At 50.4% G+C, this 57,671-nt stretch carries 57 protein-coding genes (1 of these 57 running past the window's edge); 41 read left to right on the forward strand and 16 right to left on the reverse strand.

What is annotated here, in order from left to right; translation table 11 throughout:
• Positions 1-859: 859 nt before the first annotated feature.
• The 5 genes from A372_RS0110525 to A372_RS0110545 all read left to right on the forward strand — a co-directional run bounded on the left by A372_RS0110525 (position 860) and on the right by A372_RS0110545 (position 5,210).
• Positions 860-1,759 carry a YwqG family protein gene (locus A372_RS0110525; protein ID WP_019420804.1) on the forward strand — a complete coding sequence of 300 codons (900 nt, stop codon included), beginning with the start codon at positions 860-862 and terminating at the stop codon, positions 1,757-1,759.
• Between the two features lie 40 nt (positions 1,760-1,799).
• Positions 1,800-2,504 carry a response regulator transcription factor gene (locus tag A372_RS0110530; protein WP_019420805.1) on the forward strand — a complete coding sequence of 235 codons (705 nt, stop codon included), beginning with the start codon at positions 1,800-1,802 and terminating at the stop codon, positions 2,502-2,504.
• 1 nt (position 2,505) lies between these two features.
• Positions 2,506-3,441 (forward strand): sensor histidine kinase, encoded by a 936-nt coding sequence (locus tag A372_RS0110535; RefSeq protein WP_019420806.1) that lies wholly within the window; start codon positions 2,506-2,508, stop codon positions 3,439-3,441.
• Between the two features lie 157 nt (positions 3,442-3,598).
• Positions 3,599-4,522, forward strand: coding sequence for an ABC transporter ATP-binding protein (locus A372_RS0110540; protein WP_019420807.1), 924 nt, complete (start codon positions 3,599-3,601; stop codon positions 4,520-4,522).
• On the forward strand, positions 4,506-5,210 hold the full coding sequence (locus A372_RS0110545) for an ABC transporter permease (RefSeq protein WP_443146833.1): 705 nt from the start codon (positions 4,506-4,508) through the stop codon (positions 5,208-5,210). The genes A372_RS0110540 and A372_RS0110545 overlap by 17 nt, the downstream gene beginning before the upstream one ends.
• Positions 5,211-5,296: 86 nt before the next feature.
• Here A372_RS0110545 and A372_RS0110550 read toward each other — a convergent pair whose 3' ends face one another.
• The 3 genes from A372_RS0110550 to A372_RS0110560 all read right to left on the reverse strand — a co-directional run bounded on the left by A372_RS0110550 (position 5,297) and on the right by A372_RS0110560 (position 7,614).
• Positions 5,297-5,653 (reverse strand): DUF1904 family protein, encoded by a 357-nt coding sequence (locus A372_RS0110550; RefSeq protein WP_019420809.1) that lies wholly within the window; start codon positions 5,651-5,653, stop codon positions 5,297-5,299.
• 148 nt (positions 5,654-5,801) lie between these two features.
• Complete coding sequence (locus A372_RS0110555) at positions 5,802-6,992, reverse strand: MFS transporter (protein WP_019420810.1); 1,191 nt, start codon at positions 6,990-6,992, stop codon at positions 5,802-5,804.
• Complete coding sequence (locus tag A372_RS0110560) at positions 6,973-7,614, reverse strand: winged helix-turn-helix domain-containing protein (RefSeq protein WP_019420811.1); 642 nt, start codon at positions 7,612-7,614, stop codon at positions 6,973-6,975. The genes A372_RS0110555 and A372_RS0110560 overlap by 20 nt, the downstream gene beginning before the upstream one ends.
• A 281-nt stretch (positions 7,615-7,895) precedes the next feature.
• Here A372_RS0110560 and A372_RS33730 point away from each other — a divergent pair, with 281 nt between their 5' ends.
• A complete protein-coding gene (locus A372_RS33730; protein ID WP_019420812.1) occupies positions 7,896-8,588 on the forward strand; it encodes an HAD family hydrolase in 693 nt (230 codons plus the stop codon).
• A 38-nt stretch (positions 8,589-8,626) separates the two neighbouring features.
• Positions 8,627-9,418, forward strand: coding sequence for an endonuclease/exonuclease/phosphatase family protein (locus A372_RS0110570; RefSeq protein ID WP_019420813.1), 792 nt, complete (start codon positions 8,627-8,629; stop codon positions 9,416-9,418).
• An 85-nt stretch (positions 9,419-9,503) separates the two neighbouring features.
• Here A372_RS0110570 and A372_RS0110575 read toward each other — a convergent pair whose 3' ends face one another.
• The gene (locus tag A372_RS0110575; protein ID WP_019420814.1) at positions 9,504-9,698 is read right to left on the reverse strand and encodes a cold-shock protein; all 195 of its coding nucleotides are present in this window, start codon (positions 9,696-9,698) and stop codon (positions 9,504-9,506) included.
• A 465-nt stretch (positions 9,699-10,163) separates the two neighbouring features.
• Here A372_RS0110575 and A372_RS0110580 point away from each other — a divergent pair, with 465 nt between their 5' ends.
• The 6 genes from A372_RS0110580 (at position 10,164) to A372_RS0110605 (ending at position 13,604) form a co-directional block, all read left to right on the forward strand.
• Positions 10,164-10,364 carry a cold-shock protein gene (locus tag A372_RS0110580; RefSeq protein ID WP_019420815.1) on the forward strand — a complete coding sequence of 67 codons (201 nt, stop codon included), beginning with the start codon at positions 10,164-10,166 and terminating at the stop codon, positions 10,362-10,364.
• A gap of 82 nt (positions 10,365-10,446) precedes the next feature.
• Entirely contained in the window at positions 10,447-10,677 is a 231-nt protein-coding gene (locus A372_RS0110585; protein WP_019420816.1) for a cold-shock protein, read from the forward strand.
• Positions 10,678-10,832: 155 nt separating this feature from the next.
• Entirely contained in the window at positions 10,833-11,090 is a 258-nt protein-coding gene (locus A372_RS0110590; RefSeq protein ID WP_233695678.1) for a helix-turn-helix transcriptional regulator, read from the forward strand.
• Between the two features lie 38 nt (positions 11,091-11,128).
• On the forward strand, positions 11,129-11,380 hold the full coding sequence (locus A372_RS0110595) for a hypothetical protein (protein WP_019420818.1): 252 nt from the start codon (positions 11,129-11,131) through the stop codon (positions 11,378-11,380).
• A gap of 122 nt (positions 11,381-11,502) precedes the next feature.
• Positions 11,503-11,943, forward strand: a complete 441-nt coding sequence (locus A372_RS0110600) for a MarR family winged helix-turn-helix transcriptional regulator (RefSeq protein ID WP_019420819.1) — start codon at positions 11,503-11,505, stop codon at positions 11,941-11,943.
• A gap of 11 nt (positions 11,944-11,954) precedes the next feature.
• On the forward strand, positions 11,955-13,604 hold the full coding sequence (locus tag A372_RS0110605) for an MDR family MFS transporter (protein WP_019420820.1): 1,650 nt from the start codon (positions 11,955-11,957) through the stop codon (positions 13,602-13,604).
• A 144-nt stretch (positions 13,605-13,748) separates the two neighbouring features.
• Here A372_RS0110605 and A372_RS0110610 read toward each other — a convergent pair whose 3' ends face one another.
• Positions 13,749-14,471 carry a M50 family metallopeptidase gene (locus A372_RS0110610; protein ID WP_019420821.1) on the reverse strand — a complete coding sequence of 241 codons (723 nt, stop codon included), beginning with the start codon at positions 14,469-14,471 and terminating at the stop codon, positions 13,749-13,751.
• A 392-nt stretch (positions 14,472-14,863) separates the two neighbouring features.
• On the opposite strand from A372_RS0110610, the gene A372_RS0110615 reads away from it, so the two are divergent.
• The 12 genes from A372_RS0110615 (at position 14,864) to A372_RS0110670 (ending at position 28,247) form a co-directional block, all read left to right on the forward strand.
• The gene (locus tag A372_RS0110615) at positions 14,864-17,134 is read left to right on the forward strand and encodes an EAL domain-containing protein (protein WP_019420822.1); all 2,271 of its coding nucleotides are present in this window, start codon (positions 14,864-14,866) and stop codon (positions 17,132-17,134) included.
• A 66-nt stretch (positions 17,135-17,200) separates the two neighbouring features.
• Entirely contained in the window at positions 17,201-18,931 is a 1,731-nt protein-coding gene (locus A372_RS0110620; protein ID WP_019420823.1) for a thiamine pyrophosphate-binding protein, read from the forward strand.
• A gap of 1 nt (position 18,932) precedes the next feature.
• On the forward strand, positions 18,933-19,343 hold the full coding sequence (locus A372_RS0110625; RefSeq protein ID WP_019420824.1) for a carboxymuconolactone decarboxylase family protein: 411 nt from the start codon (positions 18,933-18,935) through the stop codon (positions 19,341-19,343).
• 148 nt (positions 19,344-19,491) lie between these two features.
• Positions 19,492-19,776 (forward strand): DUF4183 domain-containing protein, encoded by a 285-nt coding sequence (locus A372_RS0110630; protein ID WP_019420825.1) that lies wholly within the window; start codon positions 19,492-19,494, stop codon positions 19,774-19,776.
• A 370-nt stretch (positions 19,777-20,146) separates the two neighbouring features.
• Positions 20,147-20,647, forward strand: coding sequence for a mismatch-specific DNA-glycosylase (locus A372_RS0110635; RefSeq protein WP_019420826.1), 501 nt, complete (start codon positions 20,147-20,149; stop codon positions 20,645-20,647).
• Between the two features lie 221 nt (positions 20,648-20,868).
• Positions 20,869-21,042, forward strand: coding sequence for a hypothetical protein (locus A372_RS37925; protein WP_019420827.1), 174 nt, complete (start codon positions 20,869-20,871; stop codon positions 21,040-21,042).
• Between the two features lie 413 nt (positions 21,043-21,455).
• Positions 21,456-22,103: a sterol desaturase family protein gene (locus tag A372_RS33735; protein WP_019420828.1), complete on the forward strand. Its 648-nt coding sequence runs from the start codon at positions 21,456-21,458 to the stop codon at positions 22,101-22,103.
• Positions 22,104-22,276: 173 nt separating this feature from the next.
• Positions 22,277-23,215, forward strand: a complete 939-nt coding sequence (locus tag A372_RS0110650) for an ABC transporter ATP-binding protein (protein WP_019420829.1) — start codon at positions 22,277-22,279, stop codon at positions 23,213-23,215.
• Positions 23,216-23,226: 11 nt separating this feature from the next.
• Positions 23,227-23,991, forward strand: coding sequence for an ABC transporter permease (locus tag A372_RS0110655; protein ID WP_019420830.1), 765 nt, complete (start codon positions 23,227-23,229; stop codon positions 23,989-23,991).
• The gene (locus A372_RS0110660; protein ID WP_019420831.1) at positions 23,988-24,962 is read left to right on the forward strand and encodes an ABC transporter permease; all 975 of its coding nucleotides are present in this window, start codon (positions 23,988-23,990) and stop codon (positions 24,960-24,962) included. The genes A372_RS0110655 and A372_RS0110660 overlap by 4 nt, the downstream gene beginning before the upstream one ends.
• Before the next feature lie 146 nt (positions 24,963-25,108).
• Complete coding sequence (locus tag A372_RS0110665; RefSeq protein WP_019420832.1) at positions 25,109-27,730, forward strand: helix-turn-helix transcriptional regulator; 2,622 nt, start codon at positions 25,109-25,111, stop codon at positions 27,728-27,730.
• Positions 27,731-27,791: 61 nt separating this feature from the next.
• Positions 27,792-28,247 (forward strand): MarR family winged helix-turn-helix transcriptional regulator, encoded by a 456-nt coding sequence (locus A372_RS0110670; RefSeq protein WP_407672880.1) that lies wholly within the window; start codon positions 27,792-27,794, stop codon positions 28,245-28,247.
• Between the two features lie 98 nt (positions 28,248-28,345).
• Here A372_RS0110670 and A372_RS0110675 read toward each other — a convergent pair whose 3' ends face one another.
• Positions 28,346-29,257 carry a DUF3895 domain-containing protein gene (locus tag A372_RS0110675; protein WP_019420834.1) on the reverse strand — a complete coding sequence of 304 codons (912 nt, stop codon included), beginning with the start codon at positions 29,255-29,257 and terminating at the stop codon, positions 28,346-28,348.
• Positions 29,258-29,408: 151 nt separating this feature from the next.
• The gene (locus A372_RS39530) at positions 29,409-30,086 is read right to left on the reverse strand and encodes a TetR/AcrR family transcriptional regulator (RefSeq protein ID WP_083858830.1); all 678 of its coding nucleotides are present in this window, start codon (positions 30,084-30,086) and stop codon (positions 29,409-29,411) included.
• 142 nt (positions 30,087-30,228) lie between these two features.
• On the opposite strand from A372_RS39530, the gene A372_RS0110685 reads away from it, so the two are divergent.
• Both A372_RS0110685 and A372_RS0110690 read left to right on the forward strand, forming a co-directional pair.
• Complete coding sequence (locus A372_RS0110685; RefSeq protein WP_019420836.1) at positions 30,229-30,555, forward strand: hypothetical protein; 327 nt, start codon at positions 30,229-30,231, stop codon at positions 30,553-30,555.
• Between the two features lie 174 nt (positions 30,556-30,729).
• Positions 30,730-32,367, forward strand: coding sequence for a formate--tetrahydrofolate ligase (locus A372_RS0110690; RefSeq protein WP_019420837.1), 1,638 nt, complete (start codon positions 30,730-30,732; stop codon positions 32,365-32,367).
• Positions 32,368-32,746: 379 nt separating this feature from the next.
• Here A372_RS0110690 and A372_RS0110695 read toward each other — a convergent pair whose 3' ends face one another.
• A complete protein-coding gene (locus A372_RS0110695; RefSeq protein WP_019420838.1) occupies positions 32,747-34,009 on the reverse strand; it encodes a DUF438 domain-containing protein in 1,263 nt (420 codons plus the stop codon).
• Positions 34,002-34,250: a DUF1858 domain-containing protein gene (locus tag A372_RS0110700; protein ID WP_019420839.1), complete on the reverse strand. Its 249-nt coding sequence runs from the start codon at positions 34,248-34,250 to the stop codon at positions 34,002-34,004. The genes A372_RS0110695 and A372_RS0110700 overlap by 8 nt, the downstream gene beginning before the upstream one ends.
• A gap of 273 nt (positions 34,251-34,523) precedes the next feature.
• Between A372_RS0110700 and A372_RS0110705 the strand changes: the two genes are divergently transcribed.
• Complete coding sequence (locus A372_RS0110705; protein ID WP_019420840.1) at positions 34,524-34,829, forward strand: MTH1187 family thiamine-binding protein; 306 nt, start codon at positions 34,524-34,526, stop codon at positions 34,827-34,829.
• 81 nt (positions 34,830-34,910) lie between these two features.
• Here the strand turns inward: A372_RS0110705 and A372_RS0110710 are convergent, their stop codons facing one another.
• Together A372_RS0110710 and A372_RS0110715 are read right to left on the reverse strand one after the other, a co-directional pair.
• On the reverse strand, positions 34,911-36,728 hold the full coding sequence (locus tag A372_RS0110710; protein WP_026011002.1) for a glycerophosphodiester phosphodiesterase: 1,818 nt from the start codon (positions 36,726-36,728) through the stop codon (positions 34,911-34,913).
• Positions 36,729-36,931: 203 nt separating this feature from the next.
• Positions 36,932-38,197, reverse strand: coding sequence for a Glu/Leu/Phe/Val dehydrogenase dimerization domain-containing protein (locus tag A372_RS0110715; RefSeq protein WP_019420842.1), 1,266 nt, complete (start codon positions 38,195-38,197; stop codon positions 36,932-36,934).
• 739 nt (positions 38,198-38,936) lie between these two features.
• Here A372_RS0110715 and A372_RS0110720 point away from each other — a divergent pair.
• Positions 38,937-39,239, forward strand: a complete 303-nt coding sequence (locus tag A372_RS0110720; RefSeq protein WP_019420843.1) for a hypothetical protein — start codon at positions 38,937-38,939, stop codon at positions 39,237-39,239.
• Here the strand turns inward: A372_RS0110720 and A372_RS0110725 are convergent.
• Complete coding sequence (locus A372_RS0110725; RefSeq protein WP_157259509.1) at positions 39,223-39,468, reverse strand: hypothetical protein; 246 nt, start codon at positions 39,466-39,468, stop codon at positions 39,223-39,225. The genes A372_RS0110720 and A372_RS0110725 overlap by 17 nt on opposite strands.
• Positions 39,469-40,032: 564 nt before the next feature.
• Between A372_RS0110725 and A372_RS37320 the strand changes: the two genes are divergently transcribed.
• The gene (locus A372_RS37320; protein WP_019420846.1) at positions 40,033-40,206 is read left to right on the forward strand and encodes a hypothetical protein; all 174 of its coding nucleotides are present in this window, start codon (positions 40,033-40,035) and stop codon (positions 40,204-40,206) included.
• Positions 40,207-40,246: 40 nt separating this feature from the next.
• Here A372_RS37320 and A372_RS0110740 read toward each other — a convergent pair whose 3' ends face one another.
• Positions 40,247-41,359 carry a citrate synthase/methylcitrate synthase gene (locus tag A372_RS0110740; protein ID WP_019420847.1) on the reverse strand — a complete coding sequence of 371 codons (1,113 nt, stop codon included), beginning with the start codon at positions 41,357-41,359 and terminating at the stop codon, positions 40,247-40,249.
• A 109-nt stretch (positions 41,360-41,468) separates the two neighbouring features.
• On the opposite strand from A372_RS0110740, the gene A372_RS0110745 reads away from it, so the two are divergent.
• The 3 genes from A372_RS0110745 to A372_RS0110755 all read left to right on the forward strand — a co-directional run bounded on the left by A372_RS0110745 (position 41,469) and on the right by A372_RS0110755 (position 44,293).
• Entirely contained in the window at positions 41,469-42,344 is an 876-nt protein-coding gene (locus tag A372_RS0110745) for a LysR family transcriptional regulator (protein WP_019420848.1), read from the forward strand.
• Between the two features lie 154 nt (positions 42,345-42,498).
• A complete protein-coding gene (locus A372_RS0110750; RefSeq protein ID WP_019420849.1) occupies positions 42,499-43,200 on the forward strand; it encodes a response regulator transcription factor in 702 nt (233 codons plus the stop codon).
• Positions 43,181-44,293 carry a sensor histidine kinase gene (locus A372_RS0110755; RefSeq protein WP_019420850.1) on the forward strand — a complete coding sequence of 371 codons (1,113 nt, stop codon included), beginning with the start codon at positions 43,181-43,183 and terminating at the stop codon, positions 44,291-44,293. Before A372_RS0110750 ends, A372_RS0110755 begins: the two co-directional genes overlap by 20 nt.
• Positions 44,294-44,344: 51 nt before the next feature.
• On the opposite strand, the gene A372_RS0110760 is transcribed toward A372_RS0110755, so the two are convergent.
• Complete coding sequence (locus tag A372_RS0110760; protein ID WP_019420851.1) at positions 44,345-44,644, reverse strand: hypothetical protein; 300 nt, start codon at positions 44,642-44,644, stop codon at positions 44,345-44,347.
• Positions 44,645-44,945: 301 nt separating this feature from the next.
• On the opposite strand from A372_RS0110760, the gene A372_RS0110765 reads away from it, so the two are divergent.
• From A372_RS0110765 to A372_RS0110775, 3 genes are read left to right on the forward strand one after another with little or no spacing between them, the layout of a single operon-like run.
• Positions 44,946-45,914 carry a D-alanyl-D-alanine carboxypeptidase family protein gene (locus A372_RS0110765; protein WP_443146834.1) on the forward strand — a complete coding sequence of 323 codons (969 nt, stop codon included), beginning with the start codon at positions 44,946-44,948 and terminating at the stop codon, positions 45,912-45,914.
• Between the two features lie 36 nt (positions 45,915-45,950).
• Complete coding sequence (locus A372_RS0110770; protein ID WP_019420853.1) at positions 45,951-46,724, forward strand: ABC transporter ATP-binding protein; 774 nt, start codon at positions 45,951-45,953, stop codon at positions 46,722-46,724.
• Positions 46,696-48,639, forward strand: coding sequence for an ABC transporter permease (locus A372_RS0110775; RefSeq protein WP_019420854.1), 1,944 nt, complete (start codon positions 46,696-46,698; stop codon positions 48,637-48,639). The genes A372_RS0110770 and A372_RS0110775 overlap by 29 nt, the downstream gene beginning before the upstream one ends.
• Positions 48,640-48,820: 181 nt before the next feature.
• Here A372_RS0110775 and A372_RS0110780 read toward each other — a convergent pair whose 3' ends face one another.
• Both A372_RS0110780 and A372_RS0110785 read right to left on the reverse strand, forming a co-directional pair.
• Positions 48,821-49,810, reverse strand: a complete 990-nt coding sequence (locus tag A372_RS0110780) for a glycoside hydrolase family 130 protein (protein ID WP_019420855.1) — start codon at positions 49,808-49,810, stop codon at positions 48,821-48,823.
• Between the two features lie 377 nt (positions 49,811-50,187).
• Positions 50,188-51,231, reverse strand: coding sequence for a LacI family DNA-binding transcriptional regulator (locus tag A372_RS0110785; RefSeq protein ID WP_019420856.1), 1,044 nt, complete (start codon positions 51,229-51,231; stop codon positions 50,188-50,190).
• Positions 51,232-51,587: 356 nt separating this feature from the next.
• Between A372_RS0110785 and A372_RS0110790 the strand changes: the two genes are divergently transcribed.
• The 5 genes from A372_RS0110790 to A372_RS0110810 all read left to right on the forward strand — a co-directional run.
• Positions 51,588-52,133 carry a hypothetical protein gene (locus A372_RS0110790; protein ID WP_019420857.1) on the forward strand — a complete coding sequence of 182 codons (546 nt, stop codon included), beginning with the start codon at positions 51,588-51,590 and terminating at the stop codon, positions 52,131-52,133.
• Between the two features lie 74 nt (positions 52,134-52,207).
• A complete protein-coding gene (locus A372_RS0110795) occupies positions 52,208-53,686 on the forward strand; it encodes a methyl-accepting chemotaxis protein (RefSeq protein ID WP_026011004.1) in 1,479 nt (492 codons plus the stop codon).
• A 106-nt stretch (positions 53,687-53,792) separates the two neighbouring features.
• Positions 53,793-55,439 (forward strand): extracellular solute-binding protein, encoded by a 1,647-nt coding sequence (locus A372_RS0110800; RefSeq protein ID WP_019420859.1) that lies wholly within the window; start codon positions 53,793-53,795, stop codon positions 55,437-55,439.
• Positions 55,420-57,237, forward strand: a complete 1,818-nt coding sequence (locus tag A372_RS0110805) for a cache domain-containing sensor histidine kinase (RefSeq protein WP_019420860.1) — start codon at positions 55,420-55,422, stop codon at positions 57,235-57,237. The genes A372_RS0110800 and A372_RS0110805 overlap by 20 nt, the downstream gene beginning before the upstream one ends.
• Before the next feature lie 106 nt (positions 57,238-57,343).
• Positions 57,344-57,671, forward strand: partial view of a helix-turn-helix domain-containing protein gene (locus A372_RS0110810; RefSeq protein WP_019420861.1) — the beginning only. 1,304 nt of this gene lie beyond the right edge of the window; only the first 328 of its 1,632 coding nucleotides appear in the window; the start codon lies at positions 57,344-57,346; its stop codon lies off the right edge, out of view.

Below are 57,671 nucleotides of genomic sequence, written 5' to 3' on the forward strand. Positions count from 1 at the left end.
ATCCAGCAGAATCATGCTCAAATGGCTGCCGATAAGAGGAAAGTCGCAATTAGACTGGATGTTTTCCAATGGAAAGGTGAGTTTGCGCTTGAAAACAGTCAAAAGACTGTACATTATCCAATGGAATGGAACGGTTGGTGAGAAGAGTTGCAGGAACAGGCCGTTTGTCCGCACACATCCAATCTTCTATCCTTTTATCCACTCTCCCCGGGGCTCAGACACCCGTCGGAAACCCCAACGCCGTGCGCTCAGTCCCTATCGTAAGGTTCCGCCTCTGCGCGTTCAGTCCTCATCGTGAAGCTCCTAACGCCGCACGTTCAGTCCTCGTCGAAGCCCCCAACGCGGCACGTTGAGCCTCTGCCGGCAAGCCCCCCCTGCATCGCCTCAGGTGCTGCTAGAGGCGTGCTGGCTGGCAAGCCTAGTCTCCGCCAGCAAAATCCCGCATCGCCTCAGGTGTCGCTACAGCGGGCTTCCCAATACAGCTTCATACGCTCAGCCTACTGGGAAAGCCCCTGCACCCTCGTCTGTGGCCCCCCGCAGCGTTATAAATGCCGCCAGAACATGCCTCCCAACGGGCTCGCAGGCCTCGCCTCCGCTGCAAGCTCTGCCCCACAGGCACCGCTTGTCTGAGCCCCATTTTGCAACTGTCATTTGCCCCCATTCTACTCAGCCCGCAAGCGAGCTCTACAATGCTACTCCGTAAACGTGCTCTACAAGTCTGCTCTACAAGCCCGCCCCGCAATCCTGCCCGGTAAGGGCCCGATGACAGACTCCCGCTGCCATTTGTTCAAAATGGTTGCAACGACAGTTCGGTCGTAGGACAATGGATTAAAGGGAGATGTAATAGGGAGGCCACAAAATGAGCATGAATTTGGACAATCCAATGACGATAGAGTTAAAGAGGCATCTGGAGGAGCGAGAGCTAACCGCGGCAGAACACTATTTGCTCTCTGCGTGCAAGCAAGGAGTTCGGCTAGACTTGGTGCAACGGGATGAATACGAACATACGGGCGGCTCGCGCGTCGGCGGGCACCCGGATCTGCCGGAGCATACGGCTTGGCCGGTGACGAAAGACGGAACGAAGATGACGTTCCTCGCCCAGCTTAATCTGGCGGAAATTGCGCCGCATGACAACGCCCAATTGCTTCCGCCGCAGGGGATGCTCTATTTCTTCCTCGGCATTGACGAGCCGGCTTACAACATCGAGCACCAGGTCATTTACGTAGAACAGGCCGGAACGCTGCAACTGCAGAAGCCAGATGGCATTACCGCGCTACAGGAGGAGGACGAGGACAGAGAAGAGTTCCGGCCATACACGGTAAGCGCGCGCTCCTCGCTGGAGCTGCCGAACTATGCATATGCGGATGAGGAAGCTCTTGACCTCGAGGATATCGAGAGCTATTACGACCTGGTCGACGAATTGGCCGATAGCTCGTCGCGCAATTGGGGCTGCATGTTCGGCTATCCGGTTGGACAGCACGACGACGCGGAAGTGGAGGCGGCATTGATGCTGCTCATGAACGAACATTATGATTACAGCGCGGAACGTTCGCTGGAGAAACTGACGACGCACTTCGGCGGTGATCGGGAGCGTGCGGAACAGGAAGTGAAGGATACCGTCATGCTGCTCGAGATCGATAGCAGCGATCCGGTTGGCTTTCTATGGTGGGACTGCGGGGTTATTCACTTCTTCATGTGCAAGGAAGATTTGCTGAAGCGCGATTTTTCCCGTACTTACTGCTCGCTGTATTCGAGCTAAATACCCCAATGTAGTTTTTTCCAGGAAAGGTGAGAGGGTTATGCAACAAGAACGCATACTGCTGGTGGAGGACGATATTTCGATTGTTGAAATGCTGACCAATCATTTGGCTAAGGAAGGGTTTCACGTCACGGCGGCGTACAATGGGGAAGAGGGAGTGACAACGTTCCAGCAGAAAGCCTTCGATATGATCGTGGTCGATCTGATGATGCCCAAGCTGGATGGCATGGAAGTAATCAAGCTGATTCGGGCGACGAGCTCCATCCCGATCTTAATTATGTCAGCCAAGGACAGCGACGTGGACAAAGCATTGGGATTGGGTTTCGGAGCGGATGATTACATTGCCAAGCCGTTCTCCCTCATTGAGATGACGGCACGAATCAAGGCGGGGATCCGCCGCGCCACGGCGTATACCCATCCCGTCCAGCAGGAGGAACGCAGAAATGTGCTTACGTTCGAGCAGTTGACAGTGGATCTGGACAACTTCTCCGCCATGAAGCGGGACGAGGACATCAAGCTGACATCCAAAGAGTTCGATATTTTGAAATTGTTCATTACGAATCCGAATCGCGTATTCACGAAAGCGCAAATTTACGGCTTCGTATGGAATGATGACTATATGGGTGATGAGAACGTCATTAACGTTCATATACGGAGACTTCGCGAGAAGATCGAGGATAATCCGTCCGAGCCGCAATATATTAAGACGTTATGGGGAATTGGATACAAGTGGGCGGGCCATTAGTATGACGATAGCACTGGCCGCCATCGTCGCCGTCCTGCTGGGCATCATCGCCATGCAATATGCGTTCAACCGAACGAGAACCGCGAGCATTCGTCGTCTTCATGAGCAGTTGAACCGAATTGTCAACGGCGGCACAAGGGAGAAGCTGCTGCTCGTGACGGATGATCAGGAGCTTATACCGCTGCTCGTCGAAATCAACCGCCTTTTGGAGCGCAACCAACAATCATTGGCCAACCATGCCAAGACGGAAATCGCAATGAAAAAAATGATTTCCAACATATCGCACGATTTGAAGACACCGTTGACCGTTGTGTTGGGCTACTTGGAAACGGTAAATCTGGACGGACAGATGAGTCAGGAAGAACGGGCCTCCATGCTGTCCAAAGTGCAGAAAAAGACGCTTGAAGTGTTAGAGCTCATTCATAAATTTTTCGATTTGGCGAAGCTGGAGTCGGGAGATAAGGACATTCCGCTGACTAGCATCCATCTCAACGAGATTTGCCGGACGAACATGTTGGCCTTTTACGACGTGTTGACGGCGAGAGGCTTCGAGGTTCATATTGATATTCCTGATCAACCGCTCTATGTAATGGGAAATGCCGATGCGCTTGATCGGATATTGAACAATTTGATTTCCAATGCGATTCAGCATGGGGGAGACGGCAATGCAATCGGACTTGCGCTGCGAAAAGACGGAGACTGGATCCGTGTAGAGGTGTGGGATAAAGGGAAAGGCATTAAAGAGCTGCACCGGGATCAGGTATTCGAACGGATGTACACCCTCGAGGATTCGCGGAACTCGTCGTATCAGGGCAGTGGTCTGGGCTTGACGATTACGAAGCGGCTGGTCGAGAGCCTAGGCGGGACCATCCATCTGTACAGCAAGCCGTATGAGAAGACTGTCTTCTCATTTGCCTTGAAGAAAATACGCTATTAGATTTATACAATCTTCCCGGTGCTGACAAGTTAACCTTTTGAACATGCACGATGAGCCGGCGATCCAGCTTAAGAAATTCGTAAGAATCGGGTAAGAAAAAAGAGAATTTCACTCCTTACAATAAAAGATAAGTGAAGGAGCGAAAGGGGAAACAATCATGACCTGCCTGTTGAGAACAAACCAACTAACGAAGACGTTTCAAGGCAAAGAAGTCGTCTCGAATGTCAATATGAATATTCAAAAAGGGGAGATTTACGGATTTCTCGGACCGAATGGAGCCGGCAAGACGACGATTATGAAAATGATTACGAATCTGGTGAAGCCGACCGCCGGCGACATCGAATTGTTCGGGGAAAAGCTGACCGATACTTCCTACCATCTGCTGGGAAGAATGGGCACCATAATCGAATATCCGGTCTTCTATGACAAGCTGTCAGCCAGAGAGAATCTGGAGCTGCATTGCGAGTATATGGGGTATCACAACAAGCAAGCCATCGATGAAGCGCTGGAGCTGGTCAAGCTGACGAATACCGGCAGCAAAGCAGTGAAAGACTTCTCCCTCGGGATGAAGCAGCGGCTCGGCATCGCAAGGGCTATTACGACGAAGCCCGAATTACTCATGCTGGACGAGCCGATCAATGGTCTCGATCCAGTCGGGATTAAGGAAATTCGCGACTTGTTCAAAATGTTGAGCAAGGAATACGGCATCACGATATTGATTTCCAGTCACATCCTGGGGGAAATTGAACAGATGGCGGACACGATCGGCGTTATCAACCATGGCAAGTTGATCGAGGAAGTGTCGATGGAGCAGATCCGGGAGAAAAATACGGAGTATATCGAATTTACGACGAACGATTGTAAAAAAGCGGCGTTTCTGCTAGAGAAGCATCTGGGAGTATCCAATCTGCGCGTAATGGACGATCATATCATCCGTGTGTATGATCCCTCTGTACCACAGAGCTCAATTACGAAGACGTTAGTCATGAACGATGTCGTCATCGAGTCGATTCACAAAAAGAACAGTTCGTTGGAAGACTACTTCCTGTCCTTGCTGAATGGCGGTGGCATCGTTGCGTAAGTTAATGAGCCTAGAACTGAAAAAATATAAGATCGGCGGGTATATTCGCGGCGCTCTTATCGCGAACGTCGCCATTCTCGGCATGGTGCTGCTGATGATCCATGGAGTTGAATATGCGGATGAGGCCGTCTTTACCTCCTTTTCCGAAGTATTCATAGGTATCGATATGTTTGTGAGAGGCACGTTTATCGTGTTCGCCGCCGTGTTATTGTCGCGCTTCATTATTGATGAGTTCAAAAACAAGTCGATTACGGTGCTCTTCATGTATCCGATTAACCGGAAAAAGCTCATTCTGGCGAAGCTGATCATCGTCTTCCTGTTTACGTTCCTGTCCATCATCATCTCCGACTTGTTAGTTAGCGGCGCTATACTGGCAATCAATGAGTTTACTCATAAAATGAGCGAGCCGCTGACGGCCTCCATCATGACGGAAGCCTCGATCAGCTTCGGGATGAATGCGCTGGCAGCCAGCTGCATGAGTCTCATTCCGCTATATTTTGGCATGAGAAAGTATTCAACGGTGACGACCATCACCACTTCCTTGCTTATCATAATGATCGTCTGTTCGAATAATGGCGGGGTATCGCTCAATAACATCATTATTATCCCTATTACGCTGGCTATCATAGGCGTCTTCGTCGCTTATGCCGCGCTCAGAAACATTGAGCATGTCGACGTTATCAAATAGAAGGAACGAAAGAGCGCCCATCATGGGCGCTCTTTGTTATGAATCTCAATGGAAGAAGCTTCGGATATAGAACGACCGGAGCACTATTATTCGATTGTCTCGCCTGCAGCTTCAGGAATGACGGGCACGCCTTGCAGCGGCTTCCCTTCCTTGTAGTACAGCGACGGAGTGAGAATGACGTAGAAAATATGGACATGGTCATATCCATGCTCTTGCAATAGGGTGTAGAGCTTGGAAGCGACTGCATCATGCTTCTCTTGTTCTCGCTGAAACATATAAATTTCGACGGACAAAGGCGAGTTGGCGACTGGCACCGCGTGAATAAGCTCAATCTTCACGATGTCCGGTGGAATATGGACGGTGTCGGCAACCAGATGGATGACTGCAGAGGAAATGCGTTCAACAAATGGCTGCTTAAACCCTTTAAAACGAATAAATGGCATAATATCATCCCTACTTTAAACTCTAGTATCATATGTCATTGTTTATATAGTTAATTACCCTTACGTATCATATCATATGTTGTGCCGTTTACGGAATAGGTGTCCCGATTCGAATCGCGTCTTGATTCGATCGTGAGTGGGTGCCCTGTTAACGAACGGCTGCGGCCGTACGTGCGAATACGCTGCGGGCGACGATGAGACAGATGACGCAGACAGCCGCGTACATAATCATCAAGGTCTGGAACGAAGACACATCGAGAATGATGCCGGTAAAAATGAGCGATAGCTGCAGAACGGAAGTTTCAATCATCCGTTTCAGCGAGAAGAAGCGTCCCAGCGCATCTTTGGAAATACGCACCTGCGCCTCCGTATTGGACAGCGGGATGAATAGCCCGCCGGCGAACCCGAATACGGCAAAGCCGATCATTTGAACCGGCATAAGCGGAATGCTCAGGATGATCAGGCTGCCAATGACGAGCATGGCCCCGCCGAAGAGCAGCGCGGGTTTGCTCATACGTTGTGCGAGCTTTTTCATCGCCAAGCCAGCGATAAGGATGGACGTGCCCTCCACAGCATAAATGATCCCCTTCAGGCCGTCAAAATGATGGGCTTCGCTCAGTTCAATGGCAAATACATTAAAGCCGCCGATAAATAAAAACGGAATGCACGTCATAATGAGCAGCGCTTTGACCATAGGCTCCCGCCGCATGAGCGGAAACAACTCGGAGAAGGACGCCTTGGAGCGAGCGCGATGCGTGACGTTGCTCAACTGCGACCGGTCAAAGGACAGCATGCACGTCAAAATAATTAATACGACATAGGTGATCCCGGAGATGACATATACGTTCTGCAAGGACAGAATGGTCAGCAAGACGCCGCCGATGGCGGTTCCGAAGATGCGGGCGATCGTAGTCAGATTGAAGTTGAGCATATTCGCCTTCATTAGCTGATCCTCTGGCACAATGATCGGCAGCACGGCATTCACCGTCGGGAAATAGAACGAGGAGGATATGACGATGATTAGTTGAAACACGATCATATACCAGACGTTCTGGTCCCATATGGCGGCGAGCATGAATCCGATGGCGGCGATCCGCAGCATGCCGCTGTACAGCAAGATTTTCTTCGGGTGCAACCGGTCGATGACATTGCCGGCATAAGGGGCCAAGAAGATGCCGAATACAGCCCCGGACACCAAGATGGACGATTGCAGGAAGCGGGAAGACAACTGCTCGCTTAAAAACTGCAGGCTGCCGATCGTGCCAATCCATGCCGCCAATTCGGACACGAATACTCCGGACAAGATGAGCCACATATTTCTATTCGATTGCATTGTCATCGTGATCCGTGTCCTCCTGTCCGTCTCCGAACACAGCCGCTCCGCCGACGCTGCGCTGAAAGCCGATAAGCGACATCATATAAGGCTTCGCGTCTGCAGGCCCATTCGCCTCCTGCTGTTTGAAATGCTTATGATATAGCTCTTTAAATTCCTTCAGGAAGGCTGTAAACTGCTCCTCCGTCGCATGAAATTGATAGGTGGCCGCCAAGTTTTTCTTCATGTCCTGGTTGTGGCTCTTTAACTGGAAAGCTTCGCCCGGCGCCTTCTCGATTTCTTGCCGCGTCGTCAGCACCGTCTCCAAAAAAACTTGCCGCGACGTCTCGATAAGCTCATGGCTCGGGAGCAGATCATCGCTCGGAATGAACCTTCTCGCCACTGCCTTATAGAACTTCTGCATGATGCCGTTCTTCTCTTCTTCCCGCACAATCCGCACGATGCCGTGTTTCTCCAGCTCTTTTAGATGAAAATAGATTTTGGTCTTCGGAATGGCGAGGATTTCCGCCAATTGCTGCCCCGTGTACTCTTGCTTCACCAGATTCATCAATATTTTTGTACGCAGGGGGTCGCTGATCACTTTCAATTTCTCCAGCGTGTCGATAATAAACAAGTCCTGTTGCATCATTATGTTCACCCTTTTTAGAACGTTCTATTTTATTTGACCGTTCAAATTTATCATTCCGTACAAAGGGTGTCAATTCCAAATTTACAACGATACCTTAAATTGGCCCGGACAGGGTTGCTGCCATGCATTATAAAAGAAATATAAAATTCGTTATGAAGTTTCTGCATACAGGGCTGGAAGCGGTTGCGCGAATTATCGTACAATGAGAATATAATGTCGGGGAACGTGGGAGGCGAGTGCTGCAAGCCCCGTAATCTGATGATGATGGAGGGGGATTACGCATGGCGATTAAAGCGATTGCATTGGATTTTGACGGGCTTATTTTGGATACGGAAACGGCGAGTTATTTATCCTTTCGCGAGATTTGTCAGGAGTACGGGCACGATATGCCGCTTGCCGTCTGGAGGGAGTGGGCCGGAGGAATCCGCACCTGGCCATTGGCGTGCGAATATTTGGAAGGGCTTCTGGGCAAATCAGTGGATCGCGAAGAGCTGCACCGCCACCATCGGCACATTTATAATGAGATGATTGCGGAATGGGACGTGCTTCCAGGCGTGAGGGAATTGTTGGATACGGCCGGAAGGCTGGGCCTCAAAGTCGCGCTTGCTTCCAGCGCTTCGGCGGCTTGGGCCGTGAATCATGTCAAGCGTTACGGCTTGCTCGAGTATTTCGATTTTCTGCAGACGCGCGATAATGCGACCAAGGTCAAGCCCGATCCCGAGATCTATTTGAAGGCGGTGGACGGACTTGGCGTAAGAGCGGACGAGACGATTGCGTTCGAAGATTCGGTGGTAGGAACACAAGCGGCGAAGGCGGCGGGACTATTTTGCGTCGCGGTGCCGAATCATGTTACGGCGAACTGCTCGTTCGATCACGTCGACATTCGGTTATCATCGCTCCTTGATATGGGACTGGAGGACATTATCCATACTTTGGAGAAGGGTAATCCGGTGCCGCAAGAAAGCGATATATAGACACAGTAAACAGTCACAATAAATTAGAGGTGGGAGTTATGGACGTTACGTTCATGAGTTTTAATTTGCGGTACAACGAGATTCAGGATGGGGAAAATGCATGGCCCTATCGGGTTGAAAAAGTGGCTGAGGTCATCCGGAGTCACGAACCGTTAGTCATCGGCACTCAGGAAGGGCTGCACCCGATGCTGCTCGATATGGAGCAAAGCTTGCCGCAATATGGCTTCATCGGCGAGGGGCGGTACGGCGGACAGCAAGATGAGCATAATGCCATTTGGTATGATAAAGAACAGATTACACCGGTTGAATCCGGGCAGTTCTGGTTGTCGGAGCAGCCGTCTCAGCCTGGCAGCATAAGCTGGAACAGCAGTCTGCCGCGCATTTGCACATGGGCCCGGTTCCAGTTCATCAAGGGGGCTTCCAACGAATTTATCGTGTTCAATACGCATTTGGATCACGAGAGCGAGGAAGCCCAAGTGAACGGAATTCGTCTCGTTCGACAGCAAATGGAGGAACGCTTCCGGAAGCGTCCGCTGCCTATGGTGCTGATGGGAGACTTCAATTCAACGCCTGACAGTCCCGTGCTGGACGTCCTCCACTCGAATCCGGATGGCAGCTTGCTATCTTTGACAGACGCTTATACGGCAGCCGCCGGCAAGGTCGGGCCCACATTCCATGACTTCAAGGGCGGGGAAGACGGAGAGGCCATTGATTATATTTTTGTGTCCAGCGACGTTCGCGTTATGGCGACGAAAGTAATCAGGGAGCAGATTAACGGAAGATATCCTTCTGACCATTACCCGGTAGCGGCGCGCGTCTCGATGAACTGACGGACTAGCCCCGCTTACCCGGGTGTTGGATGTGGAGCGGCGGCGTTTCCCGGTGAATACCGAGAAGCGGTCGCCGTTATCCGGATTACCTCGTGTGATACATAAGAGGAGGAAGCATCTTCGTATTGATGACCATTGATGACTGACAGAGGGGACAGCTCGGAGTTTTTTCAAACGTGAGATTTTCTCTCATCCAGCAAGAACAGTCCTCACTGCTGCAACTCCAGATGGAAGTTTGCTCATCCGGAACCGGCTCGATATTTTTCTTAGAATAATACATCGCGAAACCCTCCTTATGTTGTTATAAAGATTGTTCAAAGAGTATCTGTTTTGAACAGGCACTTATAGGGGCTACGGGCAATGAAAAAGAACTGCCCGGAGGACAGCCCTTTTTAAATTGGCTACAGTCTTGCCACACAAAAGCGGATTACATAAGGTAAAGGAACCGCTCTTTATATAGTATGTGAATTAAGTACTGAATATATGATAATTATTTGTTTAACCTGCCTGTACATGCGGAAAAGCTGCTACATGAATAGTTTTCCAAAAAAAATTGTAAAGGTAGGTGTTCAACGACTTGCATATCTCAATTTTATATGATATTATGATGTCAATTGATAAATTTGAACCACGCTTCACACATTGAAAAGGGTATCATTTTTACGATGGAACTTTTTTCAATGTGTGAATTTTTTTAAAGTTGAAAAAATAAACATGTTATATTTCCTTTTGGAGGTTAAGAACAATGCAAACAGGTACAGTAAAATGGTTTAACGCAGAAAAAGGTTTTGGCTTTATCGAAGTTGAAGGCGGCAGCGATGTATTCGTACACTTCAGCGCGATTCAAGGCGACGGCTTCAAATCCTTGGACGAAGGACAACGCGTTCAATTCAACGTGGTACAAGGCAACCGTGGACCACAAGCTGAGGACGTAACGAAGCTGTAAGAAAAGCCAGACGACTGCTCTTGACATGTGTGAAGAGCAGTTTTTCTTTTGGTTGCAAGATCAAAAGAAAGGGAGGGTAACGATGAATTATCGCAAGAAACCATTAGAGGAAATTCCGGAGGAAAATACGGCCATCTGGTCTTGCACGAAAGAAGGCTGCAAGGGTTGGATGCGCGACAATTTTGCATTCGAGAATGAGCCGACTTGTCGGTTATGCAACTCTCCGATGGTCCGTGATATGAAGATGCTACCGTTACTTGTTAACCCGAATGGTGATCTGAAATCGATCAAGAAGGGTGTGCAGATCGAGTAGTTGTTGCTACAACAGCTTACCTCTTCTGCGTAACGAGACGGATTGACGGACGACGTATCATTGTGGTTGTGAACAGCCTCCGCCATGTAAAAGGACACCTCACGAGGTGTCCTTTTTGCGTATAGCCGCACCAATTGCAAGGTGCTGGAGCTGTTGTGCTATTTGAATTGGCAAGGCAGGCGGGGTTGAATGATTTCGAGCTAAAAGCGGGATTTAAAGAACTGTATGGAACGACCGTGTTCGGCTTTTTGCGTGAGAAGCGGCTTGAACAGGCGCTCTGTCTGTTGCAGCAGGGACAAATGAATAGTTCTGAGGTGGCCTGCTCGGCAGGCTGCTCGAACCCCGAATACTTTGCGGCCGCCTGTAGAGAAAAGTTCGGGGGCAGTCTGAGCGAGGTCATTCGGCAGCATTAACGCTAAAGAAGCTTTCTTCATAAGAAGAGGGCTTCTTTTTGTCTTTTTACGTCATCGGACTACTGCTTGCGGTGGTCATCGCGCGCACGCTGCCGGAGACCAGACCGCAAGGAACTGTAAGGAAGCAATTTTGTCTGTCGAGCTTTGCTGCCATTATGGGCAATCGGACCGGTTCCGCATTACTGGCAATCGGGTTCGCAAGTACGAAATGGGGACAAAAAATACCTGCATGCAACGGACGATATGCGGAATCTGAAGAAAATGAACATCATACGTTCATTTTGACATAAATTCGGCCTTTCAAGGCCGGATTTCTTTGTTTGACGAATATCTTGTTCAAGATATATACTACTAAATAGTTTACTGCTAATTATTTTAATTCTAAATTAATTATCGAGAGGAATCGATTTCGATGCAGGCAAGATCACAACTGCTTGAACTGTCCACCCTTTTTAGATTGCTGCTGAAACGGATGACGCAGGAATGGAACAAGCGGATGATTGCGAACCTTTCATTTTCGCAATTTCGCATCCTTTACAAGCTCAATGAAGGGGGGAAGAAGAAGGTCTCTGAATTGGCGGAAGCACTGTGCATTACTTCCGGTGCGATTACCGGAGGCACTGATAAATTGATTAAAGAGGGACTGGCAGAACGAAAAAGAGCGGAGGATGACCGCAGGGTCGTCTACATTTATATTACGGATAAAGGTAGAGATATCGTGCAGATGATGCTTGAGCGTCAAAAAGAAACGATCTCCATGTTTTTTGAAAGCTTGCCAAATGAAGATGTCGGGCATTTGAAACGAATATTCACGCAAATTTTAGAAAATACAGAGGGACAGTCAAAGGAGTAGAAGAAAAAACCGTGGAACATTTGTCACACAAACGAAAAATGACCATTATGATGGCCATTATCGCAGCGATGTTCTTTTCTGCGATTAACCAGACGATTGTCGGTACGGCACTGCCCCGAATTATCGCCAAGCTTGGTGGCATGGATTACTATACATGGGTCATCACCATTTATATGCTTACCTCTACCATTGCGACGATATTAGTGGGGAAGCTGTCCGATATTTACGGGCGCAAGCCGTTTATTCTTTCAGGTATTATATTTTTTATGATTGGCGCATTCTTGTCCGGAACCTCAGCGGATATTATTCAGCTTATTATTTACCGCGGGATTCAAGGGATAGGTGCCGGGATTATTATGGCTACGGCCTTTACCGCTGTCGGTGATTTGTTCGCGCCGCGCGAACGGGGCAAATGGACGGGAGTCATGACCGCCGTGTTCGGGTTTTCCAGTGTGATTGGGCCAGCGCTGGGCGGTTATATTGTGGACCATATGGATTGGAAATGGGTGTTCTGGATTTTCCTCCCGTTAGGTATCGTTGCATTTTTTATGATTCTCATCCTATTTCCAAAGGTGGAGCGCAAGCAATCGGAATCGATCGATTACGCAGGTTCCTTATTCCTGACGCTGACAATCGTACCGCTGCTTCTCGCCTTCTCGTGGGCGGGCACGCAATATGCCTGGGGTTCACCGCAGATCATCCTGTTGTTTGCCGGAACATTGGTCTCGCTGCTTATCTTCCTGTTTGTGCAGACGAGAGTGAAGAGCCCGGTGCTTCCGTTGTCCTTATTTAAAAATAGTGTCGTGACCATTTCCAATGTCATCGGATTTTTGATGAATGCGGGTATGATGGGGGCGCTTATCTATATTCCGTTTTTCGTGCAGGGCGTAATGGGCATCTCTCCGACCTATTCCGGTTATGTGACGATGCCGATGTCCATCTGCATGGTCATCTCCAGCGCCATTAGCGGTCAATTGATTACGAAGACAGGGAAATATAAACGATTTGCCCTCTTGGGCATGCCGGTCATGATTCTCGGTATGATTATTATGAGCTTCATGGACAGCGTATGGATGGCTGTAATCAGCATGATCGTATTTGGCTTCGGCCTCGGCCTCGGAATGCCAGTATTCACGCTTGCTGCACAGAACGCAGTTGCGCCTCAGCAATTGGGCGTCGTCACCGCTTCCTCGCAGCTGTTCCGCAACATGGGGGGGACGATCGGGATCGCCGTGATGGGTACCATTATGTCTTCGAAGATAACTAGCAATCTTGCGGAGGCGGCTGCTTCGGGTAAAGCGGTAGATCTGTCTCAGTTGGATCCGAAGGTTGCCGAACAGTTCCAAGCGTTTCATAATCCGCAAATGCTGCTGGACCAACCGAAATTGGAGCAGATCCAGCAGAGCTTGCCAGAAGCGCTGAAGACGATCTTCACGCAGATGATAGATATGCTGCGCGATGCGTTAAGCAGTTCATTATCGACGGTGTTCTTGTCCGGTGCGGCTTTGCTCGTCGTTGCCTTGATGTTGGCCTTCTTCCTGAAGGAAATTCCGCTGCGCATGACCAGCCGCACGTCTTCCGGTCAAGAGGATGGAACGTCTGCGGGCCAATCCGGCGCTGTGCCGGCGAAGCAAGTGTTGTTGGAGCAAACGGCGGAATAGCCAATTGAATATTGCTGTAACAGTTGAGCATGACAGAGCTGTTCCGAAAGTGGATAAAAATACTTGAGGGATGGAAAAATGGTGGGGCAGAGACTATCTCTGCCCCACCATTTTTCGTTTTGGATCAGACATATAAGTTGAGCGTTACGTCCGTCTTGCATGCTTGGACCACCCGAATGCTGGTCTCGTTCCAGCCGGGGGCCGGCGGTTCGCGTTGAAGAACAATCCCATCGCCACTCGGGCACACGCTATCGCCACGGCGGTAAACAGAAGGGACCAGAACACGGCGGGAATGAACGTAGCTGCGCTTAGATTGGAAGCGTCGCCCGCTTGCGTCGGCTGCTGGATGGACGCGACGATAAGGAACAGCGGTCCCAGCACGGATTCCACCAAGCAAATAAAGGCGACCAGCAAATAATAAAAATCTCGCAGCCAACGCCAAGGAACGAAATATATTGCTGCGCTCAGCACGATAAATCCGATGCACCACATGACCCCGAATGAATTGCGCACGAAGAAGAGAACGTTCACCAAGGCCAATACGGATAAAGTAATTAACCCGGCTTGCTGCTTCCCGCGCGAATACAAATAGAACAGCAGCACGGTGAACAAGGCGGAAATCGTATATCCCGCAAGGGAGATAGGAATGAACCGCCACGAATGGGCCACGGATGAGTAGGTGACCCCGCTGTGGTCTGCGAACAGATGAATATACTGCACCTTCCCGGATAAGAGCAGCGTAACGATCGCATGACCGAATTCATGCACTAATGTATCGACGTTGCGGAAAAAGGACGAGAACGGAATCCAGCGCGTCAAGATGGCTGCTCCTACGATAAAAGCGATTGTCTTCCACCATTTATTCATGAATTATGACCAACCTCCGCATCCAATCTTCTTACCGAGCATATTACAAAGGCGCCGGCATGTAAAATGCACTGACGATTCAATAGAGGCAGCTATTATAAGAGGGACGATTAACATGTCGTCCTCGTTCTGTTTTTGTCGAATAGACGGTACTATTGGCATAATCGTTTTACAAGATCGGCAAACGTAGTATACTTGTTCCATATGAAACTTCTTCCAAGCAACCTTCACCTTTTTATCACACCTTAGAACATCCCTCTACTTTATTTCCACAATTTTCACGTATACAAGATCGAAATTTGAAGGGAAACGGCGGATGGCATGCTGACGCTGGTGCACTATATTTAGCATGAGAATGATATGGGTCAATGAAGTGAATCGGGAGGGAAACCATGGAACTGAATCACGTGATTCAGCGGCAAGCGCAAGATCAAATGATCGAATGGATCGACACATCCAGGCGAAGGGCTAGGGAATCAGGCTTGAACTCAATGAAGATCCCAATGTTTCGCACCGTAATGACGCAATCGGAACTCATTTGCAAACGCTTAGCTTATGAGGAAATTTTGTCGGTCATCCGTTTTTTTATGGACAAATTGTTGAATCAGCTGCAAGGGACACCCATCATTATCGTCATTTCCGATGAAAAAGGCTACATGCTGGAATTGGCCGGGGATGAGACGATGAAGCAAACGATTACGCAATTGGGCATTAAGGAAGGTGTACAGTTTGCAGAAGAGGAGTGCGGTACGAACGGGATTAACCTCGCTCTAAATCACCGAAGTCCGGTGCAATTAATCGGCAACCAGCATTACCATCAGTTTTTTCACTCCAGGGTATGCTACTCTGTACCTTTTCATTATACCGATATCAATAATTTACTGGGTTCGATTTCCATTATGACATCGCTCGAACAAGCTCATCCCTATTTCTTGACGATGCTCATTACGGTTGTCGATTCTATCGAGCGTGAACTCCTTCTCCGCAGGCAGAACAGGAAATTAGATATTTTAAACCATATTATGATGGATACGACCCGCAATGGCATTATTATTACCGATAGAGAAGGACACATTACGGAATTCAATACGTATGCTGAGAATCTGACAGGTCTCACAAAGGAAGATTTGATCGGGAAGCCCGTAATTAATCTATTCCCTATGGGGCCATATATCGATAAAGTGATTCGTCATGGAGACAAGCATGAAGATATCGAGATTGTTATCGAGCATCCGTCCGGTCAGACCAAGTGTGTCTGCTTATTTGATGCGCTGCCGATTCTGGACGAGTACGATAACCCGATTGGGGCGTTCGGGCAGTTCCGGGATATTACAGAACGATACGAAGCAGAGGAACGATACAACTATCTCGCTTATCATGATGAGCTGACAGGGCTCCCCAACCGCAGACATTATAACGATCATTTAAATGAACTCTTGACGGAGGCCAAGAAGAACAAGCACATACTTGCCGTTCTTTATCTCGATTTAGACCGTTTCAAGCTGGTTAACGATACGTTGGGTCACAGTAAAGGGGACTATCTTCTGCAAAAAGTGGCCGAGCGTCTGCGCAAATGCCTGCCGGACGACACGGTGACTCGTATGGGCGGGGATGAATTCTCCATCTTGCTGTCCAATGTGAGAGATTCGAACGACGCGGTGCAAGCCGCACAGCAGGTGCTCCAGCTGTTTGAACAGGATTTTGTCATTGACCATTACCAATTCAGACTGTCGACAAGTATTGGCATCTCGATTTATCCTCATGATGGTCTGGATGCAGAGACGCTGCTCACGCACGCGGACATGGCCATGTATCAGGCGAAAGCGATCGGCAAAAATCGGTACATGATCTATACTCCGTCGATGGTGCGTCAATCCCATGAGAAGCTGACGATGGAAACCGATCTGCGCAAAGCAGTGGAGCATCAAGAACTCGTCCTGTACTATCAGCCTCAAGTCAACATTCAAACGGGCGAGATCGTCGGCATGGAGGCGTTATTGCGCTGGAAGCATCCGAAAAATGGGCTCATTCTACCGGCTGATTTCATACCGTTGGCAGAGGAAACGGGAATTATCGTCCCGATTGGGGAATGGGTGCTTCATGAGGTGTGTCATCAAATTTTGAATTGGGAGCAATCCGGTTTGCGTCCGATGAAGATTTCTGTCAATTTGTCGCCTTACCAATTTCTGAACAGCAACTGCGTCGATGCCGTCGAGCGCGTGTTGAAGCGAACCGGAATCAATCCGCGGCATCTGGAGCTTGAAATTACGGAGAGCATGACGATGGATGTGGAACAAGCGACTCCACTCATTCATCAGCTGCGTAATTTGGGCGTGCAAATTAGCATTGACGACTTCGGGACAAGCTACAGCTCGCTTAATTATTTGAAGAAGTTTTCCGTACATCGTCTCAAAATCGATCGCTCGTTCGTGAAAGACGTGACGAGTGACGAGCACAACCGGCAAATAGTCGGCACGATCATTGCGATGGCGCATCAGCTTGGGCTTGAGGTTGTGGCGGAAGGAGTGGAGACGGTGGAGCAACTGTCCTTCTTGTCCGAACAAAAGTGTGATGAGGCGCAAGGCCATCTGTTCAGCGCTCCGCTGCCGGCCCATGTCATTGTGGAGAAGCTGCGCGGGTCATGGTCCAAGCCGATGCGATAATTTATAGAGGTTGTTCAAAAAGTTCTCTTTTGATCACGTACTTATATGGAAAAGGAGTTAACAGTAATGATGAAGGTCTATTCGCTACTTGTAGAACATCTTCGGAAATGGGGGGTTACCCACGTATTCGGCATTCCTGGAAAATCGATTTCACCGTTGATGCTGGAATGCGAGGCGCGCGGCATCGAGTTCGTTCTGACGCGGCATGAGGCAGGCGCAGGATTTATGGCTGGAGGCTATGCCATGACGCATCAGACGCTCGGTGTAGCCATCGGCACGTCAGGGCCGGGCGGAACGAATATGCTCACCGCTGCCGGACAAGCCAAAGCTTACAACATGCCTGTTCTGTTCATTACAGGACAGCCTTCCATCCGTGATAGCGGGAAAGCGCTAGGTCAGGATTCGAGCCCGTTTACAACCGATTTGGTGAAAATGTTCGAGCCTGTCACGGTATTCAGCGCCCGCATTGAGCGGGAGGACTTGGTAGCCCGATATTTGCAGCATGCGGTGGAACAGGCGTTGACGGGCGTAAGGGGGCCTGTTCACCTGTGTATTCCATTCGATATATTGATGGCGGATATAGAACCTTTCGACCTGCCTTTGCCAGAGAGCCATCGCCGTGTCGTATCGCCGGACGTTGAAGCGGTCATTCCGCTGCTGGAGCAAGCGCAGAGACCGGTTCTGTTCATCGGCAAAGGCGTGTTAGCCGCAGAGGCGTGCGATGAAGTAAGGGCCATCGCGGAGCGTTGGCGAATCCCGGTCATTTGCACGCCGGGCGGGAAAGGCGCGTTCCCTACCCGGCATCCGCTTTGCCTCGGCAACTTCGGATTGGGCGGAACGGAACAAGCCCGCAGTTACTTGAAGTCAGGCGTCGATCTCATGCTGGCCATCGGCACCAAGCTGAGCGATATGACGCTGTCTGGATTTACCGAGGATATGGCTCCTAAGCAGATCGTGCATTTCGATTATGACTTGACCTTCGTGGGCAAGTCGATTGCTGCGCCTACGCTCGCTATTCCTGGCGATGCCAAGCTGAATTTGCAGATGCTCATTCAGAAGGCAGGCGCTTCGAGGGTGCAGGCACCGGATGAGATAGGGATTCCGTTCACGAATGAGGCGGCGTACATTGCGGCTTCCACGGCACCCGTCGAAGCTGGAACCAGCCAGACTGCTGCGTCTGCCGATACGGGCAGCTGCATGTCTGCCGTGACCGCTGTACAGGCCTTGCGGAAGGCGCTGCCTGATGATGCCGTCCTGTTCGGCGATGACGGAAGCCATTCGTTCTATGCTATCCGCCATTACGATATAAGAGAAGCGGGCACTTTTTATTTCGACGACGTGTTCGGAGCGATGGGACATGCCATCGGTTATTCCATCGGCGCAAGCATCGGTGCCCCGGACAAGCCTATCGTCTGCTTGACGGGCGACGGATGCGCCATGATGCACGGCAATGAGATTTCCACCGCGGTGAATCACCAGGTTCCGGTTATTATTGTCGTGCTGAACAACGGCCGCTTGGACATGGTCGACAAAGGGATGTCGTACCTAACGGGACGCTCTGTCGGCGCCATTTACGCTCATCCGCTGGATGTCGTGCAGTACGCGCAGTCGATGGGAGCGGACGCGCATTGCTGCCGGACGGAAGCGGATATTATCTCATCCGTGCAGGAGGCGCTGGGGACGAAGAAGCCGGCGGTCATTGAAGTGATGGTCGATCCGTTGGAGATTCCGCCGATATTGACCAGACTGCTAAGTTTGGATGATGAGCAGGGTGAAGATGCACAAGGAGGGGAATGACTTGACTCAAAACCGCTTGAATCAGAATCGGTATGAACGGGGCTTGGAGCTGTTTCAAAACATGGTCGGACCACAAGGAACGGCGGCGTTGGAAGAGGTACGCCAATGTTATCCCGATATGGCCGAGTTTATTGTAGCTAATGGGTTCGGAGATATTTATTCCCGTCCGGGACTGGACTTGAAGCAGAGGGAGCTGATCACGCTATCGTCCCTTATCACGCAGGGGGCGGCCGAACAGCTGCCGATGCACGTGAATGCGGCATTGAATATCGGCCTGACTCCGGAAGAACTGATCGAGGTTGTCATACAGTGCACGGCCTATGCGGGATTTCCAAAGGCGCTCAGCGCGTTCAACGTCATGATTGGAGAATTCCGCAATCGCGGGATAGAACTGACGGCCGGCCGCGTGTAAGATGAACGTTGGAACCTTCGGACTTATGAAAATGTGCGCTCCATCAGGGAATGAATTACTGTCAATCTTTCTAATTGCCTCATTATATGTAATAGCGAATTGTTTCAAAATTCGCTAATCCTAGAGTGACTACAGGAGGGCATATAATATGGCAATTATTAAACCCTTTATGGCAGCCAGAAGATTTGCGTCGACTATCGGGGCTGGAACGGGGACAGGGGCTGCCTTCGCCATCGCGGCTACTGCGTTTACGAATGATGCAGGGGCGGCGGCGACGGCATTTCCTGCCTCGTTTTCTTTTTACAACCTGTATATTAATGGAGTTGTTCAAATGGGGGATACTTCTACGATTTCGACAACGACCATAACGATACCGAGTGGAGATACGCTCGACGGGGCTACACCTGTTGTCATTGAAGTTGTCGTCAACTAATGTTGGATAAGGAATAAGGGCTGCATCAGAGATAGGTTCATTGCTCTGGTTCAGCCTTTTTTTACAAAAACATGGTTGCCTGCATACAGTTCGGGGACAAGACAGAAGAACGCGCATATCATGAGCCAAACGTTCAGCTATACGGGATCGCCAGCATGATATATCGAACCAAGATGAATTGACTCGATACGGGAATCGGGGTATTCTAAATCCGATTCCGTGTCTTATATGAATTTGTTCATCAACGGGATGAATCGAATCGGGCTGGTCATTAGTCGTCGGCAGTAACTCATGCACGACATTCGGGTAGACATAGATACCGTAAAAGCAGGCTGCCGAGTCAATAGGCCAATTCAGGAGGTCGAAGCACATGAATTCAATACCGGATCATTTGGCGCATGAGTTGTCTATTTTGTTTGTCGGCTATAATCCGAGCTTGAAGTCGGGCGAGACGGGGCATCATTATGCCAATCCCCGCAATCGCTTCTGGCATATCATCTATCGGGCCGAACTGACGCCGCGGCTGTATCGGGCAGAAGAGGACGGGGATTTACTGGAGCTGGGCTATGGCTTCACAAATATAGTAGCGCGGCCGACCCGTACGGCGGCAGAGATTACGGCAGAGGAATATGCGCAGGGCCGGGACGAGCTGCGGCACAAGATTGAGAGGTACAAGCCGAAGACGGTCTGCTTTGTCGGGAAAGGGGTATATGAAGCATATAGCGGCAGGAGGGACGTAAGCTGGGGATACCAGCGCGAACCGGTCGTACCTGGCGTGCGTGAATTCGTTGCTCCCTCCTCAAGTGGTTTAGTCCGTATGAAGATCGACGAAATCGTCGATATTTTTAAGCAGATCTGTTCCACACAGTGAAATGGGAGCTTGGCTGCCTTTCGTTCCTAGCCCTGAGAAGGAGCATTGGCGAGCATTATTGCAAGCACCCCTATTTGCAAGCGTTGTCACGGTGAATGTGCAAAGCTAAGAAGGTCACAGTGTTTCTCGCTCCGTTTTCCATACGATTCCGGTTTCTTTATACTTATACAAGAGTGTAATTGTTTCGGATAGATGACTAACGAGCGAGGAGTGACTTTCACTTGAGTAACGAAAATGTGTTAGACCGTCGGAACGAGATGCTGAGACGAAACATCCAGCAATATCTTGCCCAAGACAATCAATACGGCCTAAGCGCGCAGGAGCAGCATTTCCTGCAGCACATGATCAAAGAGCTGCATCAGAACATGCATGAGATGAATGCAAGCCATAAATAGGACGGATATCGAAAGCGCCTGCCCGCAGCAGACGCTTTTTATTTATGGATTTGTTGAACCGAAACCTCCAATTTATACCTTGAAATTACAAAGCCATTGACTAATACGACCTTAGTTCCACTCTCCCCACGGTTCAAAAACACTTCACCACATGTGTGCCATCCAATATTCCGTGCAGCTTCTCAATGAAGAATAATTACAGCGACTTCTTCTCGGGCGTAACCTGCTTTCTGGCGCAAATCGAAGAAAAGGACAACAAGCCGATGATGTGACTGATGCGAAGTACTAATTTCGGGATAAAGGAAGTAAATTGGAAGTAGAATCGACCAACGAGCCTTGGATTTTCATCCGACGGCTCATGTGCTGCTAAAGGGGAGAAACGTACAGTCTGAAATCGGAGGAGGATGAATCAGATGAGGGTGTACGTCAAAGAGTTTTTTACGTTTTTCGACATCATGCTCACACTCGCGGCAGGGCTCGTCTGTCTTGGCTTTACGATACCGCACCTGGCGCGGGGGGCGACATGGCTTGCTATCGTTGCCGGCATGATTGCTTACGCGCTCAGCGAATACGCTATTCACCGCTACCTTTTTCATTTGAAGCCGCCGCGCAACACATTTCTCAGGAACATGCTAAGACGTCTCCATTACGATCACCACGTCCATCCGAATAACTTGAAGCTGCTTTTTTTGCCGGTTTGGTACAGCTTTCCCCTCATCGCCGTCGCTGGCGCCATCGCCATTGCTGTTACGAGTGACTGGAGCTTAACGCTTGCGGCCGTCACTGGGGTCATTGCCTATCTGCTCTATTATGAATGGGTTCATTTTCGCGCTCATCGTCCCATTCAGCCGCTTACCCCATGGGGGCGTTATATGAAGAAGATGCATTTGTGGCATCACTTCAAAAGCGAGCATTTTTGGTTCGGCGTCACTAATCCGGTCATGGACAAAGTGTTGGGTACGTACAAAGACGAGAAAACGGTGGTGCGCAGCGAGACGGTGCGAGATTTGGAGAAGGGCGGGGAAATCGGCGGAAGAAGTGGCCAAATTGATCCCAAATAAAGTAAGCACTTATTTGCAAGAGTAGGCCGGGTAGATTCATATTGAACCAGCGTCCACAGCGGCTAATGGGCGTTTATTCCTATCTATCTTTCATATCCACCTCACAAATCAACCGTTCGGTTGATTTGTGTTGTTTCCCTTTCCGGTACGATGGGTTCAGGAGGGGATTATCCATGACACCGATGTTGGAAATGAATCATGTATCCAAGTTATATGGCGAGCATCATGCGCTGAAGGACCTTTCCTTTCAAGTGCATGAAGGCGAAATCTTATGTTTCCTTGGACCGAACGGAGCGGGCAAGAGCACGGCTATTCACATTTTGTCCACGGTGCTGAGCTACAATGAAGGCCGCATTTCGTTCCGTGGAACGAGAGTAGAGGAGCAGTTGTCCCATTATAAACGCAAGCTAGGTATCGTGCCGCAGGATTTAGCGATCTATGAGGACGTCACGGCAGAGGGTAATGTCACGTTCTTCGCTTCGCTGTATGGGCTGCGGGGCGACATGCTGCGGGAGCGGGTTGCGGAAGCCCTCCAGTTCGTCGGATTGTATGACCGGCGTGGCGATAAGCCGCGCACTTTTTCGGGAGGAATGAAGCGGCGGCTCAATATGGCATGCGCCATTGCCCACCGTCCGGAAATATTGATTATGGATGAACCGACCGTAGGCATCGATCCACATTCGCGCAATCATATTCTGGAATCGATTCGGGAGCTGAGGGATCAGGGCAGCACCATTCTCTATACGACCCACTATATGGAGGAAGTAGAGGAAATCTCGACCCGTATTCTTATAATCGATCAAGGAGAGGTCATCGCTTCCGGTACGAAGGAAGAACTGAAGGAACTGCTGGGGGACGAAAAGTGGATTGAGGTCGAGCTGGAAGACGCAAGCGAGCTGTCCGAAGAACGGCTGTTTCGCGTCGATGGCGTGAAGCAAGTGGAGAAGCATGACAATCTGCTGCGCATCGCTACGGTTAAAGGGATCGAGAACACGGACAAATTAATGGCCTTTTTCGTCAACCATGGCATCAAAGTAAAGCACTTCACAAGCTTGGCGGCAAGCCTGGAGGCCGTATTTCTACAGCTCACCGGTCGCAAGCTGCGGGATTAGGAGGGAGAACGATGGCTCAATTTGTTCAATCGACCCGCGGGTTCGGCATGTTGTGGAAGCGGGACTTTATGAATTTGCTCACCAGCCCTGTGATGCTGCTCACCAATACGTTGTTCCCGCTGCTGCTCATTCTCATCCTCGGTTATCTGACGCGCGGACAATATGGCGACACGGTCACTTCGTACGATTATTACGGTATTACGCTGCTAGTCTTTCATGCGCTGAATGTATCTATGACAGCATCCAACAGCTTTATGGAACGGAAGCTGAGAGCAAGTAATATGCGAGTGCTGTATTCCCCGATTCGAACATCGTGGGTGTATTTATCCAAAATATTAGCGACCTTTGTATTTACCACCCTGTGCATGGGGATGCTTGCGGTGCTGCTCGTTGTCTTATTTGGCGTTTATTTCGGAGGAAAAGATGCGGTTTACGTATTCGTCGCGCTGGCGCTTTTTCACTTATTTTCGGCTGCATTTGGCGTCTGGTTCTGCTGCTTGTGGAAGAGTGAAGAATTAGCGAACAAAATATTAAATGTCGTTAATAATGTGCTTGCCTTGATGGGGGGACTCTTCTTCTCCTGGGACAGCTTGGGCAGGACGGCGGAAACGTTATCGTACTTCTCGCCGGTCAAATGGGTGGTGGATGGGCTGTTCCGCATCGTGTATGACGGAAGCCTGTGGAGCTTCATACCGCTGGTCAGCGGGTTGTTGATCGGAACTGCACTGCTCCTGCTGGGCTGCAAATGGACGTTTCGAACGGAGGAGATGGTATGAATGCATTCGGATGCTTAATGCGGTTGAATATGCAGAGAATGGCTAGCCGCAAAGCCTATTTGCTTGTCACGTACGTCATGATTGTACTAGCGATCGCAGGGGCCGTTCTGCTGGCCAACTACGGCGGGATGAAGGTGAAGCTGGCTGTCGTCGGGGCGCTTGACCGTCTGTCGGGCCTGGAGCGGTTTCAAGTGGAGAGTGTGCACGACGCGCCGCCTGTATCCTCGCTCGTCCGTCAGAAATATGACGGCATTATCACGGTGCAAGTTGATGGCGCATTCGAGGTGTTGACGATCAAGGGGGAGAAGCTGGAAGCCGAGATCCGGGAGGTCTTGGCTGGTGGTACGATACCGGATGAGCCGCAACGCGGCATTGGGACGACGATGATGGGCTTTCTGCTCATGATCCTGCTGCTGCAAGGCGTCATGTTTCTTACGCTATTCGGCGAGGATCGCGAGAGCGGGACGCTGCGGCGGACGGCTTTGTCTCCAGCTGGCTTGAAGGCTTACCTTGGCGCGCAATGTCTCGTTGCCTTCCTCATGCTCTATGTGCCGACGGTTGTCATTATATGTGCCGCACGGCTCGGATTTGGCTTGGAGCTAGGTTATTCCCTGCCCGCCATAGCTATGCTGCTTATCGTCCCTGTTCTGCTTGCCGTGGGCTTCGCTTTATTCGTGATGGCAGCGTGCCGAAGCAGCGACAATGCGGTCATGACCGGCGGAGCGCTCACCGTGCTCACCTGCCTGCTGTCCGGCACGGTATATGCGGTGACGAATGAGCAGACATGGTGGAAGTACATCACACAGTGGCTTCCGCAGACACAGTGGATGAGCGTGGTGGGGAAGCTGGAACAAGGACTTGCGATCAGCCAATGGATCGGTCCGCTGTCATACGTGCTCGCATGGGTTGCTGCGTTCATGATTGCGGGCTGGGCCGTCTGTGCGCGCCGATATCGGGCAGGGCACTATTAACGCGTGCTCAAAAAGGACTTGAACAAGAGGTTAATGGATAAAAAAGCTTCTCTGTTCATGCCAAGCACCGTATGATAGAAGACAGAAGCGCTGAATGGGAGCCAGAGTGATCCCAGATTGCCAAGCCAGAGTTAGGAGTGGAACGTGTGAAGCTGATAGCGACCCGATTGAAGCCGCCCGCGCCCCGCGCCAATTACGTGATGCGAAGCAGGTTGACGTATAAGCTGCAGCAGATGGCCGAATGCAAAGCCGTCGTCGTTCAGGGTGCCGCCGGAAGCGGCAAGACGACGCTCGTAACATCGTTCCTGGCGGAGCATCCGCAGCAACATGTGCGCTGGATCTCGCTGGAGCCGGAACACAACGATGTGTATACATTCTGGTATTACATGCTGGAAGCGATGCGGGCAGACTTGGGCGAGGAGTGGGAAATGCTGTCGGAACGACTGGAAGCGATGCCGCAGCAGCATGATCTTCACAATATGTTGGTTATCATTGTAAATAGGCTTCAAGCAGTAACGGATTTAACCTTGATTTTGGACGATTTTCATGTCATTCACGAACCGGATATTACGGATACGCTGTCCTTCTTCATGAAGCATACGCCTGATTCGGTTCGATTAATCTTGCTTACCCGGACGACGCCCCCGCTCTACTTCGGAGAGTGGATGATGTCAGGGAAGTATATGGATATTCGCGAAGAAGAGCTGCGGTTTACGCCGGAAGAGTCGGCGGACTTCCTTGAGCATACGCTTGGCGTGCGGCTCGCTCCCGATATCGAGCGCCGGCTGATCGAGCGCGCGGAAGGCTGGGTTGGCGGCATGCAGCTCATGACGCTGGCTCTGCATCGGAAGCGAAATGTGCCCTCCGCCGAGTTGCCGGAGCTGAATCCGTACATGCTAGAGTACTGGTCCAATGAAATATTGAATTCATTATCGGAGGAAGAGAGGGAGTTCCTGATCGCGACCTCCATCCTCGGTTACTTCAATGAGTCTATATGCAGGCTTGTGCTGCATAAGTCTGAGGCGCGTACTCTTCTCAGCAAGCTGCTTGATCATCACTTATTCATTATCACGATTGATGAGCAGGAGGGAATATACCGCTACCACCACTTGTTCGGCACCTATTTGCAGACGAAGTTCTCCGAATGGGAAGAACCGAGGCAGCGGGAGCTGCATATGCGGGCAGCCGACATATTCGAGCAATGGGATGACGTGGAGGAGAGCATCAAGCATCGGTTGTGTATCGCCGACTATGAAGGGGCGATGCGGCTGTTGAAGCAGTGGGGAGCGAATGTCCGCGGCTGGGCTTATTTGCGTCAAATTCCCGTTCCGGCGTTGACCGACAGCTTTGATTTATTGTTTCAACGGCTGTTTTTGCATTTCTGCAATATGGAGTTCGAACTATGCGCGCAGATGATGAATCAGATGCGGGAGAACGGGCGCAGCGACATGCTGGATCGCCTTACATTCATTTACCGCTTCTTCTTGGAGGATGAAGCGGTGGAGGAAGGGCTGACCTCCGCATCGCTCATGGAGAGCTTCGATCTGGCGGAGATAAGCGAAGGTACGCGTACAATCATCGATATTACAGGCGCCATTATGTTTATGATGAGGGACCAGTATGCGGAAGCGCTGAATGGTCTTGAACGCGTGCTGCGGTCGGAGGTGCAGACGAGTAATCCGTATATTCGTTATTTTGCACTCATCCTCAAGGGGCAGTTGAAGGAATTGCTCGGCGAATTAAAGGAGTGCGAGCAAGTATATGCGTCTCTATTTGCCTTATTGCAGAGCGCTCCTTATTTATCGGCGATTAGCATGAACAGTTATATCGGGGTCGCGGGCATCTACCTGAAGACGATGCGCCTGAACGAAGCGGAACAGATGCTGAACGAAGCGCGGAAGCAGTCAGAGCGTTCGTATGTATCTATGGAACGGGGCTACTTAATCAACGTGATTGAGCTTCATTTGCTGCGGGGCGAGAAGCGGGAGGCATCCGAACGGTTGGCGGAGCTGTGCGCTTACGATTATTATCAGCAGCCATCCACGATCGCTTCGCTTTTGAAGTTCCAGCGTCTAGTCGGAGCTGTCGATACCCAACTGGTGGATCGTTTTCTTTCCCATATGAATGAACGCGCGAGTGAAGGCAGCTATATGCGTTATGAAGACAAGCTCGTCTATGCCCGGCTGCTTGCTGACCAAGAGCGATGGGAACAAGCATTGCAATTGACAGACGATGTGTTAGAACGAACGCGCAAGCATAAGGTGAAGGTGCTGTTGACTGAGGCCTTGCTATTAAAGCTCGAGCTGCTGGACGAAGCTCCGGCGGAGCGGAACAGTCAACAGGCACGCGAGCGGGAAAGGCTGTACCTGATGAGGGAAGCTGTGCATTACAGCTACGCCAATCACTATTTTTACCCGTTTGTGCTGACAGCTGCATTCCCCCATGTTCGCAAGCTGCTGGATACGTTAGGCAACGACTTGAATGCGGCGGAGAGAGCATTTCTGCTGGAGCTGATCTCTTATATGCAGCCACCGCGTGAAGAGCGCAAGCTGCTGAGCGATCGAGAGCTGGAAGTGCTGCAGGTGATGGCGGGCGGTGCGTCGAACAAGCAGATCGGTGAAGTGTTATGTATTTCGTTAGCGACCGTAAAGACGCATGTGCTGAACATTTACGGCAAGCTGGATGTATCCAAACGGATCGAAGCAGTAGAAAAGGCGCGCCAGCTCGGCTTACTCATTGATGAGGGCCACATGGACCTCATCAATTGAACTCGATCGTCAACTATGCTAGAATGCTCCTCATTCAAGGATAGCGCCGACGAAACAAGGGGTGACTCATTTGGAAGATACTTATTTGGATTCTATCGAGGTGCTCCTGTCTCAGGTTGTACGGGCATATAACTACCAAATGATGAGGATGGTCCAAGATGCCGGGATCCATCCGGGGCAAATGCCGCTGCTTCTGCTGCTGCACGAGCAGGATGGCCGCAGTCAGAAGGAACTTGTCGATAAGATGAAGGTGAAGCCGGCGACCATTACGGTCATGCTGAACCGGATGGAGAAGTCCGGACTCATTGAACGGCGAGCGGATAGCGTAGACATGCGCGTATCACGCGTGTATTTGCTGCCACAGGGAACAGCCGTTATCGGCCATGTCGAGCAGGTGGTGCATCAGATTGAGGAGCAGTGCTTTGCAGGCTTCCGTGAGGAAGAAAAAGTGCTGCTGAGGCGCTTCCTTCAGCACATGCATCACAATCTGAGCACAGCAGGAATATCAAATGGGTAAGACGCGAATAAACGGCAATCCATACAGGCTGTTCCCTTAGTGGGAGCAGCCTGTCAAGATCTCTGCCGAACTGCCGTGTCTTCGCTTGCCATCAAGGATTATTCAGGAATGGAGTAGCTTCTATCCTCTTTGTCCAATGCTTGAACGGATGCATTCGGATAGCTCTGTTCGATGAACCTGCACACCTCGATGAATATTTTAGGCTTTCCCGTCAAAAACCGCTCTTCATCAGCGTGCTGTTCCCGTATGAGCAACTCGCATATCACTCTTGCACTCCGCACACCGCCCGCGATATATGCCTGGATCGGAGCATGAAGCGACGCCGGCAATCCAGATGATGCAGCTGACGGCTTCGGTGCCATCGGTTCTTCCTGCCATGTGAACAGGTCCAACAACATATCCTCATTGGAGGATGGTTCCTGCACAGGAGGGGTGTAATTATCGATCCATACTTTACGGGCTGGAGGCTGCTGTCGCAGGCGTTTCACCTGCCGGTCTAATAAAGGCAGACCTAGCTTCAAATGGGACATCACATCTTCTGGCAAGCCCTCTATGTCCAGCATCTCCGGATTGGGCTGCCAGTCGCTCTTCCTTTTGATGAGCATTTCGTCCAATTCATAGTCAATCGCATCGAACCCTTTCTTGATAGCGGATACCATCGAAGCATCGATGCCAAGGTGTTCTTTTAAATGTTCAATGCCGAATTTCTTGACTTCACCGGTCTTTTTGTGCTCGACCTGGTGCTGGTAACGAAGGGAGCGGCCACATTCACAACGAAGCTCGGGAGAGACTGATCCTGCGTCAATATACCCCGTGTACACCCATTCGTCTAGTAAAGCTTCAATGTCTTCAGGATCAGCGTTCTCTGGAATATGGAAGCCCTTTTCCTTGGCCATCGCATTGGCAAACACCGTTCGCCGAGAGCGAACCAATTGTTTTGACAGAAAATCACGCTGTTGTTCATTCAGTTCGGATAGAATGGAATCCCGTTCCTCGACAGTTAAAATCAAGCTTTATCCCCCCTTAATGCGCAGCTTGATCCATTCCGTGCGCTTTTCTTTGCAGCAGCAGTGCCACTTATAACGTTTTCCTATCAGACAAGTCCTTAAGAAAAGGTTACCACGCTTCGTGTTAAGCTGCCATTCCATCTTGAGGGAGAAGCTATTGTTGGTGGTCGCGGAGCATCCATTCCAAGGAGACAAATACATGCTGCAGGAAGTCTCTGTCTCCGCTGGCGTGAGCCAGAAACAGTCCGCCTTCCCACAGCGATATAATAAGCGCTGCGGTCTGCTTGACAGGAAGAGCAGTGTGAAGCTCGTTCTTGCTCTTGCCTTCTATAAGAAGCTGTTCTATGGTGAGCGTTTGCTGGTGGACGAAATGTCGGATTTTATCCCGCACGGGTTCGCATTCTCTTGAGGTCTGGGCATGTAAGGTGAGAAAAGGGCAACCCGCTTGGCAATTTCGTTGCAATGATTCGTATGATAACATGCGGAGAATGAATTCGATTCGAGCAATAACCGGAACATGATGTTGGGACATGATGGAGGTGATGCCTTCATGATAGTGGCTTATGAGCTGGTCTAGAACAGATAACAGGATATCCTCCTTATTTTTAAAATGATAATAAATGTTAGCCTTCGATACCCGGCTTGCGGTTACGATATCTTCAATGCTCGTCTGTTGATAACCAGCTGTCAAAAAAAGCTGTGAGGCGATCTGCAAAACGACTTCTCGATTGGACGTTTTTCGAACTCTATATCTACTATTTCTTTTCATAATCGTAATGTAAGATTTTTCATGCATCGTGTCAATATGACTGGTCCTCCTCCTAGCACACATTTCACTCTACAGATGTAGATAAGACTAGACTTAAGTCCGAAGTGCCGGTTTTATTGATTGTCTTATACTGGAATGTGTCGAGTTAAAAGATATTTACGTTTATATGTGCATATGATTTAAAATGAGGAAGGGGAGCTTGTTCATGAAGCGGTTTGGCTATCTGACCGTTAGCTGTGCACTCTTGCTTATTGCAGCAGGTTTAATTATGGGGATCAAGCAAGTGCAAGAGATATGGTTTGCGCAAACGGAAACGAATGAATTCGTGCCTCCTGTGGCAGACTCGCAGGATAACTTTCGTGTGGAATCCAAGCACGGCATCATTGAGTCGGATTCAGATGGAGGCTTCCGGATTGAATCGCCGGAAGGAAGTATTTATACGAATGAGGATGGGAGCCTGCACATTGAATCCTCCGAGAGCTCGATCCATATTGGCGGGGGCGTTGCAATTCGCATCGGAGGCAACGAATAACTATAACCGAAAGCCATGTACCGTTAGCGGGCACTTTGTCGTTATGTCGAAGGTCCGCAGCCTGGGCATGGCTTTTTTTCGTGTGTGGGAACGTATAGCTTCGTGACCGCAACCATGTATAATAATAGGCAGATAGAGTCACCTATATTACCAATGAAACCTACGGGAGGCATCATGAAACCAATCGTTGACGTGGCAGCACAGCTAGGAATTGCACAGGAACAGCTTGAGCTTTACGGCAAGTACAAGGCCAAGCTAGGACGTGAAGTGTGGGACGATATCGCCCTCCGTCCGGATGGCAAGCTAATTCTGGTAACGGCCATGAATCCGACGCCGGCCGGGGAAGGGAAAACATTGACCACGATCGGGCTGACGCAAGGCCTGAATCGTATCGGGCGGCGAGCGGCAGCCGCTCTGCGGGAGCCGTCTCTTGGGCCTTGCATGGGCATGAAGGGTGGCGCGACCGGAAGCGGCAGTGCGCAGATTGTTCCGGCAGAGGATATCAATCTTCACTTTACCGGCGATATTCATGCGATTACCTCGGCGCATAATTTGCTTGCGGCATTGCTGGATAATCATCTTCATCAAGGCAATGCACTGCGTATCAACCCGTCGCGCATTATGTGGAAGCGTGCTGTGGATATGAATGACCGCGCTTTGCGCAACATTGTCATCGGCATCGGCGAGAGCAACGGAGTGGTGCGCGAGGACGGATTTATGATTTCAACCGCTTCGGAAGTGATGGCGATTCTGTGCCTTGCGGAAGATATGAACGATCTGCGAGAACGGCTGGGTAAAATAGTGATTGCGTATAACGATAGCGGCGATCCGGTATCCGCCTCCGATTTGCAGGCGGTCGATGCCATGTGCGCGCTCTTGAAGGACGCCATTCATCCGAATCTCGTGCAGACTATCGAGGGAGATCCGGTGCTTGTGCATGGCGGTCCATTTGCCAATATCGCACATGGCTGCAGCAGCGTGCGCGCGACGAGATACGCGCTGAAGCTGGCGGATTACGTGGTGACCGAAGCGGGATTCGGAGCCGATCTTGGCGCTGAGAAATTCATGGACATCAAATGCCGCCAGACGGGCCTTTTCCCGTCGGTGATTGTAATTGTTGCGACGGTCCGGGCGATGAAGTTCAACGGCGGCGTTCTGAAGCAGGAGCTTGCGCATGAGCAGGTCGAGGCGGTGCGTGCCGGATTCTGCAACGTGAAGCGGCATATTGAGAATATGCGCCAGTTCGGCGCGCCGGTGCTGGTGGCTGTGAACCGGTTCGCTACGGACACAGAAGCGGAGCTGGAGGCGGTGATGTCCTTATGCCGGGATGCGGGTACGGAAGCCGTCATTTCGGAAGCGTGGGATAAGGGCGGCGAAGGCTGCCGGGCGCTTGCGGAGCGGGTGGCAGAGCTGGCGGACCAATCGGAGGCGAAGGAGAACTTCCGTCTTCTCTATCCGGACAACATGACGATCGAAGACAAAATCGCCACAATCGTAACACGCATCTACCGCGGGGCTGAGGTGAAATACCGCCCGGCAGCGAAGCGGGCCCTTCAGGAGCTCGCGCGCCGCGGAGCAGGGAATGTGCCTGTCTGCATGGCGAAGACGCCGTATTCGTTCACGGATCGGCCGAGCTTGCTCGGTGCGCCAGAAGGATTTACGATCGAAGTTCAGGATATTCGTTGGTCGAGGGGGGCGGGCTTCGCTGTCGTGCATACGGGTCAAGTGATGACCATGCCGGGCATGCCGAAGGCCCCTGCGGCGGAGCGGATTAAGCTTGACGGGCAGGATCGTATCGTCGGGCTTCTATAGTGCTCGAAGCGTTCAAAGCGTTCCTAAACGTCCGAAGTATGGAATGATTCGGGCGGGAAGCGGAGAACGGAGGAGCGGAGGAACGGGTGAACTTGCTGAAGGTGTAACGCTGCTTGCTGCTAGCTCCAAACGTGAATTACAGATTGAGGACTTGGTTTCTTATAATCAGGTCCTCGTTTTCATTTTACCTCTAAGTGAGAAAAAGCGGCATTTCCGCTCTTAGTGATTCAGTTGGAGGCGGGAGAATCAGTGAAGGCTGAATCGGGCGCAATGGTGTCGATGACCCTAGCCGTGCGCGAGATGCTTAAGCTGGTGAACGATAAGAAAGAGGATGTCCCGGTAGTCAGGATTGATGACGAAGGGACGTCCTCCTTTTTATTTATTGCGGGACTGCGGAATAAATGCGCTTTTCACCTTCAATAGCTTGGATGGGCGCAATGTTCTGCGTAAATTCAAGTGTTCCCATATAACGGCCGTCCGCATCGCGTACAGCAAAATAACGGATGAGCACGAACTTGTCTTTCATTCGAATCCAGAAATCTTCCACATCCTTCGCTCCAGATTTGAAATCGACCAATAGCTGATTCACGACATGCACGCTTTGCGGCGGATGGCAGTTCTGTACGGTGCGGCCGATGACGGACTTGGTGCGGGTAAAGATGCGCTCTTTGCCGTGAGAATAGTAGCGAACGACATCATGTTCATCAATGAATGTAATATCTACGGGCAGATGATTCAGCAGCAGTTCCAGTTGGGCCAAGGAAAGCACGCCGGTGTCCAAGCGGATGAACCCTTTGCTTATGGCCGTATCTTCTGCTGCGGCTGGCGCGCGTTCAGGCTTCCATACGCCGGCGGGTTCGGCGAGGCAATACCCGATATCCCCGCTTTCAGCGGCGATGCGCAGCCACTCATCTTCGGTTAACGTTTGCAGTGACATGGGGAATAATATGTTTTCTTCTTTAAATATCATTTCGCTCACTTCGTGAATGACATCCTGCAATTGTGCTGCGATGGTTCCCCTGTCCAGGCTGCCGTCCTGCGGATAGTCGATAATCGCCTGCTTCACCGTCTTCAGCGCGGCGCGTATCCGATCGTCAACGCCCCACATCACTTGTGTCGGACCGTTAATGCCGTATTTCTCAAGATACGGAAATAGCAGGTTCTCTTTGCGGCTGTAATGTTTATCTACATCCATCAGCAGATTCAGGTCCTCCAGCAGCCTTAATCTGTTCCGCTCACTGCCGTCCTGCGCGAAGCGCTCGGTATGAAGGGACAGCTTGAATTGAACGAGCTGCTCCAATTCAAGATTCTCCAGCATGAATGTGTGCACCGGATGACCGGGGTGTTCTTCTGGCTGCGTAGGACGGTGAATTTCTTGAATCGATCCCTTGAATATGGCCGTGTGAACCGAACAGAGGCGTTGCACCTCCTCGACAGGAATGCCCTCCTCGGTCATGAGAGCATGCTCCATTGCCGAGATTTCTGCCACCGTGACGTCGCCTACTGCTTTTTCGAACCGGGCTTTGACTTCCTCTACGCTTTTGCCATCATGTAGTTCCTTTATGATCTCCTTCAACAACTGCTGGCGGTGGTGGTTGGATGCTGCGCTGTCTTGCTCGCGATTATTAATCATTTCACTCATGATGAGACCGCTCCTTTCCGATAACGTGGTAGCCTTCGCGTTCGAACGTCCCGATAATGTGGTTCAGATCCTTTCCCCGGGCCTTTGCGCCTTTCGGAATGGTCATGACCCGTCCGGCGGTGTTCAAAATAATGGGGTTCGCCATCTGATCAAACCCTAATGACTGCATGATACGTATGACGTCAGGGTCTGATGTACATAGGTCGTAAACGGATTTCGTCAAATCCAGTGTTTTGTTCATGGTAGAAGCACCTCTAATGGATTAGGGATTACACAGGTTCAGCACATCACAAGAATGAGAACTATTCTCATACCTGTAATGCTACAGTAGCATGGATAACCTATCCGACTTGTGATTGTACGCACAAAGTCAGTGACAGTGTAATGAAGGGGGAATTGAGGTGAGACGAACGTTGAGGTATGATGAGGACAAAAGCAACTTTTCGGACAGTTGGAAATCATGCAAGCAATGCTTTCGGATGGATGTATACTCATAGGAAAAGGAGTTGAGGATATGGCGATAGCCGAGATTACCGTAATTCCGGTTGGCACGGGTTCTACGAGCCTGAGCCGCTATGTCGCTGATATGCAGCGGGCGATTGACCAAGTGGAGGGAATAACGTACGAGTTGACTGCAATGGGGACGATTATTGAAGGTCCGCTCGACCGATTGTTTGCGGCCATACAAGCCCTGCATGAGAGTCCGTTTCAAGCGGGGGCGAAGCGCGTATCAACCGTTGTTAAGATTGACGACCGCCGGGACAAAGCGTCTTCGGTTGTACAGAAGCTTGAATCGGTTAGAGAGAAGCTGAATGCTTAATGAGATGAAGCGGCGTCCCGCCTTTGCGCATAAGCGCAAAGCAACCGGGACGCCGCTTTGTTCGTTATATGGCATATTGCGTTACGGTTCGTTCTCCGTCTTGGCAGCAGGCTCGTTCAGCAGCTCAATCGTGTCTCTCGCTTCCGCGGAGATATCCGTGATGATGCCATCCACGCCGAGCGTATAGAAATGCTCTACCTGTTCGGGGTCGTTCACGGTCCACACATACAGCGGTTTGCCGGCTAGCTTGGCGGAAGCCACCAATCGCGGTCTTACAAAAGCCTCCTCCACGACGAAGAAGTCCGCCTCGAAGCGGCCAAGCTGCGCAAAAGTTGCATAGATAACGTAACCCACCATCAAATCGGGGGCAGCCGTCTTCACTTTTTGAATCAATTCGTAATCTAGGCTCTGCACCACGATGTCTTTCTCCACCTGATGGCGGCGCACCGTATCGATAAAGATGGGAACATAATTGCGCTCGTGTCCGTGCGTCTTCAATTCGATATTTAACCGGATGCGTCCCTTCGTAAATTCCAATACCTCATCCAGTGAGGAAATATAACCTTCGAATCCATCTTGGCGTAACTGAATTTTCTTCAATTCATCCAAAGTCAGGTCAAACACATTGACGTTTTTCCCTGAGAGCCGCTTAAGATTTTCGTCATGAATGACGGCAAGCTTATGGTCTTTCGTCTGGAGAATGTCCAGCTCGATATAATCGGCTCCGGCCTCAATGGCACCCTCAAATGCGCCGAGCGTATTTTCGACCCCAGACAAGACATCCCCGCGGTGAGCCATGATAATAAATTCATCCTTAGCCCCTCCGACGTCGGTAAGCAGCGCCGATACTCCCCAGCCGACGGCGATCAATACAAGCAATCCAAATGTCGCCAGCTTCGGACGGTGGCGCTGAATAAAGTTGCGGCGCGTTTCCCTGCTTTCCCACACGGCAGCATTGAATCCATCCGTCTCGATAGCGACGGCGTCCTTGCCCGCGTATTTGACGTACAGGCGGGTAATAAGTGTAATGAATAGCGGGGTCATCACCAAGGTGAGCGCATATACACCGATACTTATTATGACGCCAAGTGCCAGAACGGCGGCTGCCGGAATGCCCGTGTCTTCAGGGAGCAGCCACAGTAACGCGATTAAGATGACGAGCAAGACAATGACGGCAAGTACAAATACGAGCACCCACTCCAACACTGCTTTTACAATCGACCATTTGCTCTTCCAAAATAAACGGCCGCTCTTCCGAACTGCGTACCAAAATCGGTTCGTATTTTCCAATACGAGAATGGGCAGCGCATAAATGCAAAGGCAGTTCAATACGAGAATAATTAGAAAAAACAGAAAGAACATGATGGTACCGAGCCCGGTCTTCAACAGTTCTCCAGTAATAAAGTTCGGGATTGTGACATTTGGCAGCAAGGACGGACCGAAGCCCACATCAAGCAGCGGGATTAAGAGCAGCAAGTAAAGCGATAGCCCGAAGACTCCGATTCGCCATAAGCTAGGCAGGCGTGACAATGCCTTCAGCAGTACGGCGCGAATACGTGCTCTTTTTCCTTGCATGCCGTAATAGGCAATGTAGATGAGCACTGCAAATTCGGTATAAATGAGCATCATCGCCACTGGCGCCATGAGGATCAGGCTGAGCAGTCCATAGCGGCTGAAGACGAAGCGGAGCAGATCATGATTGGCCGCAGCGTCGAAGCCGCCAATATCCAATACTTTGTTAAAAATAACCGAAAGTAAAGGAATAAACAGTCCGATAGTCATCAGCTTGTATACCAGTTCGAACAGTAGAAAAGGGCGGTGCGCATGCGTCCATACTTGCAGGATGTCCCGTGTAGTTTGAAAGGATAAAAATCGGGATTTCTTTTTAGGTTTGGTCATAACAGAGTTTCCTTTGAACATGATATCATTTCTTATCATTTCCATTATAAAATAGGATCTGCTTCTGACCAAATGAAATGTTGCTCCTTCCAGCAGAGGTAACTCATCTTCGACATGAATCGCAACAGGAAAAGCGCCTCCCATAAGGGCAGGCGCCTCTTCATTTATTTTGAAGCTGTGGCAAAATTACAGCCTTTACACCATTATACCCAGCCACGAGCTCGCATAGCTTCGGTAACGCGCTGAAGTGAGATCATGTACGCTGCCGTACGCAAGTCAGTTTCATACTCTTTCGCCATATTACGAACTGCATCGTATGATTTCACCATATTGACCTGCAGCTTCTCGAGGACTTCCTCTTCGCTCCAGTAGTAGTTCATCAAGTTCTGCACCCATTCGAAGTAGGATACGGTCACGCCGCCTGCATTGGCCAAAATATCCGGAATAACGATGCAGCCTTTCTCGTTGAGAATGGCATCTGCTTCCGGCGTAGTCGGACCGTTCGCCGCCTCAGCGATAATGCGCGCTTGTACGCGAGGTGCATTCTCTTTCGTAATGACATTTTCAAGCGCTGCCGGAATAAGAATATCTACACCCAGCTCCAGCAATTGCTCATTGCTGATATGATATTGCACGCCGTAGTCCAGGATTATCGCTTCATCTTTCAATTGTTCGACGCGGTTCAAGTCGAGGCCGTTCGCATCATAGATTCCGCCGCGGGAGTCGCTCACCGCAACTACGGTTGCTCCGAGGTCGGTCAACAGGCGCGCCGCAATGCGTCCAGCGTTGCCGAAGCCTTGAACCGCTACAGTTGCTTTCTCCATCGGCAGGCTGATATCTTCCAGCGCTGATTGAATGGCGTAGACACAGCCTTGAGCGGTCGCTGCATTCCGTCCTTGCGATCCGCCGATAATAATCGGCTTGCCTGTGATGACACCAGGAGAATAATGACCGCGCAACCGGCTGTAAGTATCCATCATCCAGCCCATGATTTGCGGAGTGGTGTATACGTCTGGAGCCGGGATATCACGCTCAGGTCCTACGATGTCCGCGATAGATTCCATGAAAGCGCGGCTGACGCGTTCGAGCTCACCCTTGCTCATCTGGCGCGGGTCGCAAATGACGCCGCCTTTACCGCCGCCGTATGGCAATCCCACAACACCACATTTGAACGTCATCCACATCGAGAGTGCTTTAACTTCGTCTAACGTAACGTCAGGATGGAATCGAATGCCGCCTTTTGTCGGGCCAATCGCATCGTTATGCTGCGAACGGTATCCGTCAAAAATGCGTACCGTACCATCGTCCATCCGAACAGGAAAGCTCACTGACAAAACGCGCTTGGGCTTTTTTAACAATTCCGTTACATGTTTAGGCAATTGTAATTTTGCGGCCGCAGCGTCAATTTGCTTCTGTACGATTTCGTACGGGTTTAGCACTTCTGATTGTTCACGTTGTAAAATTTCCAAGGCTCATCACCCATCCTCTCAAGCTATATAGGAACACTTTTCAAACATTATACTGTCAACGTGCGTATTTTGAAATACATAACCTATCAAAATTCATAAAAAAGTTAAAAGATTATTTTACACGGGGTGATAAATTTTCTTACATCGAATTATTCTTTTATGGGTATAAAACCTTTTTATAGAAAAAATATGTCAATATAAAGCGCTTTCTTCGTCCTTGTCAAGAGGACAAGGAACGAATGGGAACCGTATGAAGGAAATAGTTGACGTGATACTACCCTTACAGCAGAGCGGATTGGAGCCGTTTAAGATTGTCCCCGTCGAGAGGACGATTGTTTTTGTCCGGAAAAGGGCTTGTGGATAAAAAAACCATATATATTGTTATTCTGGCATCTCAATTGTGTTCCAATTCGGAATCCTATTTAAATAGGAAATCGTTCGCTTTTTCATATCTATTTGTGTGTCGGTATGGTTGCGGCGTAAGGAAAAGGGGGAACGAATTTACAAGAGAACATAATTTTCCTCATTACGTTGGTTTTATTTTCCTTATAGGCTTGGCTTAGAGTTCATTCAAGGAAGGCTGTACGTAGGCCCTGCGCATTTCTTTGCGGCGACCTCGGATGGAACCTGTGGATTTCACGATATTTACGTACTTCTCTTTCCAGCACAGAACTCGACGTTCAATTCCAAGACCACATGACTCAAGTTATCAATAACGCACCGTGATATAAAGCAGTTCATGGATTTACCGGCTGGCGCCGAGCTATATGATGTGTATCGGCTGCGCGGACGGATTCGCGAGTACGGCATTCAGCCGCTCTTTATTCGGCATCCTGAATTGATGACCGTCTATTTGGTTAATTTCGATGGGCAATCGGTTTATTTCTTTAATGGCGGACCAGAGACCTGGCTCAATCATGAGCAGTCGGCAGTCAGGCTTGAGACGTTGCGTGAGAAGACTCGCTCTGATGGGCGATTGACGCTGCTCAACGACAGCATTATGGCCAGCCAAGAGGCGCGGCGGATTACGATCGTCCGGTAAATTCGCGGTCTGACCACTCCGAACGCAAAGGGCTGCTTGCGATCCAGATGATGTCGCAAGAACTCCCTGCCTTGTGGAAAATGTCTTTCAGCATGCCTTCCCGGATAGCGTAGAAGACGGCCACTGCATTCGGATTGATGCAGGTGATGATGATGCCGCGGAGATGATGAGGGCTCATTAACGGTTGGCTGCAAGCCGTTCGTGACTCGCACAGATTATTGATAACCATGCTGCCGCCAATAGTTCGTTATCTGCTCCTTGCGTCCACTCTCCCGCATGCTCAGGGATCGCAGTAATCGCGACATCAGAGGGTTGTCTGCCGAAACTCAGATAGGCAAATGCGTACAAGGATTGATAGTGGCAGAGATTCTGGTAGCCGGGCGTGTGCGAGGACTCAGTGGCCGCTGCGGTAAGCGCCACATTTATCAAATTACAGTCCATTGACAGTCCTGCTCGCAAAAAATGTAATCACGAGGTCATACAGAACGTGCACATATTCGTAGTAACTGCAATGGTTTTTTTGACTTTTTTAAAGGTGTTTCTGATTAAATGGGAGAGTGAAGCAAGAGGGGGAACGATGTAGTATTATCCATTGAGCATCCATTGAGCATCCATTGAGCATCCATTGAGCATCCATTGAGCATCCATCAACTTAATCGATTTCTCATCACGTGCTGTGGCCTTACGTAAGTCATCAATTATAAATATACGGGTGACTCGCGCCGTCTCGGAGCTGTACAGGCATTTCTTGTACGATCATTTCAAAACATCGCATATATTAGGGGGAGCTGGCATGAACGGGAAATGGACAGATTCAGATGAAGATTTAATGGATGAAGTGCGAAATGTGCAAAGAGTACGGACTCGCATAATCGTCTGGCGTGGTGGCGTGAAGCCCGCCTGCGATGGATTGGGAGCACTCTTTCATGAACGTAAAAAGAGGCGCGGCGCTTCCAAGCGGCGATGAACGGTAAGCTCATTGTCGCAGAAGCGCCGTGCCTGCATCGTTAGGAGACGTTCACCGATGAATGTCTCGGTCCGACATATTTGGCCTCCGGCCGGTAAATGACGTTGTCGCTGGCTTGCTCCAAAATATGAGCGGTCCATCCCACTGTGCGGCTGGCGGTAAATGTCGGCGTAAATAGCTCGCTCGGCATTCCGATGGCCCGCATGATGGCGGCTGCGTAGAATTCGACGTTCGTGTAGAGCCCTCGCCCCGGCTTGTATTCAGCCAGCAGCCGGACGGCGGTATCCTCCACCAGAAGGGCAAGATTCAGCCACGGATCGTGAGACTCCAGCAGCGCAATGCGCTGCTTCAGCGCCTCGGCGCGCGGATCTCTCGTCCGGTAGATGCGATGCCCGAATCCCATTAAGCGGCGGCGCTGTTCCAGCTGCTCCCGCAGCCACGGCTCCACCCGTTCGGGGGTGCCTATCGCTTCCAGCATGTCGGTAACCGCGGACGGCGCTCCGCCGTGCAGCGGGCCTTTCATGGCGCCGATAGCACCGGTCAAGGCTGAGACGATATCCGACTCGGTGGATGCAATGACGCGCGCCGTGAAGGTCGAGGCGTTCAATCCGTGCTCCATCGTCAAAATCATATACGCCTCGAGTGCGTTAACGTGAACGTCCGACGGAAGCTCGCCTGTCAGCAAATATAAGTAATGGGCCGTATGATTTAACGATTCATTGGTTGGTATGCTCGTCATAAGCGGCTGTTCGTTCTGAGCTCGATACAGATTCGCGATAAGAGCAGGCATCATTGCCGTTAATGCAATGGCATGATCCGCCTGCGGTGTTCCCTCGAACGGCTTCATGCCCAGAGAGGAGACGGCTGTCCGCAGTTGACTCATCAAATCCATATCGGAAGGAATCTGCTTGAGACAATGGATGACGGGTTCAGGAAGCTGTCGATAGCGCACCCATTTTGCCTTAAAAGCCGTCAGCTCAGCCGGTGTAGGCAGAGAGCCGTACCACAACAAATAAGCAACTTCTTCGAATGAATAACGAACGGCCAGTTGCTTCGCCTCGTATCCCCGGTACAACAGAATACCTTGATCTCCATCGATAAAGCTTAACTCGGTCTCGGCAGCAATTACACCCTTTAACCCTTTGTCAACCATCATCTTCCTCCTCCACAAATTATGATTTATTATATACAATGAAATTGATTAAAGATATTGAAACGTTTCTATTGATTTGATAAGAAATCATAATCAGGGAGGGCTCGCAATGGATTTAAAATGGATTCATACGTTCGTGCATGCGGCGGCCCATGAAAATTTCCGGCGGACTGCGGAAGATCTGTACATTTCCCAACCGACGGTCACGATACAGATGAAGCAGCTGGAGCAATACTTGGGCTGCCAGCTCTTTACAAGGGTAGGGAGGCGGGTGCAGCTTACGGAAGCAGGGCGCCGCTTTTTGCCGCACGCGAAGCATCTGCTCGACGTGCACAAGGAGGGGCTGCAGGATTTGCTCCGCTTCAAGCAGGGGTTCTCACGCAGCTTGAATTTGGCGGTCTCGCCGCTGGTTGCTGCATATCTCATCCCGCATGTGCTGAGCCAGTACGTCGACACGAACCCGGATGTGGAGATTCAGGTGCAGGTGCTTGAATCTAAGCATATTGCGGACGCCGTTCTGCAAAATCAAGTCGATCTCGGCTTGTCACGTATGTGGGCTAACGATGATAGCTTGTCGTGCGAAGTGCTGGGCGAGGATCGGGTTATACTCGTGGCGCCGCATGATGGTTATGATAACGAGGTCGCCGCCCCGCTGGATCTGGAGGAACTGCTCGCGAGACATATGCTGCTTACCTATAATCATCCGGAGTATTGGGAACCGATTATGCAGGAGCTGCAGATGAGGTACCCGTATCTAAGAACGATGCTTGTCACGCAGGTGCATGTGACGAAGCGTTTTATTGAAGAAGGCCTCGGCATCTCGTTCTTGCCCGAAATTACGGTGCGGAGAGAACGGATGGAGGGGCGTCTCTTGCAGGTGGACTGTCCAGAGCTGAAGCTGCCGACGGCACGGACGTATGCGATAATGAAGCGCGATGTGACGGAGGGAAGACGGTTTTTAGATTTTTTCCGATCCTTTATGTAGTTTTTCGTTTAATTAGTAGGGGACAGAACGGAGAAAATGACAAGATAGTCGCTCCTATTGCGGGAGCTTGGTCATGCGAGTTGAACCTCAGGGGAAATCAAGGTATTCTATTGCCAGATGATTGCCGCGAGGAAATGGCAAGGAGGAACGGAACGTGACGGACATCTTAATTGTCGATGACGACAAGGAAATTGCTGAATTGATTGAAATTTATTTGAAAAATGAAGGATACCAGTCCATAAAAGCGTACGATGGTCTTGAGGCATTGAATGTGATCGAACACCAGCGGGTGGATTTAGTCATACTGGACGTGATGATGCCCAAGCTGGACGGGCTTGCTGCATGCATGAAGATTCGCGAGAAGCAGGCTACTCCGGTGCTGATGCTGAGTGCGAAGGCAGAGGATATGGACAAAATTATGGGGCTCATGACCGGCGCCGACGATTACATGGTAAAGCCATTTAATCCGCTGGAACTGGTCGCGCGCGTGAAGTCTTTGCTGCGGCGTGCGTACCAATTGAATGCTCAGCTGCAGGTGAATACGGCACCTCAAGGCATCATCCGTATTCAGGGGTTGGAAATTAATAAGGAGACTCATTCGGTGAAGGTAGACGGACATGTCGTTCATCTGACGAGCATGGAGTTTGATATTTTGTATTTGATGGCCGGGCATCCCGGGCGGGTGTTCAGTGCAGAGGAGCTGTATGAACGCGTCTGGAAGGAAGGCTTTAACGGATCGCACAATACGGTGGCGGTTCATATTAGCAAGCTGCGGGACAAGCTGGAATCGAGCGGCGGCAAGTTCATTCAGACCGTATGGGGAGTAGGATACAAGATTGAACAAGCCTTGGTATAGAAGCATCCGGTGGAAGCTGTTGTTTACGTTTGCTCTCAGCATCGTGCTGACACTGGGGAGTCTGGCATTGCTCGTTTATGTGGTATTTCTGGTATATACTGAATTTCGCATTCCGTTTATTAACAGGTTGATCAGGTTTGCCGACAATAATTTAGGAGAGGTGCCGTCACTTGTTATCGCAGGACTAGTGCTGTTTATCCTCATTTATTTCTTGCTGAACCGCCGACTCATTAAAAATATTGAGAAGATAACGGAGACCGTGCAGCACATTGCGGACGGCAATCTGGATGCGCAGTGCGACATTGTAACAAATGACGAGTTAGGCCGTCTGGCTGACAACATCAATATGATGACACGGCGGCTTAAACGGTCTATGGAGGAAGAACGCCAAGCGGAGCGCACCAAAAATGAGCTCGTAACCAGCGTATCGCACGACTTGCGTACACCGCTCACCTCGATTATCGGGTATCTCGGGTTGGTGGAGCAGGATCGATATCGGGATGAAGTGGAGCTGAGACATTATACGAATATTGCGTATGAAAAAGCGCAGCGGCTGAACGTCATGATTAACGATCTATTCGAGTATACCCGAATGAACGGGGGGATGGCGTTGCGGACGAAGCCGCTGAATGTGGCGGAAATGGCGGGACAGCTGTGCGTGCATTACCGATATCCGATGGAGCAGGCGGGACTTTCCATCCGCATGAACAGTCAGGCGGATCAATACTGGGTGGAAGCGGATCCGGACAAGCTGGTGCGAGTATTCGACAACCTGTTAACGAACGCCATGAGCTATGCTCAACCAGGCACCCTAGTGGAAATAGGCCTGCGGCGGAGCGGGAACCGGGTTGCCATCACCGTGAACAGCTGCGGGGAACCGATTCCAGAGCAGGATCTGCCCTATATCTTCGATCGGTTCTACCGGGTAGAGAAGTCGCGTTCGGAGGAAACGGGCGGCTCTGGTCTGGGACTCGCGATCTCAAAAACGATTGTGGAGCTGCATGGCGGCACGATTACGGCTGCCAGCGAAATGGAAAGCACCCGGTTCACTATCGAACTTCCCTGCATCGCTTCGCCGTCCGGCACTGGCTGAACAGACGAGAACCGAAGGCGTGGAAGTCACGTCCTTCGGTTCATCCTTCATCTATATGTTGTGGCAATGGTTTCCGGATTGCTCCATCATGTCCGATCTTTCCGTGCGCATCGGCATATTCGCACGCTCCATGCGGTCCGTATGCATCGACATCCCTGAGCGCTCCATTCGATTCATGTGTTCATTCATATTCGTGCACTCCATCATATGTGTATCGTTATCGTTCCCCCCGCGGTCACGGGATAATCCGGAATCGCTTCCCGCGAGTTGAGCGACGCCTTGGTAGACGGTAGTACCTAATAAGAGGCTTCCTCCTAAGATGAGAACAGAAGCAATGATGTTACGTTTCATGGGTGTACCTCCTTCATCATGTTTCAACTTTCATAGCTATACTTCCATTATAAATCTCTTCATGCGAATCACCCCCTGCTAAAGTCCAGTTCGGCTGGACATTAAGATGGAATTGCACTTTTTTTCACAAAATCGTAAATGAATTGTTATTTCCTTCTACATTCGCTGCTCATCGTTACAACTTCATCTTTTCTTCATCTTTTTTTAAGTTTTCTTCATCTTTGCTTAGAACATTATTAAAGCCTCTCCTTTATCATTACGATTATCGAAACGAAATTCGAGATTATAATGATATTCGAGGGTGATAGCATTGAAATTCAAGATAAAGAATTGGTTGTTTATAGGCGGAATCTTGGCCTTGGGCATTTGGATGGTTATTCATCCTTCTTCTAACCGTATCAAGCATCTCGTGAATAAGGTCGTGGAACATATAGAGGTATCTTCCAGCAATCGGGCATTTGCCATGGAGGAGCTGTCAGCTAAGTCTGCAGTTGTAATGGATCAAGATACGGGGGAAATTTTGTTTTATAAGAACGATCAAGAGCGGAAGGCTCCAGCCAGCACGACGAAAATGATGACAGCGCTGTTAGCGCTCGAAATGGCGGATATGAATACGGTAGTGACCGTCGGGAAGGAAGTGCTATGGACCGAGCCTGGGGAAAGCGTGGCTGGATTAAGCTTCGGGCAACGGCTCACGTGGAAGCAGCTCGTTGAAGCGATGATGCTGCCCTCAGGCAATGATGCGGCGCGCACGATCGCCGTTCAGCTGGGGAGGCAGTCACGGCAAGATGCCTCATTAAGCGAAGAAGAGGCTATGACCGCCTTTGTGGACCTGATGAATAAGCGGGCGGAAGAACTGGGGCTGCGCAACACCCACTTTGCGAATCCGCACGGACTGCATAATGCGAATCATTATAGCTCCGCTTATGATTTGGCAGTAATAGCGAAGGAAGCGATGAAGAACGAGCTGTTCCGCAGCATTGTCGGCCAAGTCGCGGCAGAAGTGAAGCTCGTTTCTTCTGCTCCGAGTGCGGTGATGAAGACGCTGACGAACCGGAATCGGCTTCTGCAGCAAGACAGCGGCTACTACTACGAGGGCGCGACAGGAATAAAGACCGGATTCACGGATGAAGCGGGATACTGCCTCGTCTCTTCCGCCGAGCGGGAGGGACACCGGATTATCGCGGTCGTGCTTCATTCGAACGCAGACAGCGTATGGTCGGATTCGCAAGAACTGCTCGATTACGGTTTTGAGCGGTTCAAAGCATAATTTTCAACTATAAGAAAACGTGGGAGATTGATAAAGATGTCGATGGTAGAAATAAAAGATATAAGCAAAACATATGCAGGGAAAATAAGTTACGAAGCGCTGTCCCATATTAATGTCTCGATAGCGGAAGGGGAATTCGTCGGTATTATGGGGCCGTCTGGAAGCGGGAAGACGACTCTAATGAATATGATCGCGACAATCGATGCTCCGACGTCGGGCGAAGTGTTGATTCATGGAAGTAATCCATTCCATTTGTCATCGGAAAAGCTGGCCATATTCCGCCGTCGTGAACTGGGATTTGTCTTTCAGGCCTTTAATTTGCTAGGTACATTGACAGTGAAGGAAAATATTGTGCTTCCCTTAACGTTGGATGGAGTCAGCGTAGAAGAATTGAATCGCAAAGTAGAAGCTATCGCGGAAAAATTAGGGATTACCACGATATTGCATAAGCGGACCTATGAAATATCCGGAGGACAGGCCCAGCGTGCGGCGATTGCACGCGCCATCATTCACCGTCCTAAGCTGCTGCTGGCCGATGAGCCGACCGGCAACTTGGACTCCAAAGCATCCCGCGACGTGATGGAGACGATGTCCAAGCTCAATAAGGAGGACGGAACGACGATGATGCTTGTTACTCATGATGCGATGGCGGCGAGCTATTGCGATCGCGTCGTGTTTATCAAAGACGGCCGGCTTCATCATGAAATTTCACGCAGTGACAATCAGCATATTTTCATGCGCAATATTATGGATGTTCTATCTGTGCTAGGAGGAAATCGAGATGACCTTTTCACAGTTGGCCTATCATAATATCGTTCGCAATAAACGAATGTATGCGGCGCATTTTTGGAGCAGCGCGTTTTCTGTTTTGATGTTTTTCACCTATGCCTTGCTCTTGTTTCACCCGGATTTGGATAGCGAGCTTGCGTCATCGAGCGTGACGATGAGCCTGCTAGGGACGATGGGACTGCGCGTATCGCAAGTTTTACTTGTTATTTTCTCATTTTTCTTTATCTTGTATTCTGTCGGTTCGTTTCTCAAGACCCGAAACAAAGAATTCGGCATTCTGATGATGCACGGGATGTCTCATCGGCAATTCCGCAACCTGGTGTTCATCGAGAATATGCTGATAGGCTGTGCTGCCAGTATGACTGGGATTGCGATCGGGCTTCTATTTTCCAAGTTCATTCTAGCTATGATTTCAAAATTATTGGCGATAGATAATGGTCTTTCGTTCTATGTTCCCGTTCAAGCGGTCGTTACTACGTTAGCAGCCTTTCTGGTTCTCTTTGTTCTCATCTCCCTAGTTACATCCAGAATGGTGAGAGTCAATCGGTTGATTGACTTGCTAAAAGGATCAGAGAAGCCCAAACCGGATCCGCAAGCATCGGTTTGGTTGTCGCTCTTAGCCATCCTTCTCATTGGAGCAGGGTACATGACTGTGTTTTCCTTTGCCACGGGATTGAGTTATTCACTGATTGTGCTCATGACAGGTGTCGTACTCGTTGTCGTAGGAACGTATTTCTTGTTCACCCAATTGAGCGTATATGTGATGCGCGCGTTGAAGCGAAAAGAACGGATGTACTTTAAGAAGACGAATCTGCTTACGATCTCGGAGCTTGCGTACCGGTTAAAGGACAATGCGAAGCTGTTTTTTATTGTCGCGGTTATTTCCGCGGTCGCTTTTACAGCTATCGGCACGTGTACCGCGATCGGACATCAAGGCTTGGCGGAAATGACGAATCCGTATGCCTTCACCTATTACTCTTACAAGGGAAATGAGCGGGAAGCTGAGCATGCTGCAGAGATTAAGAAGCGGCTTGATGAGGCGAATGTTTCATACCGGGAAGCATCCGCTGCTTTGAAATATGCCGGGAACGATTTGACATTCATGAAGTTGTCCGACTATAACAATATGGCTGCAGCGCTCGGCTATGAGACAGAGACGTTAACACAGGACAACGAGGCTTTCGTCGTTCCTACTTCCGTGTATCAGGAAAGAATATATAGCAATCAGGGTGCGGTTGATGAGGTTCAATTAACCGAAGGAAAGACGAAAATGGCATTCCAACTCATCAAGGCGGCCGCACACCAGGTGCTTCCGCAAGATTATGGAATTATTCAGCTCGTTGTCGTGTCGGACTCCATGTATGACAAGCTGCCGGATAACGACCGGGAAGGGGGATCTTCTTATACGGTACATGGCTTTGTCGTGGACCATTGGGAGAAGGCGGGAGCCGTGACGGATAAATTAATGACATTTTTCTACCCTGAGAATAAGAATAATTACGAAGAAGGGGCATTCTCCTTTGTTGCGTTGTATCCTCAATGGGTTATGGCCAAGCAGGCCAATGGCTTGTTATTGCTCATCAGCGTATTGATCGGAGTCGTGTTTTTCACTTTTGCCGCAAGCTTCTTGTACTTCCGTCTCTATACGGATAGGGAACGGGATCAACAGCAGGTGGAATTACTGTCTAAAATCGGTTTGACCCGAAAAGAACTGCATCAAGTGGTGACGCGCCAGCTTCTCATTATGTTCTTCTTGCCGATCGTAGTTGCTGTCATTCATAGCGGAGTTGCCTTTACAGCACTGCAGCAATTGGTCCATTTTTCGGTCGGAAAAAGCACGTTAACCGTGCTCGCCAGCTTTTTCGCCGTGCAAATCGTATACTTCCTCATCATTCGGTGGCGATATCTCCGGCAATTGCAAAAAGCGATGGTATAAGCAGTATGAGCAATACGAGCAGAATATGCAGTTGATGTGAAGCAAAAATCCCCCTAAGCAAACCGTAATCAACGGTCTAGTCTTAAGGGGATTTTCGTATTGCCATAGGTTATAGGGGTTACAAAGAAAGCGAGTGTACCGTAAGGTCCTTGACTTGCATTCTTTGTGGTTGCATTAGGGTTTACTCCACGCGGGAGTTGTTCTTCACGAAGTCGATGATTTCATCGACATAACCGAATGCCATCGCCGTTACTGTATCGGCAGCGCCGTAGTAAATCGCGATGCGGCCTGTTGCAGCGTCGACAAGTGATGCGCAAGGGAACGCTACGTTAGGCACGTCGCCTACGCACTCATACAGTGTGGACGGTTGCAGCAAGTACGGTTCGCTGCGGTATTTCACTTTCCATGGTTGATCCAGGTCGAGAATCGCAGCACCGAATGCGTATACGAAGCCGTTGCAGGAATTCAATACGCCATGGTAAATCATCAACCAGCCTTCGCTTGTCTCGATCGGAATCGGACCTGCGCCGACTTTCTTGCTCTGCCAGCCGCCAAGCGGTGCCATTACGTGACGATGACGTCCCCAGAATTCCAGATCCGGGCTCTCGCTGTAGAAGATATCGCCGAATGGAGTATGGCCCGTATCGGACGGACGGCTCACCATTGCGTAGTTGCCGTTAATCTTGCGTGGGAACATAACGCCGTTCCGGTTATAAGGCAAGAATGCATTCTCTAATTGGTGGAATGTTTTGAAGTCATGCGTGTACGCTACACCGATCGTCGGTCCGTGGTAAATGTTGCACCAAGTAACGATAAAACGGTCTTCAATCCAGCATACGCGCGGGTCGTAGCCCTCGATGAAGTTGCCGATCTCAGGATCGTCGCATTCAAACGTGAGAGGCTCTGGGTTGATGTCCCAGTTCAAGCCGTCTTTACTGAAGCCAGCATGCAAACGCATGTAGCGATTGCGGTCGTCACAACGGAATACGCCGGCGAATCCGCCTTCAAATGGAACGACAGCACTGTTGAAGATACTGTTCGAGTTCGGCAGCAGGTCCCGTGGAATAACAGGATTTTGGCTGTAGCGCCACAAGACGTCGCGATGGCCTTCTGGACGTTCTTCCCATGGCATGTTCGGAATGTCTGGACCGATGATTTTAATTTGGCTCATGATGCAAACCTCGCTTTGCGTTAATTTTCATGTTGAACCTGTGCAGCATAAGTACAATGACATCGTTGAGACCTTGAGACTAAGGTTGAGAGCCTTGTTAGTATTGTTGTCATGTTACATCGTCAATAGACCTGTGCCGCAACGTGTTGCTTGTAGAGGTTGTTCAAAAAGTTCCCTTTTGATCACGATGATCTTCTGGTATTTGAACACTCACTTGTGTACATAATCAACCGGTGATCCCCTCTTGTAGGAGCGTTACCGTATACCTAAAGAGTAAAACAGAGCATGCATAATGTCAAGTTGGTTTTGGGCATTTTACATCCAATATTGTGTGCAAAATACCTGAAATATGTGACATTTACTGTGCAAATGTAAACTTAAACAGGCTGTTTAACCGAATCGCGCCAGATAATGTCGACAGCGAGGCGAACGAGTTCCTTCGGACGGCCGATATTGCTCATGCGCCATACGATTTGCTCGCCTGCGCGCATGCCAAGCTCTTCCTTCGGCACATGCACCGTCGTTAAGGAAGGCTGCACGAGCATCGCTTCGGTAATATTGTCGAAGCCGGTTAAGGCAATATTATCCGGGATGCGCAAGCCTGCATTCCGGATTACTTGCATCATTTCAAGCGCGATGGCGTCATTGACGCAGACGAAGGCCGTCGGCTTGTGCTTCATGGCTGCGAACGCTTCTTGAAGCTCGGCCTCATTATAATAGTGCCGTGGCATCGTGTTAATGATGCAGCACGATTCGTTCACACGCAGGTCGGCTTCACGCAGCGCTTGCTGGAAGCCAGTCCAGCGTTCTTGATAGCTTAGGCACGAACCGATATCGCCCACGAACCCGATCTGGCGATGTCCCTGAGCAATCAATTCTCGCGTTAGCATATATACGCTATGAGTGTTATCCACCAACATAATATCGCTGCGCAGCAGCCCTAAGTTAAATTCGGCATGCGTATCGATAAATATAGATGGAATGCCGGCCGATTCAATCACTTCGTAATATTCGCGCAAGAAGGGCCCGATCATAATGACGCCTGCCGGCTTCTGCTGCAAGAAAAACGCAGGCAGCCGCAGTTCCCTTTCCTCTTCCATATCGACGATGGTCATAGCCAGCGTATAGCCGGCATCCTTCAACGTCCCGTTCAAGCCCCTCAGGAAGGTCGACCAGTAATGGTTGCCCATATAATCAGAATGAGTCAGTAAGGAAACAAGCCGATTTTTGGCCGGCGCAGATTCCGCCGAAGGCAGGTCTTGATGAAATTTTGTATAGCCGAGCTCGAGCGCTTTTTGAATGACGCGACGTTTCGTATCCTCGGGCATACCCGGATCATTGTTGAGCGCCTTGGAGACGGTGTTGCGGGACAAGCTCAGCGCATCGGCGATATGCTGTTGGGTAATCTTTGATTGTGCCATTTGTTCATCGCTCCGATTAGTGGTTGATTAGCAAACATGTAATACGTACCGTGTAGAGTTAGTACAAGTATAATTGAGGTTTACATTTTTGACAAATGTAAAGTTACAAAGTGGATCGTGTTATAGAACATCTGCAGCTGTAAAAAGGTACATAAATTATATATGAACAATTACACATATAGGTCATTAGTATGAATTTTAGCAACTTTGGTTGGCATGAAGAACAAGCTTATTTACAATGTGAAAGGATGCTTTTTTCCTGAAAAAACACTATATTTTCAATATTTGTTCATTAACAAATCCATATCCGTGACCGATAACTACATCATCATTTACATAAAGGAGTCACTGGAAAAATGCACAAAGTGGTAATTCATGAAGCGGATCGCAACGTCTTTCAATCCATTTGGACAACAGTCTGGAAGGAAGAGGGATATGAAATAGAGCCTTCAGCCCATACGTTGGTACAAGTTCTGGTCTTTAATGAAGCAAATGTTCCTGTCGGCACATTTGAGTTAAAGCCGTACCACTTTAACGGAAGTCCTTTGAACGAAATCGCCCCGTTTCGGGAGCAAGCCGAGATTACTGCCGATCCTTGCTCTGTGGCTGAAGTCGATAAGGTTGCTTTGCTGCGCGAATATCGAGGTCAAAATGTTTCACGTCTCTTATCATCCATTGTCCATTATTCTCGACAGTATAACATTGTTCATTGCGCTTGCTTGATGGAACCGGTATTTGCCCGGGCTCTTCGCATCTCATTTCACGTCCCAATGAGGCAAGTAGGCAAGAAGACGTATTATAAAGGAGATGATGTCGTTCCGACACTCATTCATGTCGGCGACATTTGGCACGACCCTGAATCCTATCCATGGTATATTTCGATGAGCTGTCAACCTGGTTGATGTGAACTTTAATGGCATTACTATTTCATATTATTAATATATTAAACTCGAACGATAGAAAGTTGGTAGATGGCGTGAATGAACATTCAATACTTGACCAGCGCAACCGATTGTTTGTCAAAATTATATGGGTCATGCTCGGCATCGGCATTGTTGCGGATGTCGCAGCGGGGATTACAGGAGCCATGCTATATATGCTGATAGGTATCGGGGCTGCCGCTTGCGGCTTGGCTACCTTTTTGACCTATAAGCGCATCGGGACACAGTACATCATGTACCTGATTCCGGTATTTTTATGCTCCCTCGTATTGATGTTGATGAAGTCGGATCCGAATCCGATATTTAGCACGTATTTATTGTTCTATGTCGTCATTGGATTGATGACGTTATATCAGAATTACCGTCCTATCGTATTTACCGGAGTTATTAGCATGGCGATGACGGTCTACGTCGTGTCTGATCCGGTTCTGAGTAAACAGTTGTTTGAGGGCGAGCCGTTGCTATATTTATTAATGTATCTCCTCTTTGTGACGATTGCGCTCAGCGCATCAGCCGTCTTTAGCGAAAGGCTGCAGCGTCAAGTGCTCGTTCGCGGTACAGAGGCGCTGAAGGCGAAGGAGCGGGCCGAAGGGCTGCTTGAGCAGATTCAATCTTCGATTACGATGCTGGATGAATTCAGCCAAGAGCAGAAGGGGCGCGCGGAATCGACTGGAGCCATCTCTCGCGAGGTGACAGGCACATTCGCCCAGATCTCGTCGACTATCGAGCGGCAGACGGATAATCTGCACGGCATCGGCAGCTCGGTGCAATTCGTGGATCGCGCCGTGGGCCATGTTGCGGACGGAACGAATCAACTGGAGCAGGTGGCCTCGGCTACACGCCAGTTGGTAGAGCATGGCAGCGGGCAAATTGACATGCTAGTCAATGAAATCGACCGTGTGGAACGAGTGGTGCGGAAGACGGTGGAGCTGATGAACGATTTGAACGCTCAGACGGAACAGGTACGCGATATCGTAAGTACGATTAGCGATATATCCGCGCAGACGAATCTGCTATCCTTGAATGCGGCGATTGAAGCGGCCCGCGCGGGCGAACACGGGAAGGGCTTCGCCGTCGTGTCTGGAGAAGTCCGCAAGCTGGCAGACCATACGCGTGGCGCGACGGAAGATATTACGCGCATTCTCGGAGCGATTGGTGCGCAGATCAATGAAGCAGCCGGACAGGTGCAGCGTGGTCAATCCGCTGTGACGTCAAGCGTTGAGGCGACAGGCGAGGTCGAGCGCATCATGCGCAGCATGACGGAGAACACGGATATGGTGAACCGCCAATCCGAAGCGATGCGCGAAGCAGTGCAGGAGCTGCAGCAGCAATACGCGAGCATGGCGCAAGGCGTAGTCACCGTTACGGACAGCACGGAGCAGCATATGGCTTCCGTCGAAGAGGCATTGGCCAATATGGAGCACCAGCACAGTGATATTAAGGCGTTGGTCGACGGATACGCGAGACTGGACAAGCATGTCAGCGACTTGAAGCGATTGTCGGCAGAAGAGTAGAATAAGCTAGGGCAAGGGTCTGTCAGGACATACATACTGATAGGCCCTTTTTCTATATTTGACGGCATGGTGCAGCACCCTTGCCGACGAAGGGAGAGATGTGTGCATGCAAGGGCATGAATCTGAAATAACGGTAGCGGGGCTTGTTTTGAGTGCTTTTTCGAGAGGGATGCGGTGGTTTGATTTGTCCAAATGTAAGCCTGTCATAGCTATAGGAATGGGATGCTCGCTATTATTGTCGCTAGTCAGCTGTCATTCGGCGAGCTTGGAACAAAAAAATGTGGAGCGGGACGTGTCCAATCCACCAGTCACGGTCGTGTTGAACAGTCTCGGCATAACCTTCCCCGAGCCGTTGACGGAGAATGACAACCCATATTTGTCGTACATAGAAGCGAAGACCGGACTTAATGTGGAAGTCATCATTCCACCGTCGCACCGATACGAGGATCGCGTCGGCGTAATGATGATGTCGAGCCATACGCCTGATCTCATCAGCATTTCCGACCCGAATTGGGTGTCGCATTATGCGCGCAAGCAGATGCTGGCGCCCCTCGATCATTTGATTGCGCGCTATGCCCCGCAGCTGAAGGAGCGGATCCCGCCTGAGGTATGGGAGCAAGTGTCTTTTAACGGGCAGGTGTATGCCATTCCGAGTCTGAATGAAGCGGAAGGCTTGGAGATGATGTACGTCCGCAAAGACTGGTTGGACCGCTTCGGGCTTAAGCCGCCGGAGACGCTCGAGGATATGGTGGAAATGATGCGGGCCTTTGTCGCGCTCGATCCGGATGGCAATGGAGTGCGGGATACGTACGGCACTAGCTTTATCGAAGAATTCGGACGCTCCTCTCCGTGGTTCGGCGCATTTGGAGTTCAGCTGAACCAATGGGTGGAGCGGGATGGCAAGCTGGTGTATTCGAATATGCTGCCGGAAATGAAGGACGCCCTCGCCTTTTTACGCGGGCTCGTGGAGGAAGGACTTGTCGATCCGCTCTTTCCAATCCAGACGCAGCGGGGCTTGGAACGGCAAGTGATGGAAGGGCGCCTCGGACTGTTCGCGGGCACATGGTATGATACCCGCGGTGTGCTGGAGAGAAGCGCGGCGCGTCATCCAAGTGCGGAATGGATTTCAATTCCGTATCCGCAGGGTCCTGGAGGAACCGGCATTTATGCGTTGCCGACGGTGCGTTCTTATCAAGTTATTCCGACATCAAGCCCGCATGCAGTCGAAGCGCTGCAGCTCTTGAGCTTTATTTCTGGAGAGGGGCGCGACACGTTAAAGTTCGGATTTGAAGGTAAAGTGTGGGAGTGGAAGGATGGAGATCGGGTGACGAACATGGAGGTGCACAATCGGGATCATTACCGCGGACTGTATGCGAATCTGTCCGACATTCCCGATGAAGGCTTTACGCAGAGTCGGCTCGATGCGCTCGGTATGCGCTATCACTTGTACGACAACCTTCGGTATATGGCCACCTATGTGCGGCCGAGCGCCTTTCAATCGCTTCCGACTCCGGCGATGACTCGGTATGCGCCGCTCCTGTTGAAGAAAAACGATATGTTAATTGATATTGTGCTCGGGAACCGGCCACTGGACGATTTCGAACGATATGCAGCCGAGTGGTTGGCCGAAGGCGGGGAAGAGATGACCCGCGAAGCGAATGCGTGGTTCCAATACAGCAGGAACCGGGTGGGTTCGGCAGTATTCCGCAGCGGGCAAGAGGGGAGTAGTGGCCATGCTTCAGGCTCTTTTTAACCGGTTCCGCCAGCGCATTCAGTGGCGCCTGACCGTCTATTTCGTGCTCATTCTCATTCCGCTGCTGCTGACGGGTTGGTTCTCGAATGAGCGCTCGCAGCAGCTGTTGTTGTCTGAGACGACGGCGCGAACGGAAAGCGCGATGCATGCCCTGATGGACAACATCGAACTCGTGCTGCAGAACGTAGAGGAACTGTCCGCCATGCTGTCGACGGACCCAGAAATGAACGCTACGCTGGCTCAATCCAGACGCACTGTGGAAGCAAAAGACGTGATGGCGTTCGTTCGCATGCGCCGCCAACTGTCCGATTTCCTGTCCATACATCCGATGTTCTCACAGATTGCCGTGTATCATGATCATTCGAACTCGGTCATATCGACGGCGCATGGCGTGCTGCCTGTCGCTCGCGCGGATGAACGCATATGGCTGCGGCAGACGCTGAATGGGATGGGCACCGGGATTGTGTACATGCTGCCCGATGAGCGTATTGGCGGAGGCAAGCCGTTCGGCCAAGTATTCGGCGCGGATAGTCTGGCAGTAGTGCGTTCCATGGACATCTATAATCCGAACCGGGAACGGCATGCGCTCATTATTAGTCTCAATACTCCGCGCATACAGCAATATATCCGCTCTCTTCTGCCTTCTGCGCAGGCGGAGATTCATCTGTATACGGCCGATGGAAAATGGGTGACGGGAACAGCCCAGCGGCCGGAACCGTACGACAGCTATGCCTCTTACGCCGAGAAGCACAACCAAGTGCTCATTCGCACCGAATCGCCTTATTACGGCTGGTCCTTGACGTTGGCTCAACCGAAGGATGAAATTTTTGCCCAATCCTATCAGTTGGAGCATTATGCGGTCTTCATGATCGTCTTGAGCGTCGTGCTCGCTCTAGTTATGGCATTTAGCATTTACAAAAGCATCGCCGCCCCCATGCGGAAGCTCGCTCGCGGCATGCGGGCCATGACAAGCGGCAACCTGGACGTGCGTCTGGTATCGGACCGGCAAGATGAGTTCGGCATGGTGACGCATCTATTCAACCACATGGCCTCGCAGCAGCAGCATCTCATTCAAGACCACTATGAACAGAGCCTTAGGCTGACCAACACAGAACTGAAGCTGCTTCAGTCGCAAATCCACCCTCATTTTTTGTACAATACGCTAGACTCCATCTATTGGATGGCGAAGCATTCGGATGCGGAGGACATTTCGGAAATGGTGCTGCATTTGTCGCGCTTTTTCCGATTGAGCCTGAGCAAAGGCAAGGATGCGCTCACTGTAAAGGAAAGCCTGGAGCATTTGCACGCGTATGTCCGTATTCAGCAGCTGCGGTTCATGGATCAGTTCCGGGTCGAATATGACGTCGATCCGCGGGCCGAGCCGCTGCCTATCGTCAAGCTGCTCGTGCAGCCGATCGTCGAGAACGCGCTCATCCATGGCGTGGAGAAGTCAGCGCAAGAGGAGCTGCTGCGCATCACGGTGCGGCTTGAAGATGCAGGACCGCAGCAAGCGCTCATCATCGCCGTGTCCGATTCGGGCGCAGGTATGAGCGAAGCGGTGCGGGAACGGCTTCAGCGGCAACTGTCGGCCGTGCTGCAGCAGCCCGTGCAGCATGGCATGCAGCCAGAAGGCGATGCAGATGCGGGCTACGGGCTGAGAAACGTCGTGGCGCGCATGCGTTTAAATTATGGCCCGCATGCCGATATCCGTATCGATAGCGCCTTGGGGAAGGGCACGACCGTAACGCTCATTCTGCCCTTGTCCGAGCCGTACGAGCCCAAGGCCGCAATGGCATGAAATGTCGTAATCATCGCAATCGATTCCATTAATAAGAAGACAGGCAGATGGCCAACTCAACCGAGATGAATTCTGCTTAATAAGGTTCAAAGGAGGAAACAGTGGAATGAATTTATTAATCGTGGAGGATGAACCCCGCCTTCGCCACAGCTTAACGGACATGATGCCGTGGGAGCAAGCGGGAATAACGGGAGTCACGTCGGCCGCGACCGTGGAGGAAGGAAGACGTTGGCTCCAGGTGAAGCGGCCGGATATTTTGCTCGTGGACATCCAACTGCCGGATGGAGACGGCCTAGCTCTGGCACGTCAAGCGATGGAATGGAACGCCGAGGTGAAGACGGTCATCTTGAGCGGACACGATCATTTTCCTTACGCGCAGGAGGCGCTAGCCTTGGGCGTCAAGCAATATTTGCTGAAGCCGGCGGGACAGGAGG

This window comes from Paenibacillus sp. OSY-SE, assembly GCF_000283315.1.
GTDB classification, from domain to species: Bacteria; Bacillota; Bacilli; order Paenibacillales; family Paenibacillaceae; genus Paenibacillus_B; species Paenibacillus_B profundus.

Coding starts and splice junctions, on each gene's coding strand:
- A372_RS0110525 (WP_019420804.1), top strand. CDS start 860: ATGAGCATGAATTTGGACAATCCAATGACGATAGAGTTAAAGAGGCAT.
- A372_RS0110530 (WP_019420805.1), top strand. CDS start 1,800: ATGCAACAAGAACGCATACTGCTGGTGGAGGACGATATTTCGATTGTT.
- A372_RS0110535 (WP_019420806.1), top strand. CDS start 2,506: ATGACGATAGCACTGGCCGCCATCGTCGCCGTCCTGCTGGGCATCATC.
- A372_RS0110540 (WP_019420807.1), top strand. CDS start 3,599: ATGACCTGCCTGTTGAGAACAAACCAACTAACGAAGACGTTTCAAGGC.
- A372_RS0110550 (WP_019420809.1), bottom strand. CDS start 5,653: ATGCCATTTATTCGTTTTAAAGGGTTTAAGCAGCCATTTGTTGAACGC.
- A372_RS0110555 (WP_019420810.1), bottom strand. CDS start 6,992: ATGACAATGCAATCGAATAGAAATATGTGGCTCATCTTGTCCGGAGTA.
- A372_RS0110560 (WP_019420811.1), bottom strand. CDS start 7,614: ATGATGCAACAGGACTTGTTTATTATCGACACGCTGGAGAAATTGAAA.
- A372_RS33730 (WP_019420812.1), top strand. CDS start 7,896: ATGGCGATTAAAGCGATTGCATTGGATTTTGACGGGCTTATTTTGGAT.
- A372_RS0110570 (WP_019420813.1), top strand. CDS start 8,627: ATGGACGTTACGTTCATGAGTTTTAATTTGCGGTACAACGAGATTCAG.
- A372_RS0110575 (WP_019420814.1), bottom strand. CDS start 9,698: ATGTATTATTCTAAGAAAAATATCGAGCCGGTTCCGGATGAGCAAACT.
- A372_RS0110580 (WP_019420815.1), top strand. CDS start 10,164: ATGCAAACAGGTACAGTAAAATGGTTTAACGCAGAAAAAGGTTTTGGC.
- A372_RS0110585 (WP_019420816.1), top strand. CDS start 10,447: ATGAATTATCGCAAGAAACCATTAGAGGAAATTCCGGAGGAAAATACG.
- A372_RS0110600 (WP_019420819.1), top strand. CDS start 11,503: ATGCAGGCAAGATCACAACTGCTTGAACTGTCCACCCTTTTTAGATTG.
- A372_RS0110610 (WP_019420821.1), bottom strand. CDS start 14,471: ATGAATAAATGGTGGAAGACAATCGCTTTTATCGTAGGAGCAGCCATC.
- A372_RS0110615 (WP_019420822.1), top strand. CDS start 14,864: ATGGAACTGAATCACGTGATTCAGCGGCAAGCGCAAGATCAAATGATC.
- A372_RS0110620 (WP_019420823.1), top strand. CDS start 17,201: ATGATGAAGGTCTATTCGCTACTTGTAGAACATCTTCGGAAATGGGGG.
- A372_RS0110630 (WP_019420825.1), top strand. CDS start 19,492: ATGGCAATTATTAAACCCTTTATGGCAGCCAGAAGATTTGCGTCGACT.
- A372_RS0110635 (WP_019420826.1), top strand. CDS start 20,147: ATGAATTCAATACCGGATCATTTGGCGCATGAGTTGTCTATTTTGTTT.
- A372_RS33735 (WP_019420828.1), top strand. CDS start 21,456: ATGAGGGTGTACGTCAAAGAGTTTTTTACGTTTTTCGACATCATGCTC.
- A372_RS0110650 (WP_019420829.1), top strand. CDS start 22,277: ATGACACCGATGTTGGAAATGAATCATGTATCCAAGTTATATGGCGAG.
- A372_RS0110655 (WP_019420830.1), top strand. CDS start 23,227: ATGGCTCAATTTGTTCAATCGACCCGCGGGTTCGGCATGTTGTGGAAG.
- A372_RS0110660 (WP_019420831.1), top strand. CDS start 23,988: ATGAATGCATTCGGATGCTTAATGCGGTTGAATATGCAGAGAATGGCT.
- A372_RS39530 (WP_083858830.1), bottom strand. CDS start 30,086: ATGTGTGCTAGGAGGAGGACCAGTCATATTGACACGATGCATGAAAAA.
- A372_RS0110685 (WP_019420836.1), top strand. CDS start 30,229: ATGAAGCGGTTTGGCTATCTGACCGTTAGCTGTGCACTCTTGCTTATT.
- A372_RS0110690 (WP_019420837.1), top strand. CDS start 30,730: ATGAAACCAATCGTTGACGTGGCAGCACAGCTAGGAATTGCACAGGAA.
- A372_RS0110695 (WP_019420838.1), bottom strand. CDS start 34,009: ATGAGTGAAATGATTAATAATCGCGAGCAAGACAGCGCAGCATCCAAC.
- A372_RS0110700 (WP_019420839.1), bottom strand. CDS start 34,250: ATGAACAAAACACTGGATTTGACGAAATCCGTTTACGACCTATGTACA.
- A372_RS0110705 (WP_019420840.1), top strand. CDS start 34,524: ATGGCGATAGCCGAGATTACCGTAATTCCGGTTGGCACGGGTTCTACG.
- A372_RS0110710 (WP_026011002.1), bottom strand. CDS start 36,728: ATGACCAAACCTAAAAAGAAATCCCGATTTTTATCCTTTCAAACTACA.
- A372_RS0110720 (WP_019420843.1), top strand. CDS start 38,937: ATGGATTTACCGGCTGGCGCCGAGCTATATGATGTGTATCGGCTGCGC.
- A372_RS0110725 (WP_157259509.1), bottom strand. CDS start 39,468: ATGGTTATCAATAATCTGTGCGAGTCACGAACGGCTTGCAGCCAACCG.
- A372_RS37320 (WP_019420846.1), top strand. CDS start 40,033: ATGAACGGGAAATGGACAGATTCAGATGAAGATTTAATGGATGAAGTG.
- A372_RS0110740 (WP_019420847.1), bottom strand. CDS start 41,359: ATGGTTGACAAAGGGTTAAAGGGTGTAATTGCTGCCGAGACCGAGTTA.
- A372_RS0110745 (WP_019420848.1), top strand. CDS start 41,469: ATGGATTTAAAATGGATTCATACGTTCGTGCATGCGGCGGCCCATGAA.
- A372_RS0110760 (WP_019420851.1), bottom strand. CDS start 44,644: ATGAAACGTAACATCATTGCTTCTGTTCTCATCTTAGGAGGAAGCCTC.
- A372_RS0110770 (WP_019420853.1), top strand. CDS start 45,951: ATGTCGATGGTAGAAATAAAAGATATAAGCAAAACATATGCAGGGAAA.
- A372_RS0110775 (WP_019420854.1), top strand. CDS start 46,696: ATGACCTTTTCACAGTTGGCCTATCATAATATCGTTCGCAATAAACGA.
- A372_RS0110780 (WP_019420855.1), bottom strand. CDS start 49,810: ATGAGCCAAATTAAAATCATCGGTCCAGACATTCCGAACATGCCATGG.
- A372_RS0110785 (WP_019420856.1), bottom strand. CDS start 51,231: ATGGCACAATCAAAGATTACCCAACAGCATATCGCCGATGCGCTGAGC.
- A372_RS0110790 (WP_019420857.1), top strand. CDS start 51,588: ATGCACAAAGTGGTAATTCATGAAGCGGATCGCAACGTCTTTCAATCC.
- A372_RS0110800 (WP_019420859.1), top strand. CDS start 53,793: ATGCAAGGGCATGAATCTGAAATAACGGTAGCGGGGCTTGTTTTGAGT.
- A372_RS0110805 (WP_019420860.1), top strand. CDS start 55,420: ATGCTTCAGGCTCTTTTTAACCGGTTCCGCCAGCGCATTCAGTGGCGC.